This window comes from Mycobacterium sp. E1214 (genome assembly GCF_001666755.1).
Classification (GTDB): domain Bacteria; phylum Actinomycetota; class Actinomycetes; order Mycobacteriales; family Mycobacteriaceae; genus Mycobacterium.
This window is the reverse complement of sequence record NZ_LZJC01000165.1, coordinates 1-57,671: the sequence shown is the minus strand read 5'-3', so window position 1 is coordinate 57,671 and position 57,671 is coordinate 1. Positions and strand designations below refer to the sequence as shown.

At 69.8% G+C, this 57,671-nt stretch carries 53 protein-coding genes and 1 pseudogene (1 of these 54 running past the window's edge); 31 read left to right on the top strand and 23 right to left on the bottom strand.

The window, feature by feature from the left end; genetic code table 11:
- The 3 genes in view from A5700_RS23475 to A5700_RS23465 are tightly spaced (at most 3 nt apart) and all read right to left on the bottom strand, a layout consistent with a single transcriptional unit that may run on beyond the window.
- Positions 1–537, bottom strand: partial view of an alpha/beta hydrolase gene (locus A5700_RS23475; protein WP_068067250.1) — the 5' portion only. 753 nt of this gene lie to the left of the window's left edge; 537 of the gene's 1,290 nt are visible here — the first part of the coding sequence; its start codon is at positions 535–537; the stop codon falls past the left edge of the window.
- A complete protein-coding gene (gene fadD12, locus A5700_RS23470; protein WP_068067252.1) occupies positions 534–2,156 on the bottom strand; it encodes an acyl-CoA ligase FadD12 in 1,623 nt (540 codons plus the stop codon). Before fadD12 ends, A5700_RS23475 begins: the two co-directional genes overlap by 4 nt.
- A 3-nt stretch (positions 2,157–2,159) precedes the next feature.
- The gene (locus tag A5700_RS23465; RefSeq protein WP_068067255.1) at positions 2,160–2,966 is read right to left on the bottom strand and encodes a lysophospholipid acyltransferase family protein; all 807 of its coding nucleotides are present in this window, start codon (positions 2,964–2,966) and stop codon (positions 2,160–2,162) included.
- Positions 2,967–3,135: 169 nt separating this feature from the next.
- On the opposite strand from A5700_RS23465, the gene A5700_RS23460 reads away from it, so the two are divergent.
- The 8 genes from A5700_RS23460 (at position 3,136) to ppc (ending at position 13,153) form a co-directional block, all read left to right on the top strand.
- Entirely contained in the window at positions 3,136–3,570 is a 435-nt protein-coding gene (locus A5700_RS23460) for a hypothetical protein (protein ID WP_068067257.1), read from the top strand.
- A gap of 115 nt (positions 3,571–3,685) precedes the next feature.
- Positions 3,686–5,443 (top strand): DUF3556 domain-containing protein, encoded by a 1,758-nt coding sequence (locus A5700_RS23455; protein ID WP_068067259.1) that lies wholly within the window; start codon positions 3,686–3,688, stop codon positions 5,441–5,443.
- Positions 5,440–6,864, top strand: coding sequence for an NAD(P)/FAD-dependent oxidoreductase (locus A5700_RS23450; RefSeq protein WP_068067262.1), 1,425 nt, complete (start codon positions 5,440–5,442; stop codon positions 6,862–6,864). Before A5700_RS23455 ends, A5700_RS23450 begins: the two co-directional genes overlap by 4 nt.
- A 131-nt stretch (positions 6,865–6,995) precedes the next feature.
- Positions 6,996–8,015 (top strand): type I glyceraldehyde-3-phosphate dehydrogenase, encoded by a 1,020-nt coding sequence (gene gap, locus A5700_RS23445; protein WP_068067264.1) that lies wholly within the window; start codon positions 6,996–6,998, stop codon positions 8,013–8,015.
- Positions 8,016–8,018: 3 nt separating this feature from the next.
- Entirely contained in the window at positions 8,019–9,254 is a 1,236-nt protein-coding gene (gene pgk / locus A5700_RS23440; RefSeq protein ID WP_068067267.1) for a phosphoglycerate kinase, read from the top strand.
- Positions 9,251–10,036: a triose-phosphate isomerase gene (gene tpiA / locus A5700_RS23435; RefSeq protein WP_068067270.1), complete on the top strand. Its 786-nt coding sequence runs from the start codon at positions 9,251–9,253 to the stop codon at positions 10,034–10,036. Before pgk ends, tpiA begins: the two co-directional genes overlap by 4 nt.
- A 30-nt stretch (positions 10,037–10,066) precedes the next feature.
- Complete coding sequence (gene secG / locus A5700_RS23430; RefSeq protein ID WP_068067272.1) at positions 10,067–10,300, top strand: preprotein translocase subunit SecG; 234 nt, start codon at positions 10,067–10,069, stop codon at positions 10,298–10,300.
- 45 nt (positions 10,301–10,345) lie between these two features.
- A complete protein-coding gene (ppc, locus tag A5700_RS23425) occupies positions 10,346–13,153 on the top strand; it encodes a phosphoenolpyruvate carboxylase (protein ID WP_068067276.1) in 2,808 nt (935 codons plus the stop codon).
- Positions 13,154–13,159: 6 nt separating this feature from the next.
- Here the strand turns inward: ppc and A5700_RS23420 are convergent, their stop codons facing one another.
- From A5700_RS23420 to tkt, 7 genes are read right to left on the bottom strand one after another with little or no spacing between them, the layout of a single operon-like run.
- A complete protein-coding gene (locus A5700_RS23420; RefSeq protein WP_068067278.1) occupies positions 13,160–14,089 on the bottom strand; it encodes a histone deacetylase family protein in 930 nt (309 codons plus the stop codon).
- A 10-nt stretch (positions 14,090–14,099) separates the two neighbouring features.
- Positions 14,100–14,495: an ATPase gene (locus A5700_RS23415; protein WP_068067280.1), complete on the bottom strand. Its 396-nt coding sequence runs from the start codon at positions 14,493–14,495 to the stop codon at positions 14,100–14,102.
- Between the two features lie 57 nt (positions 14,496–14,552).
- On the bottom strand, positions 14,553–15,308 hold the full coding sequence (pgl, locus tag A5700_RS23410; protein ID WP_068067283.1) for a 6-phosphogluconolactonase: 756 nt from the start codon (positions 15,306–15,308) through the stop codon (positions 14,553–14,555).
- Positions 15,305–16,216: a glucose-6-phosphate dehydrogenase assembly protein OpcA gene (gene opcA / locus A5700_RS23405; protein ID WP_068205074.1), complete on the bottom strand. Its 912-nt coding sequence runs from the start codon at positions 16,214–16,216 to the stop codon at positions 15,305–15,307. The genes pgl and opcA overlap by 4 nt, the downstream gene beginning before the upstream one ends.
- Entirely contained in the window at positions 16,213–17,757 is a 1,545-nt protein-coding gene (gene zwf, locus A5700_RS23400) for a glucose-6-phosphate dehydrogenase (RefSeq protein WP_068067286.1), read from the bottom strand. Before zwf ends, opcA begins: the two co-directional genes overlap by 4 nt.
- The gene (tal, locus tag A5700_RS23395) at positions 17,754–18,875 is read right to left on the bottom strand and encodes a transaldolase (protein ID WP_068067289.1); all 1,122 of its coding nucleotides are present in this window, start codon (positions 18,873–18,875) and stop codon (positions 17,754–17,756) included. Before tal ends, zwf begins: the two co-directional genes overlap by 4 nt.
- Positions 18,876–18,888: 13 nt before the next feature.
- Entirely contained in the window at positions 18,889–20,979 is a 2,091-nt protein-coding gene (gene tkt, locus A5700_RS23390) for a transketolase (RefSeq protein ID WP_068067295.1), read from the bottom strand.
- Between the two features lie 257 nt (positions 20,980–21,236).
- Between tkt and A5700_RS23385 the strand changes: the two genes are divergently transcribed.
- Entirely contained in the window at positions 21,237–22,163 is a 927-nt protein-coding gene (locus A5700_RS23385; RefSeq protein WP_068067297.1) for a heme o synthase, read from the top strand.
- Here A5700_RS23385 and A5700_RS23380 read toward each other — a convergent pair.
- Positions 22,160–23,134, bottom strand: a complete 975-nt coding sequence (locus A5700_RS23380) for a quinone oxidoreductase (protein WP_068067301.1) — start codon at positions 23,132–23,134, stop codon at positions 22,160–22,162. The genes A5700_RS23385 and A5700_RS23380 overlap by 4 nt on opposite strands.
- 19 nt (positions 23,135–23,153) lie before the next feature.
- Between A5700_RS23380 and A5700_RS23375 the strand changes: the two genes are divergently transcribed.
- Positions 23,154–23,816, top strand: coding sequence for a hypothetical protein (locus A5700_RS23375; RefSeq protein ID WP_068067304.1), 663 nt, complete (start codon positions 23,154–23,156; stop codon positions 23,814–23,816).
- Here the strand turns inward: A5700_RS23375 and A5700_RS23370 are convergent.
- The 4 genes from A5700_RS23370 to mptB all read right to left on the bottom strand — a co-directional run bounded on the left by A5700_RS23370 (position 23,766) and on the right by mptB (position 28,278).
- A complete protein-coding gene (locus A5700_RS23370; RefSeq protein ID WP_197502757.1) occupies positions 23,766–24,695 on the bottom strand; it encodes a heme A synthase in 930 nt (309 codons plus the stop codon). The genes A5700_RS23375 and A5700_RS23370 overlap by 51 nt on opposite strands.
- A 159-nt stretch (positions 24,696–24,854) precedes the next feature.
- Complete coding sequence (locus A5700_RS23365) at positions 24,855–25,646, bottom strand: ABC transporter permease (RefSeq protein ID WP_068067311.1); 792 nt, start codon at positions 25,644–25,646, stop codon at positions 24,855–24,857.
- A complete protein-coding gene (locus A5700_RS23360) occupies positions 25,643–26,584 on the bottom strand; it encodes an ABC transporter ATP-binding protein (RefSeq protein ID WP_068067314.1) in 942 nt (313 codons plus the stop codon). Before A5700_RS23360 ends, A5700_RS23365 begins: the two co-directional genes overlap by 4 nt.
- Positions 26,581–28,278, bottom strand: a complete 1,698-nt coding sequence (gene mptB, locus A5700_RS23355) for a polyprenol phosphomannose-dependent alpha 1,6 mannosyltransferase MptB (protein WP_068067315.1) — start codon at positions 28,276–28,278, stop codon at positions 26,581–26,583. Before mptB ends, A5700_RS23360 begins: the two co-directional genes overlap by 4 nt.
- A 44-nt stretch (positions 28,279–28,322) precedes the next feature.
- On the opposite strand from mptB, the gene A5700_RS23350 reads away from it, so the two are divergent.
- Genes A5700_RS23350 through A5700_RS23320 form a run of 7 tightly spaced genes read left to right on the top strand, consistent with a single transcriptional unit; the run spans position 28,323 to position 34,621 of the window.
- Positions 28,323–29,087 (top strand): metalloregulator ArsR/SmtB family transcription factor, encoded by a 765-nt coding sequence (locus A5700_RS23350; RefSeq protein WP_156671408.1) that lies wholly within the window; start codon positions 28,323–28,325, stop codon positions 29,085–29,087.
- A 55-nt stretch (positions 29,088–29,142) separates the two neighbouring features.
- Positions 29,143–30,582 carry a Fe-S cluster assembly protein SufB gene (sufB, locus tag A5700_RS23345; RefSeq protein ID WP_068067319.1) on the top strand — a complete coding sequence of 480 codons (1,440 nt, stop codon included), beginning with the start codon at positions 29,143–29,145 and terminating at the stop codon, positions 30,580–30,582.
- The gene (gene sufD, locus A5700_RS23340) at positions 30,582–31,769 is read left to right on the top strand and encodes a Fe-S cluster assembly protein SufD (RefSeq protein ID WP_068067322.1); all 1,188 of its coding nucleotides are present in this window, start codon (positions 30,582–30,584) and stop codon (positions 31,767–31,769) included. Before sufB ends, sufD begins: the two co-directional genes overlap by 1 nt.
- Positions 31,769–32,551, top strand: coding sequence for a Fe-S cluster assembly ATPase SufC (gene sufC, locus A5700_RS23335; protein ID WP_068067325.1), 783 nt, complete (start codon positions 31,769–31,771; stop codon positions 32,549–32,551). Before sufD ends, sufC begins: the two co-directional genes overlap by 1 nt.
- Positions 32,552–32,553: 2 nt before the next feature.
- The gene (locus tag A5700_RS23330) at positions 32,554–33,801 is read left to right on the top strand and encodes a cysteine desulfurase (RefSeq protein WP_068067328.1); all 1,248 of its coding nucleotides are present in this window, start codon (positions 32,554–32,556) and stop codon (positions 33,799–33,801) included.
- Entirely contained in the window at positions 33,798–34,277 is a 480-nt protein-coding gene (gene sufU, locus A5700_RS23325) for a Fe-S cluster assembly sulfur transfer protein SufU (RefSeq protein ID WP_082959505.1), read from the top strand. The genes A5700_RS23330 and sufU overlap by 4 nt, the downstream gene beginning before the upstream one ends.
- Positions 34,274–34,621 (top strand): metal-sulfur cluster assembly factor, encoded by a 348-nt coding sequence (locus tag A5700_RS23320; RefSeq protein WP_068067331.1) that lies wholly within the window; start codon positions 34,274–34,276, stop codon positions 34,619–34,621. The genes sufU and A5700_RS23320 overlap by 4 nt, the downstream gene beginning before the upstream one ends.
- 28 nt (positions 34,622–34,649) lie before the next feature.
- Here the strand turns inward: A5700_RS23320 and A5700_RS23315 are convergent, their stop codons facing one another.
- The 4 genes from A5700_RS23315 to A5700_RS23300 form a co-directional block, all read right to left on the bottom strand.
- Positions 34,650–35,348, bottom strand: a complete 699-nt coding sequence (locus A5700_RS23315) for a DUF5666 domain-containing protein (protein WP_231991448.1) — start codon at positions 35,346–35,348, stop codon at positions 34,650–34,652.
- Between the two features lie 123 nt (positions 35,349–35,471).
- Positions 35,472–36,137: a hypothetical protein gene (locus tag A5700_RS23310; RefSeq protein ID WP_369828303.1), complete on the bottom strand. Its 666-nt coding sequence runs from the start codon at positions 36,135–36,137 to the stop codon at positions 35,472–35,474.
- Positions 36,138–36,332: 195 nt separating this feature from the next.
- Positions 36,333–37,181 (bottom strand): DUF5666 domain-containing protein, encoded by an 849-nt coding sequence (locus tag A5700_RS23305; RefSeq protein ID WP_231973931.1) that lies wholly within the window; start codon positions 37,179–37,181, stop codon positions 36,333–36,335.
- An 80-nt stretch (positions 37,182–37,261) separates the two neighbouring features.
- Complete coding sequence (locus A5700_RS23300; RefSeq protein ID WP_068075001.1) at positions 37,262–39,091, bottom strand: acyl-CoA dehydrogenase; 1,830 nt, start codon at positions 39,089–39,091, stop codon at positions 37,262–37,264.
- A 234-nt stretch (positions 39,092–39,325) separates the two neighbouring features.
- Between A5700_RS23300 and trxA the strand changes: the two genes are divergently transcribed.
- The 4 genes from trxA (at position 39,326) to A5700_RS23280 (ending at position 42,514) form a co-directional block, all read left to right on the top strand.
- Entirely contained in the window at positions 39,326–39,679 is a 354-nt protein-coding gene (trxA, locus tag A5700_RS23295; protein ID WP_068074998.1) for a thioredoxin, read from the top strand.
- A 17-nt stretch (positions 39,680–39,696) separates the two neighbouring features.
- A complete protein-coding gene (locus tag A5700_RS23290; protein ID WP_197502960.1) occupies positions 39,697–40,542 on the top strand; it encodes an enoyl-CoA hydratase in 846 nt (281 codons plus the stop codon).
- Between the two features lie 33 nt (positions 40,543–40,575).
- Positions 40,576–42,204, top strand: coding sequence for an ABC-F family ATP-binding cassette domain-containing protein (locus A5700_RS23285; RefSeq protein WP_068074994.1), 1,629 nt, complete (start codon positions 40,576–40,578; stop codon positions 42,202–42,204).
- A 100-nt stretch (positions 42,205–42,304) separates the two neighbouring features.
- Entirely contained in the window at positions 42,305–42,514 is a 210-nt protein-coding gene (locus A5700_RS23280; RefSeq protein WP_068074991.1) for a helix-turn-helix domain-containing protein, read from the top strand.
- Positions 42,515–42,544: 30 nt separating this feature from the next.
- Here A5700_RS23280 and A5700_RS23275 read toward each other — a convergent pair whose 3' ends face one another.
- Both A5700_RS23275 and A5700_RS23270 read right to left on the bottom strand, forming a co-directional pair.
- Entirely contained in the window at positions 42,545–43,132 is a 588-nt protein-coding gene (locus tag A5700_RS23275; RefSeq protein WP_068074988.1) for a TetR/AcrR family transcriptional regulator, read from the bottom strand.
- A gap of 9 nt (positions 43,133–43,141) precedes the next feature.
- The gene (locus A5700_RS23270; protein WP_156671407.1) at positions 43,142–45,973 is read right to left on the bottom strand and encodes an aconitate hydratase; all 2,832 of its coding nucleotides are present in this window, start codon (positions 45,971–45,973) and stop codon (positions 43,142–43,144) included.
- 199 nt (positions 45,974–46,172) lie between these two features.
- On the opposite strand from A5700_RS23270, the gene A5700_RS23265 reads away from it, so the two are divergent.
- The 6 genes from A5700_RS23265 to A5700_RS23240 all read left to right on the top strand — a co-directional run bounded on the left by A5700_RS23265 (position 46,173) and on the right by A5700_RS23240 (position 52,420).
- The gene (locus A5700_RS23265) at positions 46,173–46,754 is read left to right on the top strand and encodes a DUF6676 family protein (protein WP_068074985.1); all 582 of its coding nucleotides are present in this window, start codon (positions 46,173–46,175) and stop codon (positions 46,752–46,754) included.
- Between the two features lie 229 nt (positions 46,755–46,983).
- The gene (gene ripA, locus A5700_RS23260) at positions 46,984–48,432 is read left to right on the top strand and encodes an NlpC/P60 family peptidoglycan endopeptidase RipA (protein WP_068074982.1); all 1,449 of its coding nucleotides are present in this window, start codon (positions 46,984–46,986) and stop codon (positions 48,430–48,432) included.
- Between the two features lie 4 nt (positions 48,433–48,436).
- Entirely contained in the window at positions 48,437–49,192 is a 756-nt protein-coding gene (ripB, locus tag A5700_RS23255) for an NlpC/P60 family peptidoglycan endopeptidase RipB (protein ID WP_156671406.1), read from the top strand.
- A 140-nt stretch (positions 49,193–49,332) separates the two neighbouring features.
- Positions 49,333–50,466, top strand: a complete 1,134-nt coding sequence (locus tag A5700_RS23250; RefSeq protein WP_068074979.1) for a MoxR family ATPase — start codon at positions 49,333–49,335, stop codon at positions 50,464–50,466.
- A gap of 38 nt (positions 50,467–50,504) precedes the next feature.
- Positions 50,505–51,416 carry a DUF58 domain-containing protein gene (locus A5700_RS23245; protein ID WP_369828302.1) on the top strand — a complete coding sequence of 304 codons (912 nt, stop codon included), beginning with the start codon at positions 50,505–50,507 and terminating at the stop codon, positions 51,414–51,416.
- A complete protein-coding gene (locus A5700_RS23240) occupies positions 51,413–52,420 on the top strand; it encodes a VWA domain-containing protein (protein ID WP_068074972.1) in 1,008 nt (335 codons plus the stop codon). The genes A5700_RS23245 and A5700_RS23240 overlap by 4 nt, the downstream gene beginning before the upstream one ends.
- Positions 52,421–52,558: 138 nt before the next feature.
- On the opposite strand, the gene A5700_RS23235 is transcribed toward A5700_RS23240, so the two are convergent.
- Positions 52,559–53,398 carry a type IV toxin-antitoxin system AbiEi family antitoxin gene (locus tag A5700_RS23235; RefSeq protein WP_068074969.1) on the bottom strand — a complete coding sequence of 280 codons (840 nt, stop codon included), beginning with the start codon at positions 53,396–53,398 and terminating at the stop codon, positions 52,559–52,561.
- A gap of 150 nt (positions 53,399–53,548) precedes the next feature.
- Here A5700_RS23235 and fabG1 point away from each other — a divergent pair, with 150 nt between their 5' ends.
- The 3 genes and pseudogenes from fabG1 to A5700_RS23220 form a co-directional block, all read left to right on the top strand.
- Positions 53,549–54,313: a 3-oxoacyl-ACP reductase FabG1 gene (gene fabG1 / locus A5700_RS23230; RefSeq protein ID WP_068074966.1), complete on the top strand. Its 765-nt coding sequence runs from the start codon at positions 53,549–53,551 to the stop codon at positions 54,311–54,313.
- 32 nt (positions 54,314–54,345) lie between these two features.
- Entirely contained in the window at positions 54,346–55,155 is an 810-nt protein-coding gene (gene inhA / locus A5700_RS23225; RefSeq protein WP_068074963.1) for an NADH-dependent enoyl-ACP reductase InhA, read from the top strand.
- 6 nt (positions 55,156–55,161) lie between these two features.
- Positions 55,162–56,191: pseudogene (locus A5700_RS23220) on the top strand (ferrochelatase); the annotation flags it as partial.
- On the opposite strand, the gene A5700_RS23215 reads toward A5700_RS23220, so the two are convergent.
- Positions 56,163–57,095: a hypothetical protein gene (locus A5700_RS23215; protein ID WP_068075009.1), complete on the bottom strand. Its 933-nt coding sequence runs from the start codon at positions 57,093–57,095 to the stop codon at positions 56,163–56,165. The pseudogene A5700_RS23220 and the gene A5700_RS23215 sit on opposite strands and share 29 nt — an antisense overlap.
- Before the next feature lie 186 nt (positions 57,096–57,281).
- On the opposite strand from A5700_RS23215, the gene A5700_RS23210 reads away from it, so the two are divergent.
- The gene (locus A5700_RS23210; RefSeq protein ID WP_068074958.1) at positions 57,282–57,638 is read left to right on the top strand and encodes a DoxX family protein; all 357 of its coding nucleotides are present in this window, start codon (positions 57,282–57,284) and stop codon (positions 57,636–57,638) included.
- The last annotated feature ends 33 nt before the right edge of the window (positions 57,639–57,671 follow it).

Below are 57,671 nucleotides of genomic sequence, written 5' to 3'. Positions count from 1 at the left end.
GTCGCGGCGTCGCCAGATGTCGGCCAGGTTCGCCCGGCCGTGTGGGCCGTAGGACACCACGTTCGCCTTCTCGACGTAGCGCCGCCGCGCCACGGTGTTGCCCAGCGGCAGGCTGCGCCGGCCGCTGCGGGTGGGCTGCGCCTGGGGCAGCTTGCCCAACGCCTCCCGGTAGTCCTCCCCGAGTTGTTCGCGAAGGCCCGCCTCGAGCACCGGGCCCGGGGTGGTGGTGCCGCGGTAGCGAATCACCCCCAGGAGCGCCCAGGACGCGACGGTCAGGGCCAGCGCCGCCTTGCCGCGCCGGCCCGCGAAGTCGCCGCGCCGCCCGCGGCGCAGGGCGTCGGCCAGCGATACCGAAAAGTACACACCGGGCACCTCCGAGGTGGGCCAGCCGAACCAGAACACCAGGACGGTGCGGTAACCCTTGCGGGCCAGCGGCCGAAAGCCATTGGCCGCGTTGGCCAATTCCAGGACGGCGCGCGCCAGCGGCCGCCTCGCGAAAAGCTGCCGGCGCAGCGTGGTCAGCGTCTCGCCGCTCATGCGCCCCCCACGCGTGCCTGCAGATCGTTGCGCAGGATCTTGCCGGTGCTGCCGCGGGGCAGCTCGTCCAGGATCGAGATTTCGCGGGGCACCTTGTAGTTGGCCAGGTTGTCCCGCACGTGTTGCTTGAGCCCGTCGGGCGTGGCCTGGCTGCCGGGCGCCAGCACGACGAACGCCGCCAGTCGCTGGCCGTACTGGTCGTCGTCCACGCCGATCACCGCGGCCTCCGCCACATCGGGGTGCGCCGCCAGCGTCTTCTCCACCTCGATCGGGTACACGTTTTCGCCGCCGGAGACGATCATCTCGTCGTCGCGGCCGACGACGAACAACCGCCCGGCCTCGTCGAGGTAACCGACGTCTCCGGACGACATGTAGCCGGCGTGAAAATCCTTGGTGGTGCCGGACGTATAACCCTCGAATTGGGTGTCGTTGCGAACGTAGATGCCGCCGACCTCGCCGGTGGGCAGTTCGTTGAAATCCGGGTCCAGGATCAAGATCTCGGTGCCGCCGGCCGGTCGGCCCGCCGTGTCGGGCGCCGCCCGAAGGTCCGCGGGGGTGGCGGTGGCGATCATGCCGGCCTCGGTGGCGTTGTAGTTGTTGTAGATCACGTCTCCGAACTGGTCCATGAACGCCGTGACGACGTCGGGTCGCATCCGCGAGCCGGACGCGGCGGCGAACCGTAATGACCTGCCGCTGTACCGGTTTCGCACCTCGTCCGGCAACTCCATGATGCGGTCGAACATCACCGGGACCACGGCGAGGCCGGTGGCGCGGTGCCGGTCGATGAGCTCTAGCGTCGCCTCCGGGTCGAATTTGCGGCGGGTGACCACCGTGCAGGCCATCGACGCCGCGAAGATCAACTGCGAGAAGCCCCAGGCGTGAAACATCGGCGCCACGATGACGACCGTCTCCTCGGCCCGCCACGGGGTGCGGTCCAGGATCGCCTTGAGCGTGCCGATGCCGGCGTTGCCACCGGTTTGGTTGGCGCCCTTGGGCGTTCCGGTGGTGCCGGAGGTGAGCAAGATCATCCTGCCCTTGCGGCCGGTGCGTTCGGGGTGGCGGCCCGCGTGCTCGCCGATGAGCCGCTCGACGGTCAGCTCGTGCGGCCCGTCGGCCCACGCCACGATGCGGGTGGCGTCGGGCCGATCGGCCAGCGCCCGATCCACCGTGGCGGTGAATTCCTCGTCGTAGACGACGGTGTCCACGCCCTCACGCTCGACGACGTCGGCGAGCGCCGGCCCGGCGAACGACGTGTTGAGCAGCACCACGTCCGAGCCGATCCGGTTGGCGCCGACCACCGCCTCGACGAAGCCGCGGTGGTTGCGGCACATCACGCCGACCGCCGTGGGCGCCGCGCCCCGCAGGTTCTGCAGCGCCGCGGCGAACGCGTTGATCCGCTCGTCGAGCTGCCGCCAGGTCAGCGTGCCGAGCTCGTCGATCAACCCGGGGCGGTCCGGGCAGCGCTGCGCCGCGCTGGCGAAGCCGACGGTCATTCCCATGCCCTCGCGGCGCATGGCCGCCATCATCTTGACGTAGCGGTCGGGCCGCATCGGCGCGATAACCCCGGCGCGGCGCAGCGTGCCCAGCACACCGACGGCCTCATTGATGCGAGACGTCATGGCTCAGCCGAGGATCGGGAAGCGTCGTTTGGCGGCGAGGTCCTTCAGGGCCCGCTGCATCACCGATCGCACGTGCTCGTCCACCTCGTCGACGTCCGGGTCGTCACCAAACGCGGCGAGGTCGATCGGTTCGAGCACCTGCGTGACGATCTTGGTGGGCAGCGGCAGGTTCGGCGGGATCACGGCGCTCAACCCGAACGGAAATCCGAAGGACAGCGGCAGGATGGAGCTGCGCAGCAGCCGCTTGATGCCGAGGCGCTCGGCCAGCCACGTCCCGCGCGTCAGGTAGAACTGCGTCTCCTGGCCGCCGATGGACACCGCGGGCACGATCGGCACGCCGGCCTCGACCGCGGTGCGCACATAGCCCTTGCGCCCGTTGAAGTCGATGACGTTCTCGGCCAAGGTCGGCCGGTAGGCGTCGTAATCGCCGCCCGGAAAGACGATCACCACGCCGCCCGAGCGCAGCGCCGTCGCCGCGTTCTCCCGGTTGGCCCGGATGTAGCCGGTGCGCCGGAAGAAGTCCCCGGTGGGGCCGGTCATCAGCAGGTCGTGGCTCAGCGTGTAGACCGGCCGGTCGTAGCCCAGCTTGTCGTAGAAGTGGACGGTGAAGATCGGCACGTCCATGGGGAACATGCCGCCGGAGTGGTTGCCGACCACCAGCGCCCCGCCGGGCGGAAACCCGTCCAACCCGTGCACCTCGGACCGGAAATACGTCTTGAGGACCGGCCGCAGCATCCGCATCACACGCTGGGTCAGGACGGGATCGAATTTGCCGATGTCGCCCCCGTCGGGGCCGTCGCTGTCGGTCACGTTCCTCCCTTGGGCTGCGTTGCCGCGTCGAGTCACTCGATGGTAGCGACCGGGTCCGGGCCCCGGTGACGGTGTTTGCGTTCCCGCTCGCTCGCGGGGTGTGGTGCGCGGGGGAACGGGGGCGCTATTGTTACGGCGCCCTAGCAGATCCTCGAGAAATGGGGATCCGATGGACGTTGCCGACCTGCCCCGCGAACGTGGCGCCCACCCCGGTGGTGTTGCCCGGTCGGCGGCCCACGAGCCCCGCGTCCGCCGGCTGCGCCCCGGCATCGTCCACCCGGGTGCCGCCCGTGGCGCGCGCCCGGTACAGCCGCCCGCGCCCTTGGGCGACGCCCCGCCGGACGACGCGGACCACCGGCAGGCGGACTACTTCGTGCGCCTGTTGGCTCAGCGGCGCCGGCTCATCGACCAGCGCATCGACTCCTACCACCGGGCTATCGCGGCGGCGGACGCCAAGGGCGACGCCGACGCGGCGGCCGGCTTCCGGCGCCTGACCCGCATCGAGGAGCAGGACGTGCAGGCGCTGGACACCATGATCGACAAGCTGCACCGGCGGTTCGCCCGCCCTGCCGCGCCCGCGCGGGCCCACGTCGCCGCCCGTTAACACCCACGGTCAAACCCGCAGCGCGCCAGCCCCTTTCAGGCAGTCGTCGGCTGGTCAAGGCGGCGAGCCGCAGCAAAGCGGCACACTCACGCTGCGGGGCCGATACATTCGGTCGATGGGATTCATGACTCCGGAGCTTCCCGACGTCGACCCGAGGGCGTGGCTTACCCTGCCGCGGTCAACGCGGCGGCAGATCATGACCCGGCACTGGGTGGAGCACGGCTTCGGCTCCCCGTACGCGGTGTACCTGTTCTACATCGCCAAGGTCGCCGCCTACGCCGCCGGGGCCGCCGCGGTGATCTCCTTGACGCCGGGCCTGGGCCCCCTGGGGCACATCGGCGACTGGTGGACGCAGCCCATCGTCTATCAGAAGCTCGTCGTGTTCACGCTGCTCTTCGAGATCCTGGGCCTGGGCTGCGGGTCGGGACCGCTGACGGCGCGGTTCTGGCCGGTATTCGGCGGCTTCCTGTACTGGTTGCGGCCCAACACCATTCGACTGCCCCCGTGGCCGGACAAGGTCCCGTTCACCCGTGGCGACCGCCGCAGCATCGTCGACGTGGCGCTGTACCTCGTCGTGCTGGGTTCCGGCGTCTGGGCGCTGCAGGCCCCCGGGCGCGGCGGCCCCGTCACCGCGGCCGGCGACGTCGGCCTCATCGACCCCGTGCGGGTGCTGCCGGCCATCGTGGCGCTGGCGCTACTGGGCCTGCGCGACAAGACCGTCTTCCTCGCGGCGCGCGGCGAACACTACGGCCTGACCCTGCTGGTGTTCTTCTTCGGGTTCACCGACCAGATCGCCGCCTTCAAGATCATCATGCTGGCGCTGTGGTGGGGCGCCGCGACCTCGAAGCTCAACCATCACTTCCCGTACGTGGTGGCGGTGATGATGAGCAACAACCCATTGCTGCGCGCCAAGGCCTTCAACTGGTTCAAGCGCCGCCTCTACCTGGACCCGGTCGACGACCTGCGGCCCTCGTGGATCCCCAAGGTGATGGCCCACGTCGGCGGCACCACCGCCGAATTCCTGGTTCCCCTGGTGTTGGTGTTCGTCGCCGACGGCCACCGGTGGGCGTGGTTCCTGATCGGGTTCATGGTGCTGTTCCACCTCAACATCACGTCCACCATTCCCATGGGAGTTCCGCTGGAGTGGAACGTCTTCTTCATCTTCTCGCTGTTCTATCTGTTCGGGCACTACGCCGGCGTGCGGGCCACCGGGCTGCACTCGCCGCTGCTGCTCGTCATCCTCCTGACCGCACTCGTGGCGGTGCCCATCGCGGGAAACCTGCTACCGAAACAATTTTCGTTTCTGCCGGCCATGCGCTACTACGCCGGCAACTGGGCCACCAGCGCCTGGTGCCTGCGCGAGGGCGTCGAAGACCGGATCGAGCAGCGCATCACCAAGCCCGCCGGCCTGGTGCCCAAACAGCTTGCGCGGCTCTATGATTCGGACACCGCCGAACTCATGATCGACAAGCTGATGGCGTGGCGCTCCATGCACACTCACGGGCGCGCGCTCAACGGGCTGGTGCCCCGCGCCCTGCCGCCGGGGGCCGACGAGGCGGACTATCGGCTGCGTGACGGTGAGATCATCGCCGGACCGTTGATCGGCTGGAACTTCGGCGAGGGACACCTGCACAACGAGCAGCTGCTGGCCGCGGTGCAGCGGCGCTGCGGGTTCGACGACGGCGACCTGCGGGTGATCGTCCTGGAAAGCCAGCCCATCCACAGTCCCCGCCAGGAATACCGGATCCTCGACGCCAAGGCCGGGCTGATCGAGGCGGGCTACGTGGAGGTGGACGCCATGCTCGCCCGTCAGCCGTGGCCGCAGCCCGGCGACGACTATCCCGTGCACGTCACCACGCGAGGTGTGCGGTGAGCACCGCGGTCATCGTCGGCGCCGGGCCCAACGGGCTGGCCGCGGCGATCTACCTCGCCCGCCGCGGCGTCGACGTGCAGGTGCTGGAGGCCGGCGCGACCATCGGCGGGGGAGCGCGGTCGGGCGAGCTGACGGTGCCCGGGATCATCCACGACCACTGCTCGGCGTTTCACCCGCTGGCCGTCGGCTCACCGTTCTGGGCGGAGATCGACCTGCCGCGCTACGGGCTGACGTGGAAGTGGCCCGAGGTCGACTGCGCGCATCCGCTCGACGACGGCACCGCCGGTGTGCTGTACCACTCCCTCGAGGAGACGGCCGCCGGGCTGGGCCCCGACGGCGCCCGCTGGCGGCGCGCGGTCGGGGACCTGGCGTCCGGGTTCGACGCGCTCTCGCAGGACCTGCTGCGCCCCGTGCTCAACATTCCGCGGCACCCGCTGCGCCTGGCCGCGTTCGGGCCGCGCGCGCTGCTGCCGGCGACCACGATGGCCCGTTGGTTTCGCACCGAGCGGGCCCGGGCGCTGTTCGGCGGGGCCGCCGCGCACGTCTACACCCGGCTGGACCGCCCGCTTACCGCGTCGCTGGGCCTGATGATCCTCGCCAGCGGGCACCGGTACGGCTGGCCCGTCGCGGAGGGGGGATCGGGCGCGATCACCCAGGCCCTGGGCCGGGTCCTGGCCGAGCACGGCGGGACCGTCACCACCGGGGTGCGGGTCAGCGCCCGCGCCGACATCCCGGACGCCGACCTCGTCCTGCTCGACCTGAGCCCGGCCGCGGCGCTGGACCTCTACGGGGACGCCATGCCCGCCCGCATCAAGCGGTCCTACCGGCGCTACCGCGAGGGCTCGGCGGCGTTCAAGGTCGACTTCGCGATCGAGGGCGACATCCCGTGGGCCAACCGCGACTGCGGCCGCGCCGGCACCGTGCACCTCGGCGGGAGCTTCGCCGAAATGGCCGACACCGAACGCCAACGGGCGCAGGGCATCATGGCGCAGCGGCCGTTCGTGCTGCTCGGCCAGCAGTACCTCGCCGACCCGTCCCGCTCGGCGGGCGGCGTGAACCCCGTCTACGCCTACGCGCACGTGCCGTTCGGGTACACCGGCGACGCCACCGCCGCCGTCGTCGCCCAGATCGAACGCTTCGCCCCCGGATTCACCGAGCGTGTCGTGGCCACCGTCAGCACCGGCACCGCCGGCCTGCAGGCCGACAACCCCAACTTCGTCGGGGGCGACATCATCGGCGGCGCCAACGACGGGCTGCAGGTGCTGTTCCGGCCCCGCGTCGCCGTCAACCCGTACACAACCGGGGTGCCGGGGGTGTACCTGTGCTCGCAATCCACCCCGCCCGGCGCGGGGATCCACGGGCTGTGCGGCTACCACGCCGCCGCGGCGGCCTGGTCGTGGTTGCGCAAGCGCGGCGGCTAGCCGATCCGCGGCCGCACCGCTCTGTGGCCGCCGTCACGGCCGATATACCGGCGCGGCAACCGGGTGCCGCACTGATCTAGGCTGGCAGAGAGCGCAGATCAGCGGACACGGGAAAGACAGGGAGAGACAAAGTGACGGTCCGAGTAGGTATCAACGGCTTCGGTCGCATCGGTCGGAACTTCTACCGGGCCTTACTGGCTCAACAGGAGCAGGGCACCGCTGACATCGAGGTGGTGGCGGTCAATGACCTCACCGACAACGCCAGCCTGGCGCACCTGCTGAAGTTCGACTCCATCCTGGGCCGCCTGCCCCACGACGTCAGTCTCGAAGGCGACGACACCATCGTCGTCGGCAACAAGAAGATCAAGGCCCTCGCGATTAAGGAAGGCCCGGCGGCGCTGCCGTGGGGCGACCTGGGCGTCGACGTCGTCGTCGAGTCCACCGGCATCTTCACCAACGCCGCCAAGGCCAAGGGTCACCTGGACGCCGGCGCCAAGAAGGTGATCATCTCCGCGCCTGCCACCGACGAGGACATCACCATCGTGCTGGGCGTCAACGACGACAAGTACGACGGCAGCCAGAACATCATCTCCAACGCGTCGTGCACCACGAACTGCCTCGGGCCGCTGGCCAAGGTGCTCAACGACGAGTTCGGCATCGTCAAGGGCCTGATGACCACGATCCACGCCTACACCCAGGACCAGAACCTGCAGGACGGCCCGCACAAGGACCTGCGCCGCGCCCGCGCCGCCGCGCTCAACATCGTGCCCACCTCCACCGGTGCGGCCAAGGCCATCGGCCTGGTGCTGCCGGAGCTGAAGGGCAAGCTCGACGGCTACGCGCTGCGGGTGCCGATCCCCACTGGCTCGGTCACCGACCTGACCGCCGAGCTGTCCAAGTCGGCCAGTGCCGAGGACATCAACGCCGCGTTCAAGGCCGCCGCCGAGGGTAAGCTCAAGGGCATCCTGAAGTACTACGACGCGCCCATCGTCTCCAGCGACATCGTCACCGACCCGCACAGCTCGATCTTCGACTCCGGCCTGACCAAGGTGATCGACAACCAGGCCAAGGTCGTGTCGTGGTACGACAACGAGTGGGGCTACTCGAACCGCCTCGTCGACCTGGTCGAACTGGTCGGCAAGTCGCTGTAAGCCGTGGCCGTCACAACTCTCAAGGACCTTCTTGCCGAAGGTGTTTCGGGCCGCGGTGTGCTGGTGCGTTCGGACCTGAACGTGCCGCTGGATGGCGGCAAGATCACCGACCCCGGCCGCATCACCGCCTCGGTGCCGACGCTGAAGGCGTTGGTCGAGGCGGGCGCCAAGGTGGTCGTCACCGCGCACCTCGGGCGGCCCAAGGGCGAACCCGACCCGAAGCTGTCCCTGGCGCCGGTCGCGGCGGCCCTGTCCGAACAGCTCGGCCGCCACGTGCAACTGGCCGGTGATGTGGTGGGCACCGACGCGCTGGCGCGCTCCGAGGGCCTCACCGACGGTGACGTCCTGCTGCTGGAGAACATCCGCTTCGACGCCCGCGAAACCAGCAAGGACGACGCCGAGCGCTTGGCGCTGGCTCGTCAGCTCGCCGAATTGGTCGGTCCCGCTGGCGCTTTCGTATCCGACGGGTTCGGTGTGGTGCACCGCAAGCAGGCCTCGGTCTACGACGTCGCCACCCTGCTGCCGCACTACGCCGGCACGCTGGTGGCCGAGGAGATCCAGGTGCTCGAGCAGCTGACCAGCTCCACCAAGCGCCCGTACGCGGTGGTGCTCGGCGGGTCGAAGGTCTCCGACAAGCTCGGCGTCATCGAGTCACTGGCGACCAAGGCCGACAGCATCGTGATCGGCGGCGGCATGTGCTTCACTTTCCTTGCCGCGCAAGGGCATTCGGTGGGCAAATCGCTGCTGGAGACGGAGATGGTCGACACCTGCCGCCGGCTGCTGGACACCTACCACGACGTGCTGCGGCTGCCGGTCGACATCGTGGTGGGCGACAAGTTCGCCGCGGACGCGACGCCGCAGACCGTCTCCGCCGACGCGATTCCCGACGACGCGATGGGCCTGGACATCGGGCCCGGGTCGGTGAAGCGATTCGCGGCGCTGCTGTCCAACGCCAGCACCGTCTTCTGGAACGGCCCGATGGGCGTGTTCGAGTTCCCGGCCTTTGCGGCGGGCACCAAGGGCGTCGCCGACGCGATCGCGGCCGCCACCGGCAAGGGCGCCTTCAGCGTCGTCGGCGGCGGCGACTCCGCGGCCGCGGTGCGGGCGCTGGGCATCCCCGAGGGCAACTTCTCGCACATCTCCACCGGCGGCGGCGCCTCCCTGGAGTACCTGGAGGGCAAGTCGCTGCCCGGCATCGAAGTCCTGGGCACCGCCCAGCCGAGCGGGGGTGAGTCATGAGCCGCAAGCCGCTGATCGCCGGCAACTGGAAGATGAACCTCAACCACTTCGAGGCCATCGCGCTGGTGCAGAAGATCGCGTTCGCGCTGCCGGACAAGTATTACGACAAGGTCGACGTGACGGTGCTGCCGCCGTTCACCGACCTGCGCAGCGTGCAGACCCTGGTCGACGGCGACAAACTGCGGCTGACCTACGGCGGGCAGGACCTGTCCCCGCACGAGTCGGGCGCCTACACCGGCGACATCAGCGGCGCGTTCCTGGCCAAGCTTGGCTGCACCTTCGTCGTCGTCGGGCACTCCGAGCGCCGCACCTACCACCACGAGGACGACGCGCTTGTGGCGGCCAAGGCCGCCGCGGCGCTGTCCCACGGGCTCACCCCGATCGTCTGCATCGGCGAACACCTCGACGTCCGCGAGGCGGGCAACCACGTGCCGCACTGCGAGGAACAGTTGCGCGGCTCGCTGGCCGGGTTGTCCGCCGAGCAGATCGGCAACGTCGTCATCGCCTACGAACCGGTCTGGGCGATCGGGACGGGCCGGGTGGCCAGCGCCGCCGACGCCCAGGAGGTGTGCGCCGCGATCCGCGCGCAGCTGGCCGAGCTGGCCTCGCCGCAGATCGCCGAGGGCGTGCGGGTGCTCTACGGCGGATCGGTGAACGCTAAGAACATCGGCGAGATCGTGGCCCGGGAGGACATCGACGGCGGACTGGTCGGCGGCGCCTCGCTGGACGGCGAGCAATTCGCCACGTTGGCGGCCATCGCCGCCGGTGGCCCCCTGCCGTGACGCCGCGCCCGCACCGGTAGGCTGTCCGGCATGCAATTGGCCCTGCAGATCACCCTGGTCGTCACCAGCATCCTGGTGGTGCTCCTGGTGCTGCTGCACCGCGCCAAGGGCGGCGGCCTGTCCACGCTGTTCGGCGGCGGTGTGCAGTCCAGCCTGTCGGGGTCCACGGTGGTCGAGAAGAACCTCGACCGGCTGACCGTGTTCATCACCGCGATCTGGCTGGTGTGCATCGTCGGCATGGCCCTGCTGATCAAGTACCGCTGACCCGCCGACGGGCGCGCCACGGGCCTGCCACCGATACTGGTACGCATGGTTGACGTTTCCGACGCCGCGCTCGAACCGATCGGCGCCGTCCAACGCACAGAGGTGGGTCGCGAGGCGACCGAGCCGATGCGCGCCGACATCAGGCTGCTGGGCGCCATCCTGGGCGACACGGTGCGCGAGCAGAGCGGGGACGACGTCTTCGAACTCGTCGAGCGCGCCCGGGTCGAGTCGTTCCGGGTGCGCCGCTCGGAGATCGACCGGGCGGAGCTGGCGCGGCTGTTCGACGGGATCGACATCCACCGGGCCATCCCCGTGATCCGGGCGTTCAGCCACTTCGCGCTGCTGGCCAACGTGGCCGAGGACATCCACCGCGAACGTCGCCGCGCCATTCACGTCGCCGCCGGGGAGCCACCGCAGGACAGCAGCCTGGCCGCCACGTACGCGAAACTCGATGAGGCCGACCTCGATTCGGCCACCGTGGCCGACGCGCTGCGCGGCGCGGTGATCTCCCCGGTCATCACCGCGCACCCCACCGAGACGCGCCGGCGCACGGTCTTCGTCACCCAGCACCGGATCACTCACCTGTTGCGGTTGCACGGCGAGGGCCACACCCAGACCGACGACGGCCGCGACATCGAGACCGAGCTGCGCCGGCAGGTTCTCACCCTGTGGCAAACCGCCCTCATCCGGTTGTCCCGGCTGCAGATCACCGACGAGATCGAGGTCGGGCTGCGCTACTACGCCGCGGCGTTCTTCCAGGTCATCCCGCAGGTCAACGCGGAGGTGCGGGACGCGCTGCGGCAGCGCTGGCCGGACGCGGACCTGCTGGCCGCGCCGATCCTGCAACCCGGCTCCTGGATCGGCGGTGACCGCGACGGCAATCCGAACGTGACGGCCGACGTGGTGCGCCAGGCCACCGGCAGCGCCGCCTACACCGCGCTGGCGCACTACCTGGCCCAGCTCACCGAGCTCGAGCAGGAACTGTCCATGTCGGCGCGCCTGGTCGCCGTCAGCACCGAGCTGACCGAGCTGGCCGAGGGCTGCCAGGAGCGGGTCCGGGCCGACGAGCCCTACCGGCGGGCGGTGCGGGTGGTCCGCGCCCGGCTCACCGCGACCGCCGCCGACATCCTGGACCGGCAGCCCCAACACGGACTCGACCTGGGCCTACCGCCGTACGACACGCCGGAGGACCTCCTGGCCGACCTGGACACCATCGACGCGTCGCTGCGCGCCCACGGCAGCGCGCTGGTGGCCGGCGACCGCCTGGCGCTGCTGCGAGAAGGGGTGCGGGTCTTCGGTTTTCACCTGTCCGGCCTGGACATGCGGCAGAACTCCGACACCCACGAAGAGGTGGTGGCCGAGCTGCTGGCGTGGGCGGGGGTGCATCCGGACTACGCCTCGTTGCCCGAGGACGAGCGGGTCGAGCTGCTGGCCGCCGAGTTGGGCACCCGCCGGCCGCTGGTCGGTGACGGGGCGGCGCTGTCCGATCTGGCCCGCGGCGAGCTCGGGGTGGTGCGGGCCGCCGCGCAGGCCGTCAAGCGCTACGGTCCCGCCGCGGTGCCCATGTACGTGATCTCGATGTGCCGCTCCGTCTCCGACGTGCTGGAGGCGGCGATCCTGCTCAAGGAGGCCGGGCTGCTCGACGCGTCCGGTCCGGAACCCTATTGCCCCGTGGGCATTTCGCCGCTGTTCGAGACCATCGACGACCTGCACAACGGCGCGTCGATCTTGGGGGCGATGCTGGAGCTGCCGCTGTACCGCGCGGTCGTCGACGCCCAGGGCGGCCGCCAGGAGGTCATGCTCGGCTACTCCGACTCCAACAAGGACGGGGGATACCTGGCGTCCAGCTGGGCGGTGTACCGCGCCGAGCTGGCGCTGGTCGAGGTGGCCCGCAAGAGCGGAATCCGGTTGCGGCTCTTCCACGGCCGAGGCGGCACCGTCGGGCGCGGCGGCGGACCCAGCTATCAGGCCATCCTGGCGCAGCCGCCGGGCGCGGTGAACGGCTCGCTGCGGCTCACCGAGCAAGGCGAGGTGATCGCCGCCAAGTACGCCGAACCGCAGGCGGCGCGCCGCAACCTGGAAAGCCTGCTGGCCGCCACCCTGGAGTCGACGCTGCTCGACGTCGAGGGCCTCGGCGATTCCGCCGAGCCGGCCTACGCGGTGCTCGACGAGATCGCCACGCTCGCGCAGCGGTCTTACGCCGAATTGGTGCACGAGACACCGGGTTTCGTCGAATACTTCATGGCCTCGACGCCGGTCAGCGAGATCGGTTCCCTCAACATCGGGAGCCGGCCGACGTCGCGCAAGCCCACCGAGTCAATCTCCGACCTGCGGGCCATCCCGTGGGTGCTCGCCTGGAGCCAGTCGCGGGTGATGCTGCCCGGCTGGTATGGCACCGGGTCGGCGTTCGAGCAGTGGATCGCCGCCGGCCCCGAGAGCGAGGCCGAGCGGGTGCAGACCCTGCACGACCTCTACCGGCGGTGGCCGTTCTTCGCCGGCGTGCTGTCAAACATGGCGCAGGTGCTGGCCAAGAGCGACCTCGGGCTGGCGGCCCGCTACTCGGAGTTGGTGCCCGACGAGGAGCTGCGGCACCGGGTGTTCGACAAGATCGTCGACGAGCACCGCCGGACCATCGCGATGCACAAGCTCATCACGGGTCAGGACAACCTGCTCGCGGACAACCCCGCGCTGGCGCGTTCGGTGTTCAACCGGTTCCCGTACCTGGAGCCGCTGAATCACCTGCAGGTGGAGTTGTTGCGGCGCTACCGCTCCGGCGACGACGACGAGCTGGTGCAGCGCGGGATCCTGCTCACGATGAATGGGCTGGCCAGCGCGTTACGCAACAGCGGGTGACGCGGTTCAGCCCTTCAACAGCTCACCGACGTGGGCGGTGACGGAGTCGGCGAGGCCCTGCAGGTCGTAGCCGCCCTCGAGCACCGCGACCAGCCGGGCGTCGCACAGCTTCTCCGCCGCGGCCATCAACTCCCTGGTGACCCAGGCGAAGTCGTCGGCCGTCATCCGTAGCGAGCCCAGCGGGTCGCGCTCGTGGGCGTCGAAGCCGGCCGACACGATGATGAGCTCGGGCGAAAAGGCTTGCAGCGCAGGCAAAACGCGATCCTCGAATGCCGCGCGCAGCTCGGCGCCACCGTCCCCGGGCGCCAGCGGGGAGTTGAAGATGTTGCCCGCGCCGGTTTCCCGCACCGCGCCGGTGCCGGGGAACAGCGGCATCTGATGGGTGGACGCGTAGAGCACGCTCGGGTCGGAGTAGAAGATCTCCTGGGTGCCGTTGCCGTGGTGCACGTCGAAGTCGACGATGGCTACCCGCGCCAACCCGTGCTCGCGTTGGGCGTGGCGGGCGCCGATGCTGATGTTGTTGAACAGGCAAAAGCCCATGGCGCGTTCGGTTTCGGCGTGATGGCCGGGCGGGCGGCACGCCACGAACGCGTTCTGCGCCGCGCCGGTCAGCACCGCGTCGACCGCCTGCAGCGTGCCGCCGACGCCGCGCAGCGCCGTCTGCCACGACGACGGCTCCATCACGGTGTCACCGGCGTCGAGGTAGACCACGCCGTGCTGCGGCCGTGCCGCTTCCAGCGCGTCGACGTAGCGGTCGGAATGCACGAGGCGCGCGGCCGCGACGTCGGCGGGCTCGGCCGTCGCGCGGATCAGGGTGTCGAACTGCGGCCGGCTCAGCGCGGCCTCGACCGCGCGGTAGCGGTCGGGCCGTTCGGGGTGCCCGGGCCCCGTCCGGTGCTCGGCGAACGCCGAGTGGTGCAGCAGCAAAGTGGCCATCGGCGGGGCGTCAGGCGGTGCGGTTGCGCAGCCGGTCCAACAGGCCGCGCACGGCGTGCTCGGTGGCCGACAGCGGGGTCATCATGGTCTCGCCGACCTTCATCATCTCGTCGATGCGGGCCACGATGGCCTCCGCCGGGGTGACCAGGACGATCAGCCGTTTGGCCAGCTCGTCCAGGCTGGACAGCGTGCCGTCCAGGTGGTCGAGGCCGCTCTCCATCCGCTCGACGGTCGCGTTGAGCCGCGTCAGGGAGCTGCTCAACTCCTGCATGGTCCGGCTCAGGCCGTCGAGGACGTCCTCGACCTGCTCGACGGTTTTGTCGGCGTTCAGCGCCGCCTGCGTGAGGGTCTTGATCCGGCTTCGTTCCTGCCCGCCCCGCACCGTTCTGTCAGCCATGACCGTCATTATGGCCCCGGGCGCCGCGGCCGGAGCCGGAAGGCGGACATCGCCTGGCGACTGCGTCTAGCTTTGCTGCCCGGGCCGCGACGGCAGTTCGGCGGCGGCCTCCTCGTCGAGCAGCCACAGCGTCGTCTCGGTACCGATCGCCCCGGCGGCCGGGACGGAGACCGGGGCGGCGCCGCCGATGGCGGCGGCCGCCGCCTTGGCCTTGCCGGCGCCGGACACCATCAGCCACACCTCGCGCGAGCGGGTGACGGCGGGCAGGGTCAACGTGATGCGTTGGGGGGGCGGTTTGGGGGAGTCCTCGACCGGTACCACCATGCGGGTGGTCTCGAGCACGGCGGGCGTGTCGGGGAACAGCGAGTTGATGTGCCCCTCGGGTCCCATGCCGAGCAGGTGCACGTCGAAATTCGGCACCGGCTGGCCGGGTTCGGCGTTCGCCGCCAGCAGCTGCTCGTAGGACAGCGCCGCGGCGGCCAGGTCGGTGCCGAACTCCCCGTCGCTGGCGGGCATCGGGTGCACGTTGCTCGACGGGATGTCGATCCGATCGAGGAGGGCGGCGCGCGCCTGCTTGTCGTTGCGCTCGTCGTCGTCCTCGGGGACGTAACGCTCGTCGCCCCAGAACAAGTGGACGCGCGACCAGTCGATCGGGCGTCCCTGCAGGGCCTCCAGCAGACCGTTGCCGTTGCCGCCGCCGGTCAGGACGATCAGCGCCCGGCCGCGGGCCGCCACGGCGCTCGCGATGGTGTCGGTCAACCGGTCGGCCGCGGCCCCAACCAGGGCCGCACTGTCCGCGAAGATTTCAACGATGGTGCTCACACGTATTGGACCTTCTCAATGCCTTCCAGCGCCGTCTGATAGATGTCGTCGGGGTCCAGCCGCCGCAGGTCTTCGGCGAGGCAGTCGCCGGTCTCCCTGCGCGCCAACGGAAGCAACGCGTCCGGCCGGGCCGTCCTGCTCAGCGTCGCGGTCCTGCCGTCCTGCGGGCGGCTCAAGACGATGGTCTCGCTGTCGCGCACCAACTCCACCTTGAGATCGCCGACCGCCCGGCGCACCGGCCCGTCGATCCGGCTGGCCAGCCAGCCCGCCAGCACGTCCAGCGCCGGCTCGTCCTTCAACCCGGACACCAGCGCCGACTCGATCGGCTCGTGCGGGGGCAGGTCGACCGCCGAGGTGAGCAACGCCCGCCAATACGTGATCCGCGCCCACGCCAGATCGGTGTCCCCGGCGGTGTAGCCCGACAGCCGGCTCTTGATCGCCGACAGTGGGTCGACACCGTTGGTGGCATCGGTGATCCGGCGAATCGCTAACTTGCCCAACGGATCCTGGGCCGGTTGGGCCGGGGCGATGTCGGGCCACCACGCCACCACCGGGATGTCGGGCAGCAGGAACGGGGTGACCACGCTGGCGGCGTGCCCGGCCAGCGGGCCGGACAGGTTGAGGATCAACACCTCGCTGGCGCCGGTGTCGACGGCGACCCGCAGCTGCGCGTCCAGCCGCGGCTTGTCGGCGTACGGGTCGCCGCGCATCGTGACGATGATCCGGCTGGGGTGTTCGTGACTGGCGTTGTTCGCCGCCTCCAGCGACTGCTCCAGGATGGCGTCGTTCTCCGGCGCGATGATCAGCGTCAGGACCCGGCCCATCGTCACCGCGCCGACCTTTTCCCGCAGCTCGTCGAGTTTCTTGTTGACCGCGGTGGTGGTGGTGTCCGCCATGTCGATAATCACGGGCGCCGCCATTCCCGCCCCGTGCGGCGCAGCATGGCGAACGCCGAGTCCGGGCCCCAGGTGCCCGCCTCGTACGGTTCGGGCTTACCGTCGGCGGCCCAATTCTCGAGGACGGGATCCAGTATCTCCCAAGCCAATTCGACCTCTTCGTTCACCGGGAACAGGGACGGCTCACCCAGCAGCACGTCGAGGATCAGCTGCTCGTAGGCTTCGGGTGACTCCTCCGTGAACGCCGAGCCGTAGGAGAAGTCCATGTTGACGTCGCGGACCTCCATCGCGGTGCCCGGCACCTTGGAGCCGAACCGCAGCGTGATGCCCTCGTCGGGCTGCACCCGGATCACCATCGCGTTGGCACCCAGCTCGTCGGTCATCGTCGCGTCGAACGGCAGGTGTGGCGCCCGCTTGAAGACCAGCGCGATCTCGGTGACCCTGCGCCCCAACCGTTTTCCCGTGCGCAGATAGAAGGGCACGCCCGCCCAGCGGCGGGTGTCGACCTCCAGGGTGATGGCGGCGAACGTCTCGGTGCTGGAGTCCTTCGCGAACCCCTCCTCGTCGAGCAGTCCGACGACCTTCTCCCCGCCCTGCCACCCCGCGGTGTACTGCCCGCGGCTGGTGGTCTCGTCCAGCGGCTGGGCCAGGTGCGTGGCGGAGAGCACCTTGATCTTCTCGGTCTGCAGCGCAGTGGGATTGAAGCTGACGGGCTCCTCCATCGCGGTCAACGCCAGCAGCTGCATCAGGTGGTTCTGGATGACGTCGCGCGCCGCGCCGATGCCGTCGTAGTAACCGGCGCGCCCGCCCAGGCCGATGTCCTCGGCCATGGTGATCTGCACGTGGTCGACATAGTGCGAGTTCCAGATCGGGTCGAACAGCTGGTTGGCGAAGCGCAGCGCCAAGATGTTGCGGACCGTCTCCTTGCCGAGGTAGTGGTCGATCCGGAACACCGCCTCCTCCGGGAACACAGCGTTGACGGCCTTGTTCAGCGCCTGCGCGCTCTCCAGGTCGTGCCCGAACGGCTTCTCGATCACCACCCGGCTCCATCGGTCGCCCTGCGGGCGCGCCAGACCGGACTTGTGCAGCTGGTCGCACACCACCGGGAACGACTTCGGCGGGATCGCCAGGTAGAAGGCGTGATTGCCGCCCGTGCCCCGCTCGGCGTCGAGCTTGTCCAGCGTCTCGGCGAGCCGGCCGAAGGCTTCGTCGTCGTCGAAAGAGCCTGGGACGAAACGGAATCCCTCGGCCAGCCGCTCCCAGTTCTCCTCCCGGAACGGGGTCCGGCAGTGCTCCTTGACGGCCTGGTAGACCACCTTGCGGAAGTCCTGGGTCTCCCAGTCCCGGCGGGCGAAGCCCACCAGCGAGAAGCTGGGCGGCAGCAGCCCGCGGTTGGCCAGGTCGTAGATGGCCGGCATCACCTTCTTGCGGGCCAGGTCGCCGGTGACGCCGAAGATCACCATGCCGCACGGGCCGGCGATCCTCGGCAGTCGCTTGTCTCGCTTGTCCCGCAGCGGATTGCGCCAGTCGGGCGCGGTGCGAGCAGAACTCATTTGGCGGCGGAGTCCAGCTGTTTCTGGGTTTCCTCCAGCAATTCTTTCCAGGAATCGACGAACTTCTCCACGCCCTCGTTTTCCAGCACCTTGAAGACGTCGGTCAGGTCGATGCCGAGCGCCGAGAGCTTGTCGAACACCTCTTGCGCGGCGTCGGCGGTGCCGGTGACCGTGTCGCCCTTGATCTCACCGTGGTCGGCGACCGCGTCGATCGTCTTCTCCGGCATGGTGTTCACCGTGTTCGGGGCGACCAGCTCCGTGACGTAGAGGGTGTCGGAGTAGTCCGGGTTCTTGACACCCGTCGACGCCCAGAGCGGACGCTGGACCCGGGCGCCGTCGGCCTTGAGCGCCTCGAAGCGCTCGCCGCCCTCGAACACCTCCTGGTAGGCCGCGTACGCCAGGCGGGCGTTGGCCACCCCGGCCTGGCCGAGCAGCGCCTTGGCGTCGTCGGAGCCGATCTTTTCCAGCCGCTTGTCCACTTCGGTGTCTACCCGTGAGACGAAAAACGATGCGACGGAATGGATCTTGGACAGGTCGTGGCCGTTCTTGCGCGCCTTCTCCAGGCCTTCGAGGTAGGCGTCCATCACCTGACGGTGCCGCTCGACGGAGAAGATCAGCGTGACGTTGACTGAAATCCCTTCCGCCAGAACGGCGGCGATGGCCGGAATGCCCGCCTTGGTGGCCGGGATCTTGATGAACAGGTTCGGGCGGTCGACGATCTTCCACAGCTCGACGGCCTGGGCGGTGGTCTTGTCCGTCTCGGCCGCCAGTCGCGGGTCCACCTCGATGGAGACCCGGCCGTCCACGCCGTCGGACGCCTCCCACTCGCGCTTCAAGACGTCGCAGGCGTTGCGGACGTCGTCGGTGGTGACCGTGCGGATGGTGGCCTCGACGTCGGCGCCGCGCTCGGCCAGCTCGGTGATCTGGCCCTCGTACGAGTCGCCCTCGGCCAGGGCCTTCTGGAAGATCGACGGGTTAGTCGTTACTCCGACAACGCTTTTCGTGTCGATGAGCTCTTGGAGGTTGCCCGACTGCAGCCGCTGGCGCGACAGGTCGTCCAGCCACACGGAGACGCCCGCTGCGGACAGTGCCGCCAGGTTGGGGTTTTGACTGGTCATGAGACCACCCTTTCTAGTTGTCGACTACTTGCTCCGCGGCATCGGCGACGGCCTCGGGGGTGAAACCGAACTCCCGAAACAACGTCTTGTCGTCCGCGGACTCTCCGTAGTGCTCGATCGACACGATCCTGCCGGTGTCGCCGACCAGTTTGTGCCAGGGCTGCGCGACGCCGGCCTCGACCGCCACCCGGGCGGACACCGACGGGGGCAGCACGCTGTCGCGGTACTCCTCCGGCTGCGATTCGAACCACTCCACACACGGCATGGACACCACGCGCGCGGTGATGTCCTTGTCCGCCAACAGTTTTTGCGCACCGACGGCCAGTTGCACCTCGGAGCCGGTGGCGATCAGCACCACGTCGGGCTCGTCGCCGCCGGCGTCGCCGAGGATGTAGCCGCCGCGGGCGACGCCCTCACGGCTGGTGCCCTCGAGCACCGGCACGCCCTGGCGGGTCAGGATCAAACCGACCGGGCCGCTGCCGTTGCCGCGGGCCAGCGTGGTGTGCCACGCGTAGGCCGTCTCGTTGGCGTCCGCCGGGCGCACCACCGACAGGTTCGGGATGGCGCGCAGCGCCGCCAGGTGCTCGATCGGCTGATGCGTCGGGCCGTCCTCGCCGAGCCCGATCGAGTCGTGCGTCCACACGTAGATGGTGTCGATGTCCATCAGCGACGCCAACCGCACCGCCGGGCGCATGTAGTCGGAGAACTGCAGGAAGGTGGCGCCGTACGCCCGGGTGGGGCCGTGCAGCACGATGCCGGACAGGATGGCGCCCATCGCGTGCTCGCGGACCCCGAAGTGCAGGGTGCGGCCGTACCAGTGGGCGGTGTAGTCCTTGGTCGAAATCGACGGCGGCCCAAAGGAATCGGCGCCCTTGATGGTGGTGTTGGTGCTGCCCGCCAGGTCGGCCGAGCCGCCCCAGAGCTCCGGCAGCTTCGGTCCCACCGCGTTGAGCACCTCGTTGGACGCCTTGCGGGTGGCCATCGCGTCGGAGCCGGGCTCCCAGTGCGGCAGGTCGGCGTCCCAGCCGTCGGGCAGATCCTCGGCGGTCAGCCGGTCCAGCAGCTTCTTGCGCTCCGGCTCACGCTCGGCCCAGGCGTCGAAGTCGGCCTGCCACTTCTCGTGCGCTTCCTTGCCGCGGTCGACCAGCTTGCGGGTGTGGGCGATGACGTCGTCGCGGACCTCGAACTTCTTCTCGGGGTCAAAGCCGAGGATCTCCTTGACGGCGGCCACTTCCTCGTCGCCCAGCGCGGCGCCGTGCGCCTTGCCGGTGTTCATCAGCTTGGGCGCGGGATAGCCGATGATGGTGCGCAGCGAGATGAACGACGGCCGGTCGGTGACGGCCTTCGCGTTGGCGATGGCCTCCTCGATGCCCACCACGTTCTCGCCGCCCTCGACCTCCTGCACGTGCCAGCCGTAGGCGCGGTAGCGCGCGGCGGTGTCCTCGCACAGCGCGATGTTGGTGTCGTCCTCGATCGAGATCTCGTTGTGGTCGTAGAACACGATGAGGTTGCCCAGCTGCTGCACCGCGGCCAGCGACGACGCCTCGGAGGTGACGCCCTCCTCGATGTCCCCGTCGGAGGCCACCACGTAGATGAAGTGGTCGAACGGGCTGGTGCCCGGCGCGGCGTCCGGGTCGAACAGGCCACGCTCGTAGCGGGCCGCCATCGCCATCCCGACCGCGGACGCGAGGCCCTGGCCCAGCGGGCCCGTCGTGATCTCGACGCCCTTGGTGTGGCGGAACTCCGGGTGGCCGGGGGTCTTGGAGCCCCAGGTGCGCAGCGCCTCGATGTCGGAGAGCTCCAGCCCGAACCCGCCCAGGTACAGCTGGATGTAGAGCGTCAGGCTGCTGTGCCCGCAGGACAGGATGAACCGGTCGCGGCCCAGCCAGTAGGTGTCACTGGGGTCGTGCCGCATCGCCCGCTGGAACAGGGTGTAGGCCAAGGGGGCCAGGCTCATCGCCGTCCCGGGGTGGCCGTTGCCGACCTTTTGCACCGCGTCGGCGGCCAGCACCCGGATCGTGTTGACGGCGTCCGAGTCGATCTCGGACCAGTCGTCGGGAAGGTGCGGTTGGGTCAGCGTGGAGATCTCTTCGAGTGTCGTCACAGACTTCAGTCCTTGGGGTCATCGAGCTGATCAATCCCACCCTAGTGGGGGAGCGCCGGCTTCTGCAGTGCAGGTTTTCGGGTACCCACCACCGGCCGGTGTGAAAATTACGCGTTGGCCGTCAGCCGTTAACATTCAGTTCGGGATTCTGGGAGAAAGCTGCCTGTGGGCACCCGCGGGCGGGCCATTGCCGGCAAGCGGTCTACCATCGTGCGTAGTAGATGCTGCGCGCTGCTGCGACCCCGAGGAGTTATTGCGTGAGCGTTCGCGGGCGCGCCGCGCCGAGCCACTTACCGAGCCGGATCCGGGGCACGGTGCTGGCCTATCTGGCGCTGACCAAGCCGCGGGTCATCGAGCTGCTGCTCGTCACCGCCATCCCGGCGATGCTGCTGGCACACCGTGGCGCGGTGAACCCCCTGCTGATCGTCAACACGCTGATCGGCGGCATGCTGGCCGCGGGCGGCGCCAACACGCTCAACTGCGTGGCCGACGCCGACATCGACAAGGTGATGAAGCGTACGGCGCGCCGGCCGTTGGCCCGCGCGGCCGTGCCGACGCGCAACGCGCTGATCCTCGGCCTGGTGCTCACCGTGAGCTCGTTCGCGTGGCTGTGGTGGACGACGAACCTGCTGTCCGGCCTGCTGGCGCTGGCGACGATCGCGTTCTACGTGTTCGTTTACACGCTGCTGCTCAAGCGGCGCACCTCGCAGAACGTGGTGTGGGGCGGCGCGGCCGGCTGCATGCCCGTGATGATCGGCTGGTCCGCGGTCACCGGCACCATCAGTTGGCCGGCGCTGGTCATGTTCGCGATCATCTTCTTCTGGACGCCGCCGCACACCTGGGCGCTGGCCATGCGTTACAAGGACGACTACAAGGCGGCCGGGGTCCCGATGCTGCCGGCCGTCGCGACCGAACAGCAGGTCACCAAGCAGATCCTGATCTACACCTGGTTGACCGTCGCGGCCACCTTCGTGCTGGCCCTGGCAACGGGCTGGCTGTACGCGGCGGTGGCCGTGCTGGCCGGGGTGTGGTTCCTGGCGATGGCGCACCAGCTGTACTCCGGGGTGCGGGCCGGCCAGCCCGTCAAGCCGCTGCGGTTGTTCTTGCAGTCGAACAACTATCTCGCCGTGGTGTTTTGCGCGTTGGCGGTCGACTCGGCGATCGCGCTGCCGCACCTGTTCTAGGGCAGCAGCACGACCGAGCCCGTGGTCTTGCGGCCGTGCAGGTCCTCGTGGGCCCGCGCCGCCTCGGCGAGCGGGTAGCGCCCGCCCACCTCGACAAAGATGGACCCGCCGGCGATCGCCTCGAACAGTTCGGTGGCCCGCCAGCGGAACTCGTCGGCCGTGCGGATGAAATGGGCCAGCGACGGCCGCGTCAGGAACACCGACCCGGCCGCGTTGAGGCGCTGCGGGTCGAACGGCGGGACGGGGCCGCTGGCCGCGCCGAAGAGCGCCAGGGTGCCCCGCACGCGGAGGCTGGCCAGGCTGGCGTCGAACGTCGTCGCCCCCACGCCGTCGTACACCGCGGCGACGCCGGCGCCGTCCGTCAGCGCGCGCACCCGCTCCCCGAACGCCGCCGGGTCGTCGGGGTAGTCGAGCACCTCGTCGGCCCCGGCCTTGCGCGACACCTCGGCCTTCTCCGGGGTCGAGACCGTCGTGATGACCCGCGCGCCGAGCGCCTTGGCCCACGGCGTGAGGATCAGGCCGACGCCTCCGGCGCCCGCGTGCACCAGCACGGTGTCGCCCTCGCTGACCGGGTACACCGACTTGACCAGGTAGTGCGCGGTCAGCCCCTTGAGCAGCACCGACGCGGCCACGTCGGACGGCACCCCGTCGGGCACCTCCGCGGTGAGCGCCGCGGGCGCCGTCGCGAACTCCGCGTAGCCGCCGGAGGCCGACGCGCTGGCCACCCGCTCGCCGACTGCGAAGCCCGCCACCCCCTCGCCGATGGCCGCGACCGTGCCGGCGAGCTCCGAGCCCAGGATGAACGGCAGCTCGCGGGGGTACTGGCCGGACCGGAAGTAGGTGTCGATGAAGTTGACGCCGATCGCCTCGGCCTTGATCAGCACCTCACCCGGCCCGGGCGTGGGCTGCGGCTTCTCGACGTAGCGCAGGACTTCGGGGCCGCCGGTTTCGCTGACTTCGATTGCGTGCATGTGCTTATCATGCCCGGGCATGAAACTCGCCCGACCGGACATCTTCCATCCGCGCATCGTGCTGGCCGGGTCCGGCGGTGACGCCGACGACGCGGGCCTGCTGCCGGCGCTGCGGCACCGGGGCCTGCACGCCCGCTGGCTGCCCTGGGACGACCCGCGGACCCGGGACGCCCACCTGGTGATCCTGCGGGACGCCCCCCACCGGGCCGGGCGGCTCGACGAGTTCCGGGCGTGGACCGTGTCGGTGGCCAACCTGCTCAACCCGCCGGACGCCGTCGCCTGGAATCTGGGCGAGCGGTACCTGGACGACCTCGCCGCGGCGGGCGTCCCGACGGGGCAGGGCGTGGGTTCAGAGATGGCGCTGGTGTTCCTGGCCGCCGAGCCGTCGCACGCCTTCGCCGGCGCGCGGCCCGTGGAGCCGGACTTCGCGGTGTGGGACCTCGGTCGGGCCGCCCTGGCGGCGGCCGCCGATCGCCTCGGCGGCGCCGCCGAGAACCTGCTGTGCGCCCGGGTCGACGTGCGCGGTGACCGGGTGAGCGGGCTGGACCTCGTCGCGCCGCCGCTGGGCTGGCGGCTGCTGGACGACGCCGCCCGCGACCTCGGCCAGCGCCGGTTCGCGCTGGCCGTCGAATCAGCCTGCGAGCGGCTCGGGCTGGGCCCGCTCTCGCGTCGCGGCCCATAGGGCCGCTGTGGCGGCGGTGCAGGCCGCGGCGCCCGCGACGTGCAGCGCGACCAGCGCGGCGGGCACGCCGGTGAAGTACTGCGCGGTCCCGACGCCGGCCTGGGCGACCACCAGGGCGAGCAGCACCGCCAGCCGCCGCAGCACGGGCCGCGGAGCGCGCACGGCCAGCAACCCGAAGCCCAGGCCGACCAGCAGCGCCAGGTAGGCGATGAGCAGCGACGAGTGGGCGTGCACCAGCGTGTCGACCTCGACCTTGAGCCGCGGCACCGTGCGGGTGGGGCTGCGGTCGCCGGCGTGCGGCCCGGCGGCGGTCACCAGCGTGCCGGTGACCAGGACGGCGGCCAGGTTCAGCCCGATCAGGCCGGTCAGCGCGCGCAGCGCCACGGGCACCCGCCGCTGCGGCACGCCGTCGTCGGGCTCGCCGATCTTGACGAACAGCAGCACCGCCAGCCACACCATGGTCATCGATGTCAGCAGGTGGATGGCGACCGTCCACCACAGCAGGCCGGTGCGCACGGTGATGCCGCCGATCACCGCCTGGACCACCGTGGACACCGGCATCAGCCAGGCATAGACGAGGACCTCGCGGCGCCGCCGCGCCCGGATCACGGCGAGCACCGCCAGCGCCGCGGTGAGCACGACGGCGAAGGTGATCATTCGGTTGCCGAACTCGACGGCCTGGTGGATGCGGGGCACCTCGGCGTGGGCCACCGGAGTGAAGCTGCCCGGGAAGCACTGCGGCCAGGTGGGGCAGCCCAGGCCCGACGCGGTGACCCGAACGATCGCCCCGGTGACCGCGATCCCGCCCTGGGTGAGGACCACCGCCGCGGCGATGAGCCGCTGAACGCGCAGGCTGGGGTCGGGGAGCAGGTCCACCAACCGCCTCAGCGTTCGTCCGACGGGCACGGCCCCGATCGTAGGCCACCGGCAACTACGGCCTGTAGTAAGGCGGCGGCGACGAGATTGCCGTCATGGCTGCGCTTGCCGCCGCGCCGCGACCATGGCGGCAATCTCGGCGAGCGGCCGCGCCGGGGCGGCTCAGGTGAAGCGGAACCAGCGCCGCGCGCCCAGCGCGGCGAGCAGCCCCCACGCCGCGAGGACGGTGACCCCGAACCAGTCGACGGAGAGCACCATCGCCCGCGACAGCGCCTCGGTAAGCGCGCCCGACGGCGTCAGCCGGGCCGCCCATTTGACCCCCGTGGGGATCATCTCGGTCTGCACCGTCAGCGCGCCGAGCCCGGCGAAGACGAACCACAGCAGGTTGGCCACCGCCAACACGATCTCGGCCCGCAGCGTCCCGCCCAGCAGCAGCCCGAGCGCCGCGAACGCGGCCGTGCCCAGCGCGATGACCGCCGCGCCGAGGGCCAGGCCGGCCGGCGCGGGCCGCCAGCCCAGCGCGAACCCGATGCCGCCCAACAGGATCGCCTGCAAGAACACCACCGTGACGACGGCCATCGACTTGCCGGCGATGATGCCCCAGACCGGCAGCGGCGTGGCCCCCAACCGCTTGAGCGCCCCGTAGCGGCGGTCGAAGGCGACGGCGATGGCCTGCCCGGTGAACGCGGTGGAGATCACGGCGAGGGCCATGATGACGGGGACGAACGTGGCGGCGCGGTTGTGGCCGAACGACCCGAACGGCAGCAACGTGAGCCCGACCAGCAGCGTGATCGGAATGAACATCGTCAACAGCAACTGTTCGCCGTTGCGTAGCAGCAGCTTGAGCTCGAGCTGGAACTGCGCCGCAAGCATTTTCGGGACCGCGCTGGGCCGCGGGTCGGGGGCGAAGGTGCCCGCGGGGAACGCCGGGGCGGTGCTGTCGATGTCGGTCATGGCCGCAACTTCCTGCCGGTCAGTTCCAGGAATAGGTCTTCCAGGCTGCGCTGCTCGACCCGCAGGTCAGTGGCCAGCACGTCGATCTGCGCGCACCACGCGGTCACCGTCGCCAGCACCTGCGGGTCGACGGGGCCCTCGACCAGGTACTCGCCGGGCGTCACCTCGGTCGCCTTGTAGTCCTCGGGCAGCGCGGCGGTCAGCAGCGACAGGTCCAGCCGCGGCGGCGCGCTGAACCGTACCTGGTCCTTGGCGCCGGCGCGGGTCAGCTCCGACGGTGTGCCGCTGGCCACCGTCTCGCCGTGATCGATGATCACCAGCCGGTCGGCGAGCTCCTCGGCCTCCTTGAGCTGATGCGTGGTCAGCACGATCGTCACCCCGTCGCGGCGCAGCGCGTCGATGAGCTCCCACACCAGCAGCCGGGCGTGCGCGTCCATGCCGGCGGTCGGCTCGTCGAGGAACACCAGCTCCGGGCGGCCCACCAGAGCGCAGGCCAGCGCCAGCCGCTGTTGCTGACCGCCCGAAAGCCGGCGGTAGGTGGTGCGGGCGGCGTCGGTGAGGCCCAGCACGTCGAGCAGCCAGGCCGGATCGAGCGGCGCGGCGGCGTAGGAGGCCACCAGTTCCAGCATCTCGCCGGCCCGGGCGGCCGGGTAGCCGCCGCCGCCCTGCAGCATGACGCCGATCCGCGGCCGCAGCCGGGCGTTGTCGGCGATCGGGTCCAAACCCAGCACCTCGATGCTGCCGGCGTCGGGGCGAAGGAAGCCTTCGCACATCTCGACGGTGGTCGTCTTGCCGGCGCCGTTGGGGCCGAGCAAAGCCAGCACCTCGGCGGCGTGCACGTCAAGGTCGAAGTTGTTGACGGCGTTCGTCGACCCGTATCGCTTGCTGACCCCGCGCAGCCGCACCACCGCGTCGGGGAATTGGGGGTCTGAGCTCACGTGGAATCAGCGTAGGCGTCCGGGGCGGCCGCCGCGGTGGGGGTCGGCGCCGGTGCCGGCGGGGCCGCGTCGGCGCCCGGCGTACCGGCGTCCGCCGGCTGGGACTGCAGGCGTCGCCAGGGCAACCGGGTGTAGGTCAGCGCGATCAGGACGACGACGATGGCGGTGCTGGCCAGCGTGGCGTCGACGATCTGGAAAAGCGCGAAGCGGTCGCCGTTGGCCGTGGGGCCGAAAATGCCTACAACCAGGCTGATCACGATGGCCGCCACCCGGAAGCCGGTGCGGGTGGCCCAGGCGGCGAGCGGGATGACGGCCCACAGCAAATACCACGGCTGCACGACGGGGAACAGCAGGACCGTGACGCCCAGCGCGACGCCGAGCCCGCCGATGGGGTGCAGCCGGCCGCGGAAGACGGCCAACAGCAGCCACGCCACCATGACCGTGATGATCAACACACCGATGCCGCGGGTCAGGCCCAGCACGGCGGTGGTGTGGTCGCCCAAGCCCAGCAGGATGCCGACCTGGCCGGTGCCCAGCGCCAGCAGGGTCGGCGGGGACATCCAGCTGCGGACCACGTTGGCGGTGCCCAGCGTGTAGATCCAGCCGAAGCCCAGTCCGCTGGCCCAGCCGACGAGGGCCATCACCGCCAGCGTCAGCCCCGTCATCGCGGCGCCCGCCACCAGCAGCGCGCGCAGCGTGCCGCCGCACCGATGGGCCAACGCCATCGTGACGAACCCGAGCGCCAACAGGGAGGGCAGCTTGACCTGCGACGACAGCACGATCAGGATCGCGCCGGCGACCAGCATGCCCAGCGGCTCCCAGTCCGGGCCGGGCCGCCAGGACGCGGGCCACAGGTGCGGGGCGTCGATGCCGCGCAGCGCGAACTCGGCGCCGGCCAACATCAGGCCCAGCATCAGCGCCTCGTTGTGGACCCCGGCCACCAGATGCATGATCAGCAGCGGGTTGGCCGCCCCCAGCCACAGCGCGCTGACCTCCGCGACGCCGCAGCGCCGCGCCAGCCGCGGCGTCGCCCACACGATCAGTCCCACGCCCAGCAGTTCCACCAGGCGGTGGCACAGCACGGCGGCGACGATGTTCTCGCCGGTGAGCGCCGAGATGCCCCGCCCGATCCACAAGAACAGCGGGCCGTAGGGCGCCGGCGTCTCGCGCCACAGCGTCGGCACGGACAGCGTGAAGACATGTGACAGCCCGAGCCCGGACGCGGGGCCCACCCGGTACGGGTCCAGCCCCTCCAGGGAGATCTGGCTCTGCGCCAGGTAGGAGTAGACGTCCTTGCTGTACATCGGCGGCGCGATCAGCAGCGGCAGCGTCCACAGCAGCAACGTGCGATCCAGCTCGCCGCGCGACATCCGCCTGGGGCCCAGCGCGAATCGGCCGAGCATCAGCCAGGCCAAGGCCATCATCACCGCGCCGGTCGTCGTCATGGTCAGCGACACCGTCTGGATGCGCGACGGCAGGTTGAGCAACCGGACCCCGAACGTCGGGTCCTGCACCACCGGGCGCGCCCCGGCGCCCAGCGCTCCGATCGCCATCAGCACGGTGCCGCTGGCCCCGAACAGGCGCGTGCGCTGCAGCGCGGTGAGCTCGGTACCGTTGAGCGGCGACCCCACCGCCTGCTCGTCGCCGTGCAAGCTGGCGATCGACGAGCTCAGCGTGTGGTGGCGGACTGCCATCCCAGCAGCGTAAGCCCCGGCGAGATCGCGGGTCGGTGTGACCAGTGCAACGCCTAGGCAGGGCACCCTTGCTAGACCGGCGTCCGGAATTGCGTCACACTGGTGTTGTGAAAATCGGAACCGGCCCCGATGCCGCCGCGGTGGGCGCGGCGGACGGGCAGACGCGGCGCGCCATCGTGCGTCTGCTGCTGGAGTCCGGTTCGATCACGGCGGGTGAGATCGGCGAGAGGCTGGGCCTGGCCGCCGCCGGTGTGCGGCGCCACCTCGACGCCATGACCGACGCGGGTGACGCCGAGTCGGTGCCCGCCGCGGCGTGGCAGCAGGCCGGCCGCGGGCGTCCCGCCAAGCGGTTCCGGCTGACCGCCGCCGGTCGTGCCAAGCTGGGGCACGCCTACGACGATCTGGCCGCCGCGGCCATGCGGCAGCTGCGCGAGATCGGCGGTGAGACGGCGGTGCAGGCGTTCGCCCGGCAGCGCATCGACACGATCCTGGCCGACGTCGCGCCGGCCGACAGCGCCGCCGAGGCCGACGTCGAGGCGGCGGCCGAGCGGGTGGCCGGCGCGTTGACCAAGGCCGGTTACGTGGCCACCACGACGCGGGTCGGCGGGCCGATCCACGGCGTGCAGATCTGCCAGCACCACTGCCCGGTATCGCATGTCGCCGAGGAATTCCCGGAGCTGTGCGACGCGGAGCGTCAAGCCATGGCGGAGGTGCTGGGCACGCATGTGCAGCGGTTGGCGACCATCGTCAACGGCGACTGCGCGTGCACCACGCACGTACCGCTGGCGCCCGCACCCAGCACGACCTAGCAGCACGCGGCGCGCAGCCCGCGCCGTCAAACACGAGCATCAAAGGAGCGTCCCCATGACTCTCACGCCCGAGAAGTCCGGCGAGTCGATGACCCAGGAAGAGGCCATCGCCTCCCTGGGCCGGTACGGCTACGGCTGGGCGGACTCCGACGTCGCGGGCGCCAGCGCCCAGCGCGGGTTGTCCGAGGCGGTGGTCCGCGACATCTCGGCGAAGAAGAGCGAACCCGAGTGGATGCTGCAGACCCGCCTCAAGGCGCTGCGCATCTTCGACCGCAAGCCCATGCCGGGGTGGGGCTCCAACCTCGGGGGCATCGACTTCGACAACATCAAGTACTTCGTGCGCTCCACCGAGAAGCAGGCCGCCAGCTGGGAGGACCTGCCCGAGGACATCCGCAACACCTACGACCGGCTGGGCATCCCGGAGGCCGAGAAGCAGCGCCTGGTCGCCGGTGTCGCCGCGCAGTACGAGTCCGAGGTGGTCTACCACCAGATCCGCGAGGACCTCGAGGCGCAGGGCGTCATCTTCCTCGACACCGACACGGGCCTGCGCGAACACCCGGAGATCTTCCAGCAGTACTTCGGCACCGTGATCCCGGCCGGGGACAACAAGTTCTCCGCGCTCAACACCGCGGTGTGGAGTGGCGGCTCGTTCATTTACGTCCCGCCCGGCGTGCACGTCGACATCCCGCTGCAGGCCTACTTCCGGATCAATACCGAGAACATGGGCCAGTTCGAGCGGACGCTGATCATCGTCGACGAAAACGCCTACGTGCACTACATCGAGGGCTGCACCGCGCCGATCTACAAGTCGGACTCGTTGCACTCCGCGGTGGTCGAGATCATCGTCAAGCCGGGCGGCCGGTGCCGGTACACGACCATCCAGAACTGGTCGAACAACGTCTACAACCTGGTCACCAAGCGCGCGCGGGCCGAGGCCGGCGCCACCATGGAGTGGGTCGACGGCAACATCGGGTCCAAGGTGACCATGAAGTACCCGGCGGTCTGGATGACCGGCGAGCACGCCAAGGGCGAGGTGCTCTCGATCGCGTTCGCGGGCGAGGACCAGCACCAGGACACCGGCGCCAAGATGCTACACCTGGCGCCCAACACGTCGAGCAACATCGTGTCCAAGTCGGTGGCCCGCGGCGGCGGGCGTACCTCCTACCGCGGCCTCGTCCAGGTGAACAAGGGCGCGCACGGCTCGCGGTCCAGCGTGAAATGCGATGCGCTGCTGGTCGATACGGTCAGCCGCAGCGACACCTACCCGTATGTCGACATCCGCGAGGACGACGTCACGATGGGCCACGAGGCCACCGTCTCGAAGGTGAGTGACAACCAGCTGTTCTACCTGATGAGCCGCGGGCTGACCGAGGACGAGGCGATGGCCATGGTGGTGCGCGGCTTCGTCGAGCCGATTGCCAAGGAACTGCCCATGGAGTACGCGCTCGAGCTCAACCGGCTGATCGAACTGCAGATGGAAGGCGCGGTCGGCTAGTGACGGGATTGACTGAGGCGGTTGAGGGTTCGACCCTCGCCGCCGCCAACAAGGGGGAGTTGTTCGCCTCCTTCGACGTCGACGCGTTCGAGGTCCCGCACGGCCGCGACGAGATCTGGCGGTTCACCCCGTTGCGGCGCCTGCGTGGCCTGCACGACGGGTCCGCCGCCGCCACCGGGGCGGCCGAGATCGCGGCCGGTGACCACCCCGGCCTGCGTGTCGAAACCGTGCGCCGCGGCGACGAACGCCTGGGCCAGGGCGGCGCGCCCACCGATCGTGTTGCCGCACAAGCATTCTCGTCCTTCGACTCCGCCACGCTGGTCACCGTGCCCCGCGACACCCAAATCGCCGAAGCGGTGACGATCACGGTCACCGGCCCCGGCGCGGGCGCGGTGGCCTACGGGCATCTGCAGGTCCGGGTCGAAGAGCTCGCCGAGGCGGTGGTGGTCATCGACCTGCGCGGCAGCGGCACCTACGCCGACAACGTCGAATTGCTCGTCGACGACGCCGCCCGGCTCACCGTGGTGTGGCTCGCCGACTGGGCCGACGACATGGTGCACGTCAGCGCGCACCACGCGAAGCTCGGCAAGGACGCGGTGCTGCGCCACGTCGCCGTCACCCTGGGCGGCGAGGTGGTGCGGCTGACGGCCAACGTGCGGTATTCCAGCCCCGGCGGGGACGCCGAGCTGCTGGGCCTGTACTTCGCCGACGCCGGCCAGCACCTCGAATCGCGGCTGCTGGTCGACCACGCCCAGCCGCACTGCAAGTCCAACGTGCTGTACAAGGGTGCCCTGCAAGGGGATTCGGAGTCGTCGCTGCCCGATGCGCACACCGTGTGGGTGGGTGACGTGCTGATCCGCGCCGACGCCACGGGCACCGACACCTTCGAGATCAACCGCAACCTGGTCCTCACCGACGGGGCGCGCGCCGATTCGGTGCCCAACCTCGAGATCGAGACGGGCGAGATCGTCGGCGCCGGGCACGCCAGCGCCACCGGGCGTTTCGACGACGAGCAGCTGTTCTACCTGCGTTCCCGCGGCATCCCGGAGGACCAGGCCCGCCGGCTGGTCGTTCGCGGCTTCTTCGGCGAGATCATCTCCAAGATCGCGGTCCCCGAGATCCGCGAACGCCTGACCACGGCCATCGAACACGAATTGGCCATCACCGAATCGAAAGCAACAGCCTGATGACGACTCTGGAAATCAAAGACCTGCACGTCAGCGTCGAGAACCCCAACGGCGCCGAGGGCGAGCGCGACATCCCCATCCTCAACGGCGTCGACCTGACCGTGAAATCCGGTGAGACGCATGCCTTGATGGGGCCCAACGGCTCCGGCAAGTCGACCCTGTCGTATGCGATCGCCGGGCACCCGAAGTACCGGGTGACCTCCGGGTCCATCACCCTCGACGGGGCGGACGTCCTGGCCATGAGCGTCGACGAGCGGGCGCGGGCCGGCATCTTCTTGGCCATGCAGTATCCCGTCGAGGTGCCCGGCGTCTCGGTGTCCAACTTCCTGCGGTCGGCGGCCACCGCCGTGCGCGGCGAGGCCCCGAAACTGCGGCACTGGGTCAAAGAGGTCAAGGCCGCGATGGGCTCGCTGGAAATCGACCCCGTCTTCGCCGAGCGCAGCGTCAACGAAGGCTTTTCCGGTGGTGAGAAAAAGCGCCACGAGATCCTGCAGCTCGAACTGCTCAAGCCCAAGATCGCGATCCTCGACGAAACCGACTCCGGCCTGGACGTCGACGCGCTGCGCGTGGTCAGCGAGGGCGTGAACCGCTACGCCGAGGCGGAGAACGGCGGGGTGCTGCTCATCACCCACTACACCCGCATCCTGCGCTACATCCGCCCGCAGCACGTGCACGTCTTCGTCTCGGGCCGCATCGCCGAGTCCGGCGGCCCCGAGCTGGCCGACGAGCTCGAGCAGAACGGTTACGTCCGCTTCTCGCAGGCCGCCGCCACGGGGGTGTAACGATGACGGCGACGCAGCTGGACCTCGCGGCGATCCGCGCCGACTTTCCGATCCTCAAACGTGTCATGCGGGGCGGAAACCAGTTGGCCTACCTGGATTCCGGCGCGACGTCGCAGCGACCGCTGCAGGTGCTCGACGCCGAGCGGGAGTTCCTGCTGACCTCCAACGGGGCGGTGCACCGCGGCGCGCACCAGCTGATGGAGGAGGCCACCGACGCCTACGAGCAGGGCCGCGCCGACATCGCGGCGTTCGTCGGTGCGCACGCCGACGAACTGGTGTTCACCAAGAACGCCACCGAGGCCCTCAACCTCGTGTCGTATGTGCTGGGCGACGACCGGTCGGAGCACTCCGTCGGGCCCGGTGACGTCATCGTCACGACCGAGCTGGAGCACCACGCGAACCTGGTCCCCTGGCAGGAGCTGGCCCGGCGCACCGGGGCGACGTTGCGCTGGTACGGCGTGACCGACGACGGACGCATCGACCTGGACTCGCTGCAGCTCGACGAGCGCGTGAAAATCGTTGCCTTCAGCCATCATTCGAACGTCACCGGCGCGGTGGCGCCGGTGGGCGAGCTGGTGTCGCGGGCTCGGGCCGTGGGCGCGCTCACCGTGCTGGACGCCTGCCAGTCGGTGCCGCACCAACCGGTCGACTTCCACGCGCTCGGCGTCGACTTCGGGGCGTTCTCCGGGCACAAGATGCTGGGCCCCAACGGCATCGGCGTGCTCTATGGCCGGCGTGAGCTCATGTCCGCGCTGCCGCCCTTCCTCACCGGCGGCTCGATGATCGAGACGGTGACCATGGAGGTCAGCAGCTACGCGCCGGTGCCGCAACGGTTCGAGGCCGGCACGCCGATGACCTCCCAGGTGGTCGGGTTGGGCGCGGCCGCACGCTATCTCGGGGCCATCGGCATGGCCGCCGTCGAGAACCACGAGCGCGAACTGGTCGCCGCGGCCCTCGACGGGCTGGCCGGCATCGAGGGCGTGCGGATCGTCGGGCCCACCTCGATGGAGAACCGCGGCTCGCCGGTGTCGTTCGTCGTCGACGGCGTGCACGCGCACGACGTCGGGCAGGTGCTCGACGACGACGGCGTCGCGGTGCGGGTGGGGCATCACTGCGCGCTGCCGCTGCACCGCCGGTTCGACGTCGCCGCCACGGCGCGGGCGTCGTTCGCGGTCTACAACACCGCCGACGAGGTCGACCGCTTGGTGGCGGGGGTCAAGCATGCGCTGAAATTCTTTGGGAGAGGCTGACATTGCGTCTGGAGCAGATCTATCAGGACGTGATCCTCGATCACTACAAGCACCCGCAGCATCGCGGGCTGCGTGAGCCGTTCGGCGCCGAGGTCTACCACAAGAACCCCGTGTGCGGCGACGACGTGACCCTGCGCGTCGCGCTGTCCGACGACGGCGAGACCGTCACCGACGTCTCGTACGACGGGCAGGGTTGCTCGATCAGCCAGGCGGCCACGTCGGTGCTCACCGAGCAGGTGATCGGCAAGAGCGTCGGCGACGCCCTCAAGACGGTCACCGCCTTCAGCGAGATGGTGTCCTCCCGCGGCACCATCGAGGGGGACGAGGACCTGCTGGGCGACGGCGTCGCGTTCGCCGGCGTCGCGAAGTACCCGGCCCGCGTGAAGTGCGCGCTGCTCGGGTGGATGGCCTTCAAGGACGCGCTGGCTCAGGCCGGCGCCGGCGCCGAACCAACCAACGAAAGCGATCGAGCATGAGCGAAACCAGTGCACCCAGCGACGAATTCCTCTTCGACCTCGAGGAGGCGATGCGCGACGTCGTCGACCCGGAACTGGGCATCAACGTCGTCGACTTGGGGCTGGTCTACGGCCTGAACGTCGAGCAGGGTGACGAAGGCACCGTCGCGCTGATCGACATGACCCTGACCTCGGCGGCATGCCCGCTGACCGACGTCATCGAGGACCAGTCCCGCAGCGCGCTGGTCGGCAGCGGCCTGGTCAACGACCTGCGCATCAACTGGGTCTGGAATCCCCCGTGGGGCCCGGACAAGATCACCGAGGACGGCCGCGAGCAGTTGCGCGCCCTCGGCTTCACCGTCTGAGGCCGGCTCGCGGGTTCCGGCGCGCCAGCTAGCCGCCGTGCCCGTGGTGGGGGCCGCCCTCGCAGGTGCCGTCATGCGCCGGCCGCAGCTCGATGCGAGACGCCTGCAGCGCCCCGCCGCCGCCGATGCTGCCCTGCGCCGTCAGGCACTTGCCCTGCGTGATCGCCTGGGTCGTGGCGGCGGACTGCTTGGTGTAGCGCGTCTTGTCGGTGACGGTCACGGTGGTCGGCGAGGACCCGTTGACCGTGATGGTGTTGCCGGTGACCGAGGCCACCGTGCCGCTGACACCCGGCGTCCCCGGTTTGGGCGGCTGCTTGGGCTGCGGGCAGCTGCCGTTGGCGGCGGGGCCGATGCGCACCGCGGCCGCGGCCTGCGGGTTGTCTCGGGTGGGCCGGATCGAGACGCAGCTGCCGGCGGTGACGTCGGGCAGGGCGGCCGGGGTGACCTCGCTGATCGCGGTCGAGGCCGAAAAGTCCACTGTGGCATTGCCGTTCGGTTGTGTCACCTGTGCGGCGTCGCCGGACACCGACGAGATGAGGCCGGCGACCTTGCCCTTGCCGCCGGGCGCCTGCGCTTGCGCCGTCGTGGAACCGGTCGGGCCGGCGGACTGCGACGGTGCGGCGGTGTTCGAACTGCCACAGGCGGCGACGGACAGAGCGGCGACGCCCGTGGCGGCGAGGAGGCCGAGCCGCGTCAGCCGTGGTGTCAACGAGCGTGCAGTATTCACGATCCCCCCAGAGGTGGTTGCGCGGGCGCGTCGATGGCCCGTGCTTTCAGGGTCGGGGGAGTTCCTAGGCGCGCGGTGTAGGCCGCCTGTGCGGTGGGTGTGACGCTCGACCGGCGGTCCGCGTTAGAGGTGGAAATGCAGGTGGGGCAGGTGCAGATGGTGGTGCGGGCGGCCCATCGGCGGGCATGTCTGCACGCTGATCATCGTCGCGTGCAGCACGCCGCCGTCCTGGGTCCCTTGCGCTCCGATGCACTTGCCGTCCGTGATCGCCTGGGCGTCCGTCGGGGTCTGCCGCTGATACGACGTCGACCCGGCGACGGTCACGTCGGTGGCGGCGCCAGGTCCCGCGGGGCCAAGGCCGCGGACCGCGATCGTCGTGCCCGAGACCGACGCGACCGTGCCGTAGAAGCCGGCCGGCGGCGGACACCCGCCGTCGGTAGCGGCGATGATCGTGACCGCCTGCGCCGTGATGGCGCCCGGTGAGGCGGCGCTCTGCGGGGTGGCGCGGACGTTGACGCAGCTGCCGGGCGTCACGTCGGAGAGGTTCGCCGGGGTGACGTCGACGACCCGCGTCTGGGGTGCATACCCCACCGTGGCGGACCCGGTCCGCGTGCGCAGCGCCACCACGTCGTCGGAGTTGGACTGCACCATGCCCTCGACGTAATACTTGCCGACCGGAGGGGGTGGCGGTGCCGGCGGCGGGGCGGCGGTCGGTGCCCCGCCGGGCGCGACGGCGGTCGCGGCCGGGGGAGCACTGCTGGTGGCGCCGTCATGCGAGGAGCCACACATGGCCACGCACAGCGCGACGACGGCGATGACGACGCCGAGCGCAATGCGCGCCCGTCGGTCCTGGAGGGAAAGCGTGGGCACAGTCGTACTCCGATCCTGCCGCCCCACGCGAAGGTACCCGCGGGACGCGGCCTTAACACCGCGCCCCGCGAGTGATGACGATCTCAGTCGGCCCGAGCCGACGCCAGCGGGCGACTACCGGCCCGGCTGTCCCGACGGCGTGGGCTGCCCGGACGGGGCCGGCTGCCCCGACGGGGCCGGCTGCCCGGACGGGGTGGGCTGCCCGCCCTGGCCGGCCTGCCACGGCTTCCCACATTTGCCGTCGACGGCCTGGCGCAACTTGATGCTGGTGGCCTGCAGCGTGCCGCCGTTGTCCAGCGTCCCCTTCGCGCCCAGGCACTTGCCCGGGGCGATCGCGTCGGTGGTCGACGAGGACTCCTTCGAGTACTTGGTCTTGTCGTCGACCGTCACCGGCGTCTGCGTCGTGTTGCCGTTGGGATCGGTGCCGGTGACGGTGATGGTGTTACCGGTGACCGACCCCACCGCCCCGCGCACCTTGGCCGGCGGCGGCGGCCCGGGGGGCGGGGTGCTTCCCGCGCCCGGCGCGTGGTCGGCGGGCTTGGGGCAGGTGCCGTTGACCGACTGGGTGACGCCGACCCACGCCGCGGTGACCGGCTGGCCGGGCTGAGTCCCGTCGGTTGGCCGCACGGTGACGCAGCTGCCCGCGGTGACGTCGGTCAGCGTGGCGGGAACGGACTCGGTGATCTTGGTCGTCGAGGTGAACGTCACCGCAGCGGTGCCGCTGTCCTCCTTGGTCACCTGAATGGAATTGCCGGCCACCGACGCGATGAGGCCGTGCACCTTGGCCTCGGCGTTCGGCGACGGCGACGTGGTCGTCGAGGTGACGACCGAGGTCGAGGTCGACGTCGACGCGGGGCCCGACTTGTTCGACGAGCCGCAGGCGGTCATCGACAGCGCGGTGGCGCCCGCCACCGCGAAGACTGCGAATCGGGTGAGCCGGGGTGCAGGACAGCTGGTGGACATCAATGTTCTCCCATTCGTCGTTGAAGACCCAACGAGTGGGTATTACCCCTCGCGCCTGTGCGTAAGCTGTGCGTCGCAGGTCAGAAGGCGCTTTCGGACACGCGCATGATCTCGTCGTCGAGGTTCTCGAGGACGCCGCGCACGGCCGTCAGCCGCGGCAGCATGTTTTTGGCGAAGAACGTCGCGGTCGCGATCTTGCCCCGGTAGAACGGTTCGTCGGTCCCGGCGTCGCCGGCCTCCAGCGCGGCGTGCGCGGCGCCGGCCTGCACCAGCAACCGCCAGCCGATGAGCAGGTCACCGACCGCCATGAGGTACTGCACCGAGCCGAGGCCCACCTTGTAGATCGCGGTCGGGTGCTCGGCGGCGGACATGAGGTAGCCGGTGAGCGCGCCGGTCATTGCGGTGACGTCGTCGAGCGCGGTGTGCAGCGACGCGGCCTGCGGTTTGAGCGCCTCGGCACAGGTGTCGACGGTCCGGCCGATCTGCGCCGTCACGAACTGCAGTGCCTCGCCCCGGTCGCGGACGATCTTGCGGAAGAAGAAGTCCAGCGCCTGAATCGCCGTGGTGCCCTCATAGAGCGAATCGATCTTCGAGTCGCGGATGTACTGCTCCAGCGGATAGTCCTGCAAGAAACCCGATCCACCCAACGTCTGGAGCGACTCGGTGAGCACCTCGTAGGCGCGCTCGGAGCTGACGCCCTTGACGATCGGCAGCAGCAGATCGTCGACGCGGTGCGCCATGTCATGGTCCGCACCCGTAACATGTTGCGCCACAGCATCATCCTGGTGCGCGGCGGCGTACAGGTAGAGCGCCCGCAGCCCCTCTGCGTAAGCCTTCTGCGTCATGAGGCTGCGTCGCACGTCGGGGTGGTGGATGATCGTCACCCGCGGCGCGGTCTTGTCCGACATCTGCGTCAGGTCCGCGCCCTGCACCCGCTCCTTGGCGTATGCCAGCGCATTGAGGTAACCGGTGGACAGCGTGCCGGCGGCCTTGACACCGATCGTCATCCGCGCCTGCTCGATCACGGTGAACATCTGCGCGATACCGCGGTGCACGCCGCCGACGAGGTAGCCAACCGCCGGCAAATCCGTTGCGCCGAAGGTCAATTCGCAAGTGGGGGAGGACTTGATGCCCATCTTGTGTTCCACCCCGGTGACGAAGACACCGTTGCGCGCGCCGAGCTCGAAGGTGTCGGGGTCGAACAGGAAGTTGGGGACGTAGAACAGGCTCAACCCCTTGGTGCCCGGACCGGCACCCTCGGGGCGGGCCAGCACCAGGTGGAAGATGTTCTCGGCGGTGTCGCCGACGTCGCCGCCGGAGATGAACCGTTTGACGCCCTCGATGTGCCATGTGCCGTCGGGCTGTTCGACTGCCTTGGCGCGCCCGGCCCCGACGTCGGAGCCGGCGTCGGGCTCGGTCAGCACCATGGTGGCCGCCCAGCCCCGCTCGACGCCCTCGGCCGCCCAGCGCCGTTGCTCCTCGTTGCCCTCGATGTACAAGGCCTGCGCCATGAACGGGCCCAGGCAGTAGAAGTTGGCCGAAGGGTTGGCGCAGATCAGCATTTCGTTGACCGCCCACGCGAGCGGCGGTGGGGCGGGCATGCCGCCGATCTCCTCGGCCAGCCCCAGCCGCCACCAACCGGCCTCCTTGAGCGCCGCGACGGTCTTGGCCAGCTCGTCGGGCACGGTGATCTTGTGCTCGGCGGGATCGAAAACGGGCGGGTGACGGTCGGCGAACGCGAACGACTCCGCCACCGGGCCCTCGGCCAGCCGAGCGGCTTCGGACAGGATCGTGCGGACGGTTTCCTCGTCGAGGTCGCCGTAGCCACCGGTGCCCAGAACCGCGCCGATGTCGAGGACTTCGAAGAGGTTGAACTCGAGATCACGGACGTTAGCGATGTAGTGGCCCAACGGATTTCCCTCACTCGTCCTCGTGCGGGCGGCTGCTGGGCCTCAGTCTGTCCGACGCGGGAAAACCTCCGCAACCGTAACCTGCGACGCCCGACGCGCGGGTGCTACGCATGCAGGCGCCGGCCGGTTGGCTTGCGCTGCGGCTAAGCCGCTGCGGCAACGCCCGCTGTGCCGCCGGTCACATCGGTCTCCGGCCGCGGGAACACCGGGTGGTCCTGCCGCGTTGGCTAACTTGTGACAACACTCGATCTCACCGCCGACAAGTTCAACGAAACCATCGAGGGCAACGACATCGTGCTCGTGGACTTCTGGGCGTCCTGGTGCGGCCCATGCCGCCAATTCGGGCCAACGTTTCAGGCGTCGTCGGAGAAGCACCCCGACATCGTGCACGCCAAGGTCGACACCGAGGCCGAGCAGCAGCTAGCCGCGGCCGCCCAGATTCGGTCCATCCCGACCCTGATGGCCTTCAAGAAGGGCAAGCTGCTGTTCAACCAGGCCGGGGCGCTGCCGCCGGCGGCTCTCGAGGACCTGGTCCAGCAGATCAAGGACTTCGACGTCGAGGCCGCCGCCGCCGACTCCGCCGAGTAGCGCCCCTCGCGCCGCGAATAGGCGCTCAGCAACGTCCGCGATACCGTGCTGGGGTGAGTTTGGTACTCGTCGACCAGCCGCGGCCCGGGGTCGCGCTGATCACCCTGAATCGGCCCGAGCGGATGAACTCGATGGCCTTCGACCTGATGCTGCCGCTCAAGGAGGCCCTCGACCAGGTCACGCACGACAACTCGGTGCGGGTGGTCGTGCTGACCGGCGCGGGCCGCGGATTCTCCTCGGGCGCCGACCACAAGTCGGCGGGAGCGGTGCCCCACGTCGACGGGTTGACCCGGCCCACCTACGCGTTGCGCTCGATGGAAGTGCTCGACGAGGTGATCCTGGCCCTGCGGCGGCTGCACCAGCCGGTCATCGCCGCGGTCAACGGCGCGGCCATCGGCGGCGGGTTGTGCTTGGCGTTGGCCGCCGACATCCGGGTCGCCTCGACCGGCGCGTATTTCCGCGCGGCCGGCATCAACAACGGGTTGACCGCCAGCGAACTGGGGTTGAGCTACCTGTTGCCCCGCGCCATCGGTGCGTCCCGGGCGTTCGAGATCATGCTGACCGGCCGCGACGTCACCGCCGAGGAGGCCGAGCGCATCGGGCTGGTGTCCTGCCAGGTCCCCGAGGAGCAACTGCTGGACACCTGCTACGCGATCGCCGCGCGCATCGCCGCCTTCTCCCGGCCGGGTGTCGAATTGACCAAGCGCACACTGTGGAGTGGGCTCGACGCCGGTAGCCTGGAAGGGCACATGCAGGCCGAAGGTCTGGGACAGCTGTTCATCCGCCTGCTCACCGCCAACTTCGAAGAAGCGGTTGCCGCGCGTGCGGAGCGCCGACCGCCGGCGTTCACCGACGACAAGTAGGCGCTGGACCGCCGCAACCCAGGGAGACCGATCGTGATCACGGCCACGGACCTCGAGGTCCGCGCTGGCGCGCGCATCCTGCTGTCACCCGACGGGCCGGACCTGCGCATCCAGCCGGGCGATCGCATCGGCCTGGTCGGCCGCAACGGTGCGGGCAAGACCACCACCCTGCGCATCCTGGCGGGGGAGACCGAGCCGTACGCCGGGTCCATCAGCCGCATCGGCGAAATCGGTTATCTCCCACAGGATCCCAAGGAAGGTGACCTCGACGTGCTGGCGCGCGACCGGGTTCTGTCGGCGCGGGGGCTCGACGTGTTGCTCACCGATCTGGAGAAGCAGCAAGCGCTCATGGCCGAGGTTGCCGACGACGATGCCCGCGACAGCGCGATTCGCCGGTACGGCCAACTGGAGGAGCGGTTCGTCGCCCTCGGCGGGTACAGCGCCGAGAGCGAAGCCAGCCGCATCTGCGCCAGCCTCGGGCTGCCGGAACGGGTGCTGGGCCAGCAGCTTCGCACCCTCTCGGGTGGGCAACGCCGCCGCGTCGAGCTGGCCCGCATCCTGTTCGCCGCGTCCGACAGCGGCGCGGGCCAGGCCACCACCCTGCTGCTCGACGAGCCGACCAACCACCTGGACGCGGATTCGATCGGCTGGTTGCGGGACTTCCTGCGGTCGCACACCGGCGGGCTGGTGATCATCAGCCACAACGTCGAGCTGCTCGCCGAGGTCGTCAACCGCGTCTGGTTCCTCGACGCCGTGCGCGGCGAGGTCGACGTCTACAACATGACCTGGCAGAAGTACCTGGACGCGCGGGCCACCGACGAGCAGCGCCGCCGCCGTGAACGCGCCAACGCCGAACGCAAGGCCACCGCGCTGCGCAGCCAGGCCGCCAAGCTGGGCGCGAAAGCCACCAAAGCCGTTGCGGCGCAAAACATGCTACGGCGCGCCGACCGGATGATGGCGGCCCTGGACGACGAGCGGGTCGCCGACAAGGTGGCGCGCATCAAGTTCCCGACCCCCGCCGCGTGCGGGCGCACCCCGCTGGTGGCCACCGGCCTGAGCAAGTCCTACGGCTCGCTGGAGGTGTTCAGCGGCCTCGACCTGGCGATCGACCGGGGTTCGCGGGTGGTGGTGCTCGGACTCAACGGCGCCGGGAAGACCACGCTGCTGAGGCTGCTGGCGGGCACCGAGACGCCCGACGCCGGGGGGCTCGAGCCGGGGCACGGCATGCGGCTGGGCTATTTCGCGCAGGAGCACGACACCCTCGACAACGACGCCACCGTCTGGGAGAACATCCGGCACGCCGCGCCCGACACCGGTGAGCAGGACCTGCGCGGCCTGCTGGGCGCCTTTATGTTCAGCGGCCCGCAGCTCGACCAACCGGCGGGCACCCTGTCCGGTGGGGAGAAGACGCGGCTGGCGCTGGCGGGGTTGGTGGCGTCGAAGGCGAACGTGTTGCTGCTCGACGAGCCGACGAACAACCTCGACCCCGCGTCGCGCGAGCAGGTGCTCGACGCGCTGCGCAGCTACGAGGGGGCGGTGGTCCTGGTGACGCACGACCCCGGCGCGGCGGAGGCGCTGGACCCGCAGCGGGTCGTGCTGCTGCCCGACGGCACCGAGGACTTCTGGTCCGACGAATACCGCGATCTCATCGAGCTGGCCTGATTAATTGACGCGGCCGTCGCGGTTTGACGAATTCGGCCCGCGCCCACACGGCCGTTCTTACTCTAGGTGCTTGCGATCGTGTACCGGCGGCGGAGGAGCCATGGGAAGAACTGTGCCAGCGTCGGCCAAGACGCGCGACCAGATGCTGGATGACCTGCGCCACGCCTACGAAAGCGGGGCCAGCATCCGCAGTTTGGTAACCACCACCGGCAGGTCCTACGGGTCGGTCCACAGCATGCTGGTCGAGTCGGGCACCACGATGCGCAGCCGAGGCGGTCCTAACCGCACCGCCAAGTCCGCCCGGGCCTAGCGTCACCGCGAAACGTCCCCTCGTTCGCGGTTACGCGAGCCCGGCGGCCGGGGAATCGTTGCGGCGCAACGAGTTCTCGGCAAGGTCTAGGACCGCGGCCAGGCGTTGCGGGTCCTCGCCGGACGCCAGCCGGGCGACGAGGCCGTCGAGCACCAGTTCCAGGTAGCACAGCAGCACATCACCGGGTACGTCGTCGCGCACCCGGTGCGCCTCGGTCTGTCTGCGCAACCGTTCGGTGGTCGCCGCCGCCAGCTCGGCGGACCGCTCGGCCCAGCCACGGCTGAACGCCGGGTCGTTGCGCAGCTTGCGCGCGATCTCCAATCTGGTGGCCAGCCAATCGAATTGGTCCGGCGCCGCCAGCATGTCGCGCATCACCTGGATCAGGCCTTCGCGGGAGGCGACGTCGGCCATCCGCTCGGCGTCCTCGTGCGCCAGCGCGAAGAACAGCGCGTCCTTGTCACGGAAATGGTGGAAGATCGCGCCGCGGGACAGCCCGATCGCCTTTTCCAGCCGCCGCACCGTCGCCTTGTCGTAACCGTATTCGGCAAAGCAACGGCGGGCGCCGTCGAGGATCTGGCGGCGGCGGGCCGCCAGATGGTCCTCGCTGACCTTGGGCACGGGTGCCGGCTAGCCGGATTTCTGGCTGGACTTCAGCATGTTGCGCAGCACGAACTGCAGGATGCCGCCGTTGCGGTAGTAGTCCGCCTCACCGGGGGTGTCGATGCGCACGACGGCGTCGAACTCGATCGCGTCGGCGCCGTCCTTGCTGGCCTTGACGTGCACCGTCTTTGGCGTCTTGCCCTCGTTGAGGGCCTCGATGCCGGTGATGTCGAACACCTCGGTGCCGTCCAGACCGATGTCCTTGGCCGACTTGCCGTCGGGGAACTGCAGCGGGATGACGCCCATGCCGATCAGGTTGGAGCGGTGGATGCGCTCGAACGACTCGGCGATCACCGCCCGAACACCCAGCAGGCGGGTGCCCTTGGCCGCCCAGTCGCGCGACGACCCGGAGCCGTACTCCTTGCCGCCCAGCACCACCAGCGGAATGTCTTGTGCCGCATAGTTTTGGGCCGCGTCGTAGATGAAGGCCTGGGGGCCACCGTCCTGGGTGAAGTCGCGGGTGTACCCGCCGGAGACGTCGTCGAGCAGCAGGTTGCGCAGCCGGATGTTGGCGAAGGTGCCGCGGATCATGACCTCGTGGTTTCCGCGCCGCGAGCCGAAGGAGTTGTAGTCCTTGCGGTCCACGCCGTGCTCGTCGAGGTACTGCGCGGCCGGCGTGCCCGGCTTGATGCTGCTAGCGGGGGAGATGTGGTCGGTGGTCACCGAGTCGCCGAGCAGCGCGAGCACCCGGGCGCCGGTGATGTCGGCGACCGGCTCGGCCTCGGCCGGCATGCCCTCGAAGTACGGTGGCTTGCGCACGTACGTCGAATCCTCGCTCCACTCAAAGGTATTGCCGCTAGGTGTCGGCAGGTTGCGCCAGCGCTCGTCGCCCTTGAACACGTCGGCGTAGTTCTTGGTGAACATCTCTTGATTGATGGCCGAGGCGATGGTGTCGGAGACGTCCTGCTGCGACGGCCAGATGTCGGAGAGGAACACATCGTTGCCGTCCTTGTCCTTACCCAGCGGGTCGGACTCGAAGTCGAAGTCGAGCGTGCCGGCCAGCGCGTAGGCGACCACCAGCGGGGGCGACGCCAGGTAGTTCATCTTGACGTCGGGGCTGATGCGGCCCTCGAAGTTGCGGTTGCCGGACAGCACCGCGGTGACGGTGAGGTCGTTGTCGTTGATGGCCTTGGAGATCTCCTCGGGCAGCGGGCCCGAGTTGCCGATGCAGGTGGTGCAGCCGTAACCCACCAGATAGAAACCCAGCTTCTCCAGATACGGCCACAGCCCGGCCTTTTCGTAGTAATCGCTGACCACCTGGGATCCCGGCGCCATCGACGTCTTGACCCACGGCTTGGATGTCAAACCCTTTTCCACGGCGTTGCGGGCCAGCAGCGCCTCGCCCAGCATCACCTCGGGGTTGGAGGTATTGGTGCACGACGTCACCGCGGCGATCACCACGGCGCCGTGGTCGAGCACGAATTCACCGCGCTCGTCGGACTTGACCGTCACCGGGTTGCTGGGGCGGCCCTTGGCGTGCTTGGCGGCGGATTCGACGACCACCGGGGTGTCGTCGGCGTGCCCGTTCTCGACCGCGCCCGGGTCGCTGGCGGGGAATGTCTCGGCGACCGACTCGTCGAGTTTCGAGTAGCCCTGGTCGCCGTCACCGTCGACATAGCTGGGGATCTGCTCGCGGAAGGTGGCTTTCGCGGCCGACAGCGCGATGCGGTCCTGCGGACGCTTGGGCCCCGCGATCGAGGGCACCACCTCGGACAGGTCGAGTTCGAGGTACTCCGAGAACGCGGGCTCGCGCTCCGGGTTGTGCCACAGGCCCTGCTCCTTGGCGTAGGCCTCGACCAACGCGAGCTGCTCGGGCTTGCGGCCGGTGAACCTCAGGTAGGAGATGGTCTCCTCGTCGATCGGGAAAATGGCCGCGGTGGAGCCGAATTCGGGGCTCATGTTGCCCAGGGTGGCGCGGTTGGCCAGCGGCACCTCCGCCACACCCTCGCCGTAGAACTCGACGAACTTGCCGACCACGCCGTGCCGGCGCAGCATCTCGGTGACGGTCAGCACCACGTCGGTCGCGGTGACACCGGGCTTGATCTCGCCGGTCAGCTTGAAGCCGACGACACGCGGGATCAGCATCGACACCGGCTGGCCCAGCATGGCGGCCTCAGCCTCGATGCCGCCCACGCCCCAGCCGAGCACGCCCAGGCCGTTGACCATTGTGGTGTGCGAGTCGGTGCCCACGCAGGTGTCGGGGTAGGCCACCCCGTTGCGCTCCATCACGACGCTCGCCAGGTATTCGATGTTGACCTGGTGCACGATGCCGGTGCCCGGCGGCACCACCTTGAAGTCGTCGAAAGCGCCTTGGCCCCAACGCAGGAACTGGTAGCGCTCGCCGTTGCGCTGGTATTCGATCTCGACGTTGCGCTCGAACGCGTCGGCGGTGCCGAACAGGTCGGCGATTACGGAGTGGTCGATCACCAGGTCGGCCGGCGCCAGCGGGTTCACCTTGTCCGGGTCACCGCCGAGGTCGGCGACGGCCTCGCGCATGGTGGCCAGGTCCACGATGCACGGCACGCCGGTGAAGTCCTGCATGACCACGCGCGCGGGGGTGTACTGGATCTCGATGCTGGGCTCGGCTTCGGGGTCCCAGTTCGCGATGGCCTCGATGTGGTCCTTGGTGATGTTGGCGCCGTCCTCGTTGCGCAACAGGTTCTCGGCGAGGACTTTGAGGCTGTAGGGGAGTTTCTCGGTGTTCGGCACGGCGTCGAGGCGATAGATCTCGTAGCTGTTGTCGCCGACCTTGAGGGTGTCGCGGGCTCCGAACGAGTTCACCGAATCCTTGCTAGTCACATCAACTCCCGTGGATTAAGTTCTTCCGTCGACGGGCCGTGTCGACGGGGCTGAAGGAAAACCGAGCCAACTTTAACAGTACGCTTGTCCTGCATTAGAGGCGGGTGCCGTCCTCCAGTCTTGTCTCGTGGAGCGCGGGTTTAAACCCCCCGCGGCAAGTCGGCTACCGTTCCCGTAGAACCGCCGCAGGAGGGACACGATGACCGGGCAAGATTCCTTCGCCGCACCGCCGCCGCAGGCGCCCGTCTTCGCGCACCCGGTTCCCACCTACATCCCCACGGACGTCGACATGGCCGCGGTCAAGGCGCAGGTCGCCGCGACCGGGGTCAGCGCGGCGCCGGACGCGATGCCGGGGTTGCTCGACATCGTCAACCAGGCGCACGCCCACGGCATCAACCTCAAGATCGTCCTGCTGGACCACAACCCGCCCAACGACACCCCCTTGCGGGACATCTCGACCGTCGTCGGCGCCGACTACCACGACGCCACGGTCCTGACGCTCAGCCCCAGCTACGTGGGCACCTACAGCACGCAGTTCCCGCGCGTGACGCTCGAGGCCGGCGAGGATATCGCGAAGACGGGCAACCCGGTGGTGTCGGCGCAGCACTTCCTGCACGAGTTGGAGACCCCGGAGTTCCCCTGGACCGGCCTGACCATCTTCTTGCTGATCGCCGTGCTGGCGGCGGCCGTCGGCACCCGCGTGTTGCAGCGACGCGCTCGGCCAGCAACGCAGGACGAGTCGGCCGGCGCCGCGGAAGTGACGCCCACCAACACCGCCTAGCACGGAAATCCGCTCGGCGGCCCCGTCGCCTTGTCATGCATCGGCAAACACGCCAGATCACCGTTCGGTCACAGTAAACGCACGTAGAGAGTGCGATTCCCGTGGAGCATAGGCACGTCCACCGGTGTGACGTACGGTGCAAATGATGCTGGTGTTGTCTTTGGCGCTTTTCCCGATTTGTGTGGCTGGCGCCGTCCGTCGCGTAGAGCCGTAGGGAGACCTGAGTCGAATGAGACGCACACGCTGGGGGTCCTCCATGCGGCCGTCCTCGAGGCTGGTCCGGCCGGTCGTGCCGTCGGTCCTAAGCGTTGCCTTCCTGTTGTGCACGCCGGGCCTCGCGCAGGGCGACCCCGCCGCCGACAAGCTCGCCGCCCTCATCGCCAACGTGGCCCAGGCCAATCAGCGGCTGCAGAACCTGAGCGCCGAGATCCAGACCGAACAGGAGAGCGTTAATAAGGCCCTGGTCGACGTGGAGACCGCCCGGGACAACGCCGCGACGGCCGACCGCGACCTCGCGTCCAGCGAGCAGGCGGTCAAGGACGCCAACGCGTCGATCGCGGCCGCGCAGCACCGCTTCGACACCTTCGCCGCCGCCGCCTACATGAACGGCCCGTCGAACAGCTACCTGACCGCCAGCAGCCCCGACGACATCATCGCCACCGAGGCCGCGCAGAAGACCCTTACCTCGAGCTCGCAGACGGTGATGGCCAAGCTGCAGCAGGCCCGCACCGAGCAGGTGAACAAGGAGTCGGCAGCGCGGCTGGCCAAGCAGAAGGCGGACAAGGCCGCCGGTGACGCCAAGTCCAGCCAGGACGCGGCGGTGGCGGCGTTGACCAACTCCAAGCAGAAGTTCGAGGAGCAGCGCGACCAGGCCGTCAAGCTGGCCGCGGAGCGCGACGCCGCCCAGGCCAAGCTCGAGGAGGCCCAGCGCGAGGCCGCGCGGCAGTGGTCGACGAACCCGGCCGCGCCCGGCGCCCCGGCGTCCGGCGACCGGTGGGAGAACGGCTCGGGCGGCGCTCCGGCCCCCGCCACCGGCGCCCGCCGGTGGGACGGCGCCTGGGACCCGACGCTGCCGATGATTCCCAGCGCCAACGTCCCCGGCGACCCGATCGCCGTCATCAACCAGGTGTTGGGCATCTCGGCGACCTCGACTCAGGTCACCGCCGGGCTGGGCCGCAACTTCCTGCAGCAGATGGGCATCCTCAAGCCCGACGACACCGGCATCACCAACGCCGGGCCGGGCGGTGTCGGCGGCCGGATCCCGCGGGTGTACGGGCGGCAGGCCACCGAATACGTGATCCGCCGCGGCATGTCGCAGATCGGCGTGCCCTACTCCTGGGGCGGCGGGAACGCCGCCGGCCCAAGTAAGGGCATCGACTCCGGCGCCGGCATCACCGGCTTCGACTGTTCCGGGCTGGTCCTGTACTCGTTCGCCGGCGTGGGCATCAAGCTGCCGCACTACTCGGGGTCGCAGTACAACCTGGGCCGCAAGATCCCGTCGTCGCAGATGCGCCGCGGCGACGTCATCTTCTACGGTCCCGGCGGTAGCCAGCACGTGACCATCTACCTCGGCGACGGGCAGATGCTCGAGGCGCCCGACATCGGCCTCAAGGTGCGGGTCGCCCCGGTGCGCACCAGCGGCATGACGCCCTACGTGATCCGTTACATCGAGTGGTGACCGAATGAACAGCCCACGAGTAGCCCTGCGCCGCAGCGGGATTCGTCCTCTCATCCTGGCCTGGATCACCACCTTGGTGACCGGGCTGGCGCTGTCTGTAGCGGGGCCCGTGCCGCTGGCCGGCGCCGACCCCGGGCAGTGGGACCCCACGCTGCCGGCCACGATCAGCGCGGGGGCGCCGGGTGACCCGCTGGCGGTCGCCAACGCCTCGCTGCAGGCGACGGCCCAGGCCACCCAGACGACGTTCGACCTGGGCAAGCAATTCCTCGGCGGGCTCGGCATCAACATCGGCGGCGATCCGGCACCGACGGCGGCACCGCCCACCAACCCGGGCGGCAAGATCCCGCGGGTCTACGGCCGGCAGGCGATCGAATACGTGATCAAGCGCATGGGCGCCCAGATGGGTGTGCCCTATTCGTGGGGCGGTGGCTCGCTGGACGGCCCCAGCAAGGGCGTCGGGGACGGCGCCAACATCACCGGCTTCGACTGCTCGGGCCTGATGCGGTACGGCTTCGCCGGTGTCGGCGTGCTGATCCCGCGGTTCTCGGGCGACCAGTACAACGCCGGGCGGCACATCCCGCCGGACCAGGCGCGCCGCGGGGACCTCATCTTCTACGGCCCGGGCGGCAGCCAGCACGTCACGATGTACCTGGGCAACGGGCAGATGCTGGAGGCCTCGGGCAGCGCCGCCAAGGTTACGGTCAGCCCGGTTCGTAAGCCCGGCATGACGCCGTTCCTGACTAGGATCATCGAGTACTAGTCCCGGGCGAGGCCGTGCGCACGGCCCACCAGCGTCGACGGAATTCGGCGGGCCTGGAATAGTTGGACGCGGGCACGTCGCTGCCCCACGACATCGGTCGTGTTGGCAGTCGAGTGCTATTGAGCTGTGGAGGGTTCTTGATGACAGCAGCAGGTGGGCCGCCCCCGGGCGCCAGCGGTTACTCCGGCCCGGGTGGGCATTCCGCCGCGCCGGCCCACGAGGCGCCTGCCGGCGGCGGCAACGGCCTGGCGGGCGAGGTCCAGACGCTCGAGCGCGCGATCTTCGAGGTGAAGCGGATCATCGTGGGCCAGGACCAGCTGGTGGAGCGGATGCTGGTCGGGCTGCTGTCCAAGGGGCACGTGCTGCTCGAGGGCGTGCCCGGCGTCGCCAAGACGCTGGCCGTCGAGACCTTCGCCAAGGTGGTGGGCGGGACATTCGCGCGCATCCAGTTCACTCCGGACCTGGTGCCCACCGACATCATCGGTACCCGCATCTACCGCCAGGGCAAGGAGGAGTTCGACACCGAACTCGGCCCGGTGGTGGCCAACTTCCTGCTCGCCGACGAGATCAACCGCGCGCCGGCCAAGGTGCAGTCGGCGCTGCTGGAGGTCATGCAGGAGCGCAAGGTCTCCATTGGCGGCAAGAGCTACCCGCTGCCCAACCCGTTCCTGGTGATGGCCACCCAGAACCCGATTGAGCACGAGGGCGTCTACCCGCTGCCCGAGGCGCAGCGGGACCGCTTCCTGTTCAAGATCAACGTCGGCTACCCCTCGCCGGAGGAGGAGCGCGAGATCATCTACCGCATGGGTGTGCGGCCGCCGGAGCCCAAGCAGATCCTCAACACCGGTGACCTGATTCGGCTGCAGGACATCGCGGCCAACGTGTTCGTCCACCACGCCCTGGTCGACTACGTGGTGCGGGTCGTCACCGCCACCCGGCACCCCGAGCAACTGGGCATGAACGACGTCAAGACGTGGATCTCCTTCGGCGCGTCGCCGCGCGCCTCGCTGGGCATCATCGCCGCGTCGCGGTCGTTGGCGCTGGTCCGCGGCCGCGACTACGTGATCCCGCAAGACGTCGTCGACGTCATCCCCGACGTCCTGCGGCACCGCCTGGTGCTGACCTACGACGCCCTGGCCGACGAGATCTCCGCCGAGGTCGTTATCAACCGGGTGCTGCAGACGGTCGCCCTGCCACAGGTGAATGCCGTTGCCCAGCAAGGACATTCGGCGCCGCAGGCCATGCAGGCCGCCGGTGCCGGCAGCGGTCGGTGACGAATCCGCAGCGGCCGGCGGTGTCACACCCGCCCTCGATGCAGCGCGGGCTGATCGACGACCCGAAGCTGTCGGCGGCGCTGCGCACCCTGGAGTTGACGGTCAAGCGCAAGCTCGACGGCGTCCTGCACGGCGACCACCTCGGCCTGATCCCCGGGCCGGGCTCGGAGCCGGGGGAGTCGCGCGAGTATCAGCCCGGCGACGACGTGCGGCGGATGGACTGGGCCGTCACCGCGCGCACCACCCATCCGCACGTCCGGCAGATGATTGCCGACCGCGAATTGGAGACCTGGCTGGTGGTCGACATGTCGGCCAGCCTGGACTTCGGCACCGTGGGGTGCGAGAAGCGCGACCTCGCGGTGGCCGCCGCCGCCGCGATCACCTTCCTCAACAGCGGCGGCGGCAACCGGCTGGGCGCGGTGATCGCCAACGGCGCCAGCATCACCCGCGTCCCGGCGCGCTCGGGACGCCAGCACGAGCAGACGCTGCTGCGCACCATCGCCACCACCCCGCGCGCGCCGGTCGGGGTGCGCGGTGACCTGGCGACGGCCATCGACGCGCTGCGCCGGCCCGAGCGCCGCCGCGGCATGGCAGTGATCATCAGCGACTTCCTGGGGCCGATCAATTGGATGCGCCCGCTGCGGGCGGTCGCCGCCCGCCACGAGGTGCTGGCCGTCGAGGTGCTCGACCCCAGGGATGTGGAACTGCCCGACATCGGCGACGTGGTGCTGCAGGACGCCGAAACCGGCGCCACCCGCGAGTTCACCATCGACGCCCAGCTGCGAGACGACTTCGCCAAGGCGGCCGCGGCGCACCGCGCCGAGGTAGCACGCACCGTCCGCAGCTGCGGCGCCCCGATCCTGACGCTGCGCACCGACCGCGACTGGATCGCCGACATCGTTCGATTCGTGGAATCCCGGCGGCGCGGGGCGCTGGCGGGTCGGCAGTGACGCTGCCGCTCCTCGGCCCGATGTCGCTGTCGGGTTTCGCGCACGCCTGGTTCTTCCTGTTCCTGCTGGTCGTGGTCGGGTTGGCGGCGCTGTACGTGCTGATGCAGCTGGCACGGCAGCGCCGGATGCTGCGCTTTGCCAACATGGAACTGCTGGAAAGCGTGGCTCCCAAGCGGCCCTCGACGTGGCGGCACGTCCCGGCGCTTCTGCTGGTCGCGTCGCTTGTGTTGTTCACCATCGCGATGGCCGGGCCCACCCAGGACGTCCGCATCCCGCGCAACCGCGCGGTGGTGATGCTGGTGATCGACGTGTCGCAGTCGATGCGCGCCACCGACGTGGCGCCCAACCGCATGGCCGCGGCGCAGGAGGCGGCCAAGCAGTTCGCCGACGAGCTGACGCCCGGGATCAACCTCGGCCTGATCGCGTACGCCGGCACGGCCACGGTGCTGGTGTCGCCGACCACTAGCCGCGACTCCACCAAGTCCGCGTTGGACAAGCTGCAATTCGCCGACCGCACCGCGACCGGCGAGGGCATCTTCACCGCCCTGCAGGCCATCGCCACCGTCGGCGCGGTGATCGGCGGCGGCGATTCGCCACCGCCGGCGCGCATCGTGTTGTTCTCCGACGGCAAGGAGACGATGCCGACCAACCCGGACAACCCGAAGGGCGCCTTCACCGCCGCGCGCACCGCGAAGGATCAGGGCGTGCCCATCTCCACGATCTCCTTCGGCACGCCGTACGGCTTCGTCGAGATCAACGACCAGCGCCAGCCGGTGCCCGTCGACGACGAGACGCTGAAGAAGGTGGCGCAGCTTTCGGGCGGAAACGCCTACAGCGCAGCCTCATTGGCGGAGCTGAAGTCGGTGTACGCGACGCTGCAACAGCAGATCGGCTACGAGACGATCAAGGGCGACGCCAGCGTCGGCTGGTTGCGGCTGGGCGCGGTGGTGCTGGCGCTCGCGGCGCTCGCGGCGTTGCTGATCAACCGCCGCCTGCCCACCTAGCCCACGCCCGTCTCGCGCGCACCCCGCTTGGTCTCGCGCCCCGCGCCGCGCACCCCGCGCGCCTTCCTCCCGCGCCCCGCGTCTTCCTCCGCGAGCGTAAGCACACCGCGATTTTCGGCCCCAAATTCCGCAGTGGGCTTACGCTCGCGCCGCGCGCGCCGCGCGCACGCGGCGGATGATGTCGTCGGGATGGTCCTCGGCGATGACCCGGACGACGATCCACCCGTATCGCCCGAGCATCTCGAGCCGGCGGATGTCCTTGACGTACTGATAGCGGCTGGCTCGGTGCTGGTCGCCGTCGTACTCGACGGCGACCTTGATGTCCTCCCAGCCCATGTCCAGATACGCCTCGACCCAGCCCCATTCGTTGCGCACGGCGATCTGCGTCTGCGGCGGGGGAAATCCCGCGTGGATCAACAGAAGTCGCAGCCAGGTCTCCTTGGGCGATTGCGCGCCACCGTCGATCAGTTCGAGGGCGACGCGGGCGGCCTTCATGCCGCGCCGTCCCCGATAGCGGTTGACCAACAACTCGACGTCGGCCAGCTTTAGGTCGGTCGCCTGCGCGAGGGCGTCGATCGCGGCGACAGCCACACCCTGCGGGCAGCGCCGGGCCAGATCGAGCGCTGTTCGCGCCGGCGTCGTGACCCGCATGCCCGCGACGACGGTGATCTCGTCGGCCTCGATCCGCTCTTCCCAAACCTGCACGTCGGCGGTGGGCCAGCGGTTGGTGTCGATGATCGCGGCTGGCAATGCCGTATCGATCCACTTCGCACCGTGCAGCGCCGAGGCGGAGAACCCGGCCAGGACGCCGCGGCGCCGGGACCGCAGCCAGCAGGCCTTCGCCCGCACCACGGCCGTCAGTTCGGTGTCTCTGTGCACGTACACGTCTTTGTGCAGCGCCGTATATCGGGTGCGCAGCTCATGAGGGGTCAGCGCGCCGGCAGCCAAGGCCTCGCTGCCTAGGAAGGGTCCCGTCATGGGCGCACTGTGCGCTGGCGCACCGACAGAATCCCCGCGGGCGTAAGCCCACTGTGGATAACCGGCCCGGCACGCACGCCCCGCTGACGGTCGCGGCGCCGAAACGGGGGAGGTTTTCCGGGCGGCCGGCCGAGGCGATAAGTTGGCCGGGTGACTGACGCAGCCACTGACAACCCCGCCGAACCCGCCGCCGCCGGCAAACCCGCATTCGTGTCCCGCTCCGTGCTGGTGACGGGCGGAAACCGGGGCATCGGCCTCGCGATCGCGCAGCGGCTTGCCGCCGACGGTCACAAGGTGGCCGTTACGCACCGCGGATCCGGCGCACCCGAGGGGCTGTTCGGTGTCGTCTGTGACGTCACCGACAACGACGCCGTCGACCGCGCCTTCAAGGAGGTCGAGGAGCACCAGGGGCCGGTGGAGGTGCTGGTGTCCAACGCCGGCATCTCGAAGGACGCGTTCCTCATCCGGATGACCGAAGACCGGTTCACCGAGGTCATCAATGCGAACCTCACCGGGGCGTTCCGGGTAGCCCAGCGGGCCTCGCGCAGCATGCAGCGCAAGCGATTCGGCCGCATCATCTTCATCGGTTCGGTATCGGGCATGTGGGGCATCGGGAACCAGGCGAACTACGCGGCCGCCAAGGCGGGCCTGATCGGCATGGCCCGCTCGATCTCGCGGGAGCTGTCCAAGGCCGGGGTCACCGCGAATGTCGTTGCCCCGGGGTACATCGACACCGAAATGACCCGGTCGCTCGACGAGCGGATTCAGGCCGGCGCCTTGGAGTTCATTCCCGCCAAGCGGGTCGGCACCGCCGAGGAGGTCGCCGGGGCGGTCAGCTTCCTGGCGTCCGAGGATGCCAGTTACATTGCCGGCGCCGTCATCCCGGTCGACGGCGGCATGGGCATGGGCCACTGATTTCAACCACGACGAAGACACAAAGGACGGACATGGCAGGACTGCTCGACGGCAAACGAATCCTGGTCAGCGGCATCATCACCGACTCGTCGATCGCGTTCCACATCGCCAAGGCGGCCCAGGAAGCGGGAGCCCAACTGGTGCTGACCGGGTTCGACCGGTTGCGACTGATCCAGCGCATCGCCGACCGGCTGCCCGAGAAGGCTCCGCTCATCGAGCTCGACGTTCAGGACGAAAAGCACCTGGCGACCCTGGCCGAGCGGGTGACCGCCGAGATCGGCGAGGGTAACAAGCTCGACGGCGTGGTGCATTCGATCGGCTTCATGCCGCAGACCGGGATGGGCATCAACCCGTTCTTCGACGCGCCGTATGAGGACGTGTCCAAAGGCATTCACATCTCGGCGTATTCGTACGCCTCGCTGGCCAAGGCGTTGCTGCCGATCATGAATCCCGGCGGCTCGATCGTCGGCATGGACTTCGACCCCAGCCGCGCCATGCCGGCCTACAACTGGATGACGGTCGCCAAGAGCGCGCTGGAGTCGGTGAACCGCTTCGTCGCACGCGAGGCCGGCAAGTATGGCGTGCGCTCGAACCTTGTTGCCGCCGGCCCGATCCGGACGCTGGCCATGAGCGCGATCGTCGGTGGTGCGCTCGGCGAGGAGGCCGGGGCGCAGATGCAGCTGCTGGAGGAGGGCTGGGACCAACGCGCCCCGATCGGTTGGAACATGAAGGACCCCACCCCCGTCGCGAAGACGGTCTGCGCCGTCCTATCCGACTGGTTGCCCGCCACCACCGGCACCATCATCTTCGCCGACGGCGGCGCCAGCACTCAGTTACTCTAGCCCGCAGTGGATTTCGACGCGGTCCTGCTGCTGTCCTTCGGGGGACCGGAGGGGCCCGAGCAGGTGCGGCCCTTCCTGGAGAACGTGACCCGTGGGCGCAACGTGCCGCCCGAGCGGCTTGACGACGTCGCCGAGCATTACCTGCATTTCGGTGGTGTGTCGCCGATCAACGGAATCAACCGGGCCTTGCTCACCGAGTTGCGTGCCGAGTTGGACGTGCCGGTGTACTTCGGTAACCGCAACTGGCAGCCGTACGTCGAAGACGCCGTCACGGCCATGCGCGACAACGGGATTCGTCGCGCCGCCGTCTTCACCACGTCGGCGTGGAGCGGCTATTCCGGCTGCACGCAGTACGCCGAAGACATCGCCCGTGCCCGCGCGGCCGCCGGGCCCGACGCGCCCGAATTGGTGAAGCTGAGGCGGTATTTCGACCACCCGCTGTTCGTCGAGATGTTCGCCGACAACATCGCGGCCGCCGCCCAAAGCGTGCCCCGCGACGCGCGGCTGGTGTTCACCGCGCACTCGGTACCCGTGGCGGCCGACGACCGTCTGGGCCCCAACCTCTACAGCCGCCAAGTCGCTTACGCCGCAAGCCTTATCGCTTCCGCCGCCGGCTACACCGACTATGACCTCGCGTGGCAGTCGCGGTCGGGGCCCCCGCAGGTGCCGTGGCTGGAGCCGGACATCGGCGACCATCTCAGGGCGTTGGCCGAGGCGCGCACCACGTCCGTCATCGTCTGCCCGGTCGGGTTCGTTTCGGATCACATCGAGGTGGTGTGGGACCTCGACACGGAGCTGCGGGAGCAGGTGCAAGCGTCGGGCATCGCGCTGGCGCGGGCTGCGACGTTCAACGCGGACCGCCGGTTCGCCCGCCTCGCAGCGGATTTGGTCGACGAACTGCGTACCGGCCGCCCACCGACGCGCTTGCCCGGCGCGAATCCGGTGCCCGGATGCCTCGCCGGGGTGAACGGCGCGCCGTGCCGGCCGCCGCACTGCGCCAGAGGCGACTAGTCGGCCCAGGCCGAGTGCAGGATCGCGGTCACCGCGGCCATGCGCGCCGAACGCACCACCGCCGTCAGCGGCCGTAGCGCGTCGCCGGCGATGCGAGCTTCCGAAGACGATTGCGTGCCAAGCGGTTCCACGCCGGCAGCGACAGGAGCGGCGAACCGATCCGGCGAGTCGGACGATCGGCTCAGGCCTGCGCTGACGGAAATGATCGCATCGACGTGCGCCGCGTTTTCCAGCACCCGCAGGGCGCGCGTGGGTGCGTGTTCCGGAATGCGGTGCTGGCGAGTCGATTCCAGCAACTGCTCGACCAGCCCGCGTGGGTCGTCGATGTCGGCGGTGGCGGAGGCCAGTCCGATCGCGCCGAGCGCGTCGGCGGCCGATCGCACCGCCGAGCGCAGCGTGTACTCGGCGTCGCCCAGCTCGTAGTGGTCCAACACCGGCGCACCGGGCAGCGAATAGACCGTCCAGGCGAGCGCGCACGATTCCGCGAAGCCAGGCTCGTCGTCGCGCGTGTCCTCGAAGCCGTCGTAGGAGAACTCGGGCACCAGCCCGACCGCGGTAGCGGGGGCATCCGGGTTGGCGATGATGACGGCCTCACCGGCGGCCATCGCGTCGCGCTCGAACTGCGTACCGGGCGCCAGGCCGCGGACGTCACCGGGCACCGGCAGGACGACGTTGATCGTGCCGCGTAGCGGGCCGTTACCGGCCGGCCGGCCGGCCGCCGCGCGAAGCGTCTGCAGCAGTGTGACGGTGCCCGCGTCGTTGACATCAGGCCAGGGCAGGCCGGTGTGACCCGCGGCGACCGCATCATACGCGGTCACCGATTGCTTTGGCGCCCAAACGGATAACGCGTCCAAGACGTCGTCGGGCGCGGCCTTACCCGCGAGCCAGGCGTTGGCCCACAGGGACAGCGAAACACTGGGACACCACACGATCACGCAGTGTAGTTGTTTTGTCGGGCGCAGGCCGGGCGCGCGCGACGCGGGCGGGCACCGGCCGCACCGCTCGGCCGCTGTCTGCGCAGGTGCCGGGCGGTGGGCGGGCTCGGCCTCGGATTAGTTTTCGGTGCGTCGCGGCGGGCCGGTGTGGCGCGCGACGGCACTCCATAGGATTGCCGGATGACTGTCTTGACTTCACCGAAGACGTACACGGGACTGGCGGCCTTTCATGCCGTCGACGCGGTGGCCTGCGCGGTGCAGGTGGCGCCGATCAAGAAAATCCTCGACGACCTCGAGGTGCCCGATAACCTTCGGCGCATCCTGCCGGTGGTCAAGGCCGCGGCCGCGGTCGGGTTGCTGTCGGTCACCTGGTTCCCGGCGCTGGCGCGGCTGACGACCGCGATGCTGACGTTGTATTTCGCGTTGGCCGTGGGCGCGCACGTCCGGGCGCACGACAAGCCCGTCAACGTGCTCCCGGCGGCGTCGTTTCTGGCGACGTTCGCCGTCATGACGGTGAAGGGCCCGAGCCGCCGGTAATACGCGACCGCCGCGGTCACGATGGACCCATCG

What these genes read in the sequence shown, in the direction of transcription:
- fadD12 (WP_068067252.1), bottom strand. Translation starts at nt 2,156, where the DNA reads ATGACGTCTCGCATCAATGAGGCCGTCGGTGTGCTGGGCACGCTGCGC.
- A5700_RS23460 (WP_068067257.1), top strand. Translation starts at nt 3,136, where the DNA reads ATGGACGTTGCCGACCTGCCCCGCGAACGTGGCGCCCACCCCGGTGGT.
- A5700_RS23455 (WP_068067259.1), top strand. Translation starts at nt 3,686, where the DNA reads ATGGGATTCATGACTCCGGAGCTTCCCGACGTCGACCCGAGGGCGTGG.
- tpiA (WP_068067270.1), top strand. Translation starts at nt 9,251, where the DNA reads ATGAGCCGCAAGCCGCTGATCGCCGGCAACTGGAAGATGAACCTCAAC.
- secG (WP_068067272.1), top strand. Translation starts at nt 10,067, where the DNA reads ATGCAATTGGCCCTGCAGATCACCCTGGTCGTCACCAGCATCCTGGTG.
- ppc (WP_068067276.1), top strand. Translation starts at nt 10,346, where the DNA reads ATGGTTGACGTTTCCGACGCCGCGCTCGAACCGATCGGCGCCGTCCAA.
- A5700_RS23420 (WP_068067278.1), bottom strand. Translation starts at nt 14,089, where the DNA reads ATGGCCACTTTGCTGCTGCACCACTCGGCGTTCGCCGAGCACCGGACG.
- A5700_RS23415 (WP_068067280.1), bottom strand. Translation starts at nt 14,495, where the DNA reads ATGACGGTCATGGCTGACAGAACGGTGCGGGGCGGGCAGGAACGAAGC.
- zwf (WP_068067286.1), bottom strand. Translation starts at nt 17,757, where the DNA reads ATGAGTTCTGCTCGCACCGCGCCCGACTGGCGCAATCCGCTGCGGGAC.
- tal (WP_068067289.1), bottom strand. Translation starts at nt 18,875, where the DNA reads ATGACCAGTCAAAACCCCAACCTGGCGGCACTGTCCGCAGCGGGCGTC.
- A5700_RS23380 (WP_068067301.1), bottom strand. Translation starts at nt 23,134, where the DNA reads ATGCACGCAATCGAAGTCAGCGAAACCGGCGGCCCCGAAGTCCTGCGC.
- A5700_RS23375 (WP_068067304.1), top strand. Translation starts at nt 23,154, where the DNA reads ATGAAACTCGCCCGACCGGACATCTTCCATCCGCGCATCGTGCTGGCC.
- A5700_RS23365 (WP_068067311.1), bottom strand. Translation starts at nt 25,646, where the DNA reads ATGACCGACATCGACAGCACCGCCCCGGCGTTCCCCGCGGGCACCTTC.
- mptB (WP_068067315.1), bottom strand. Translation starts at nt 28,278, where the DNA reads ATGGCAGTCCGCCACCACACGCTGAGCTCGTCGATCGCCAGCTTGCAC.
- sufB (WP_068067319.1), top strand. Translation starts at nt 29,143, where the DNA reads ATGACTCTCACGCCCGAGAAGTCCGGCGAGTCGATGACCCAGGAAGAG.
- sufC (WP_068067325.1), top strand. Translation starts at nt 31,769, where the DNA reads ATGACGACTCTGGAAATCAAAGACCTGCACGTCAGCGTCGAGAACCCC.
- A5700_RS23330 (WP_068067328.1), top strand. Translation starts at nt 32,554, where the DNA reads ATGACGGCGACGCAGCTGGACCTCGCGGCGATCCGCGCCGACTTTCCG.
- A5700_RS23320 (WP_068067331.1), top strand. Translation starts at nt 34,274, where the DNA reads ATGAGCGAAACCAGTGCACCCAGCGACGAATTCCTCTTCGACCTCGAG.
- A5700_RS23310 (WP_369828303.1), bottom strand. Translation starts at nt 36,137, where the DNA reads ATGTGTGGCTCCTCGCATGACGGCGCCACCAGCAGTGCTCCCCCGGCC.
- A5700_RS23305 (WP_231973931.1), bottom strand. Translation starts at nt 37,181, where the DNA reads ATGTCCACCAGCTGTCCTGCACCCCGGCTCACCCGATTCGCAGTCTTC.
- A5700_RS23280 (WP_068074991.1), top strand. Translation starts at nt 42,305, where the DNA reads ATGGGAAGAACTGTGCCAGCGTCGGCCAAGACGCGCGACCAGATGCTG.
- A5700_RS23265 (WP_068074985.1), top strand. Translation starts at nt 46,173, where the DNA reads ATGACCGGGCAAGATTCCTTCGCCGCACCGCCGCCGCAGGCGCCCGTC.
- ripA (WP_068074982.1), top strand. Translation starts at nt 46,984, where the DNA reads ATGAGACGCACACGCTGGGGGTCCTCCATGCGGCCGTCCTCGAGGCTG.
- ripB (WP_156671406.1), top strand. Translation starts at nt 48,437, where the DNA reads ATGAACAGCCCACGAGTAGCCCTGCGCCGCAGCGGGATTCGTCCTCTC.
- A5700_RS23250 (WP_068074979.1), top strand. Translation starts at nt 49,333, where the DNA reads ATGACAGCAGCAGGTGGGCCGCCCCCGGGCGCCAGCGGTTACTCCGGC.
- A5700_RS23245 (WP_369828302.1), top strand. Translation starts at nt 50,505, where the DNA reads ATGCAGCGCGGGCTGATCGACGACCCGAAGCTGTCGGCGGCGCTGCGC.
- A5700_RS23235 (WP_068074969.1), bottom strand. Translation starts at nt 53,398, where the DNA reads ATGACGGGACCCTTCCTAGGCAGCGAGGCCTTGGCTGCCGGCGCGCTG.
- inhA (WP_068074963.1), top strand. Translation starts at nt 54,346, where the DNA reads ATGGCAGGACTGCTCGACGGCAAACGAATCCTGGTCAGCGGCATCATC.
- A5700_RS23210 (WP_068074958.1), top strand. Translation starts at nt 57,282, where the DNA reads ATGACTGTCTTGACTTCACCGAAGACGTACACGGGACTGGCGGCCTTT.